Origin of the sequence: Burkholderia sp. SRS-25 (genome assembly GCF_004343765.1) — a bacterium.
Taxonomy (GTDB): Bacteria; Pseudomonadota; Gammaproteobacteria; order Burkholderiales; family Burkholderiaceae; genus Burkholderia; species Burkholderia contaminans.
The window spans coordinates 113435-170025 of the sequence record NZ_PTXM01000011.1 but is presented as its reverse complement, the minus strand read 5'-3'; the positions used below and the strand labels follow the sequence as shown (position 1 = coordinate 170025).

Genomic DNA, 56591 nt, shown 5'->3' with positions numbered 1-56591 from the left:
GGCTCAACATCCTGAACGTCGGCCTGCCGCCGCTGCGCGAGCGCGCAGCCGACATTCCCGCGCTCGCGGCCACGCTGCTCGTGCAGGCCGCACGACGCGAACCGCGCCTGGCCGAACGCCTGCGCGATGCCGACGATGCCGCGCGCGTGCTCGGCGCGACGCAGGCTGCGCTTGCGCGCTACCGGTGGCCCGGCAACGTGCGCGAACTGCAGAACGTAATCGAGCGGATCGCGGTGGAGCTCGCCGAGGAAGCCGATGAAAACGATCCGGCCGCTGCATGCGGCGCGCTCGATCCCGACGCGCTGCAGGCGATCGCACCCGAGCTGTTCGCGGCACCACCCGACGCGGCCGACAGCGACGATGTGCAGACACTGCACGCTCGCCGACGTCGTGCGGAAGCCGACGAGATCCGCGCGGTGCTCGACGCGTGCGGCGGCGACCGCGACCGCGCGTGTGCGATGCTCGGCATCAGCAAGACGACGCTGTGGCGGAAGTTGTCGGCGAAATGAACAGGGCGGCTGCCGCGCAGTGAACGGGCCGACCGTCAGTCGGCCTTGTGATAGTGTCGGTACGCCTTCGCGCGATTGCCGCACGACGACATCGAACACCAGCGGCGGCTGCCGTTCTTGCTGTCGTCGATGAACAGCCACCGGCAGGCATCGTTCGCGCAACGCTTGACCTTCGCGAGCCGCGCACCGCCGAGCAGGTCGATCGCCGACCACAGTACCGGGCTCAGCAGCCCCGCCAGCGTCGCACGCCCCTCCCGGATCCGCCACGCATAACCGCCGTCGATGCGTGCCAGCGCGACGCGCGGCGCCGCTTCCGCCAGGAAGCCGCCGAGCAGCGCGAGATCGTCGGCCTGCGGCTCGCGCTGCTCGGCCTGCGCAAGAAAGAGCCGATACAGCGCCTCGCGCAACGCGAGCGCGTGCGCCAGCATCGCCGGTTCACCCGCCTCTTCGCCGAGCGCGCGACACGCTTCCGCCAGGCCGGCCGGCACGCCGGCCTGCTCGCGACACCACGCCAGCAGGTCGTCCATCGTGCCGAAGGTTTCCGTCGGCGGATCGCTGCCGCGCCAATACAGCGTATTCGCGAAATCAATGCTCAGGGTTTCGGGTGGCGCCGGGATCAGGCAGTCCATCGTGACGGAAGGTTGCGTATCGCTCATGCCCGGATCGTATCTAACCACCATGCAGGTTGACAAGCGCCCGAGCGATTTCTAACATAACCGGCATGGCGGTTAAAAACGGGTTTGCCGTACCGACGTCCCTTTCAATCCAGGGAGGCACAGATGATCGATCGTCTTTCGTTCAGGGTTATCCACACCGCCAGCCGCATGCACGACGACAGCACGCTTGGCGCGCCTCGCTACAGGCGGCTGGCATGGTGTCTCCAAGCAGGTTTGCCGCACTGACCTCCCCCCTCAGTCCAAGGAGCCATAGATGATCGACCACCTTTCCTTCGGCGTTGCCCACATCGACCGCAGCCGCACCTTCTACGACAGCGCGCTCGGCGCACTCGGCTACAAGCGTCTGTATAGCGACGACGGCGCCATCGGATACGGCACAACCGAGCCCGAGCTCTGGTTGGAGCACGCCGCTCGCCCCGTCGTGGCCGATCCCGAGTCGGGATTGCACTTGTCGTTCAAGGCCGCGTCGCCGGTCGAGGTCGACGCGTTCTACCGCGCCGCGCTCGAGCACGGCGGCAAGGACAACGGCGAGCCCGGCAAACGCGAGCACTACGGCCCCGGCTATTACGCGGCGTTCGTCGTCGACCCCGACGGCTACCGGCTCGAAGCGCACTGCGAACTCGACAACGTCGTTTGATCCGCCTCGCACGCGCGCGAACGAGCGACAAGGGCCCGATTCCGCCTCGCACGGAATCGGGCCCCTGGTTTTCGGCTATCTCGCTGCGCTTTCGCGTGGGTCGCCGTCGGCGGTCATGCCGACGTGTCGGGCAACACGGCCAGCGTGCAGGTGGCCGCATCCTCCAGCCAGCCCGCGCCGCTCAAGCACTCATTGCGCGTCGCGCGTGCTCTGCAACTGCTCGCCGAGTCCTTCGATCCCGAGGCGCACCACTTGCCCGGCCCTCAGGAACACCGGCGACGGCTTGATGCCCATGCCGACGCCCGGCGGCGTGCCGGTCGTGATCACGTCGCCCGGCTGCAGGCTCATGCAGCGCGACAGATAGGCGATCAGCTGCGCGACCGTGAACACCATCGTGCGCGTGTTGCCGTTCTGATAGCGGTGGCCGTCGACCTCGAGCCACAGATCGAGACGCTGCGGATCGGGCACCTCGTCGCGCGTGACGAGCCACGGACCGACCGGGCCGAACGTGTCGAAGCCCTTGCCCTTGTCCCACTGGCCGCCTCGCTCGATCTGCCATTCGCGTTCCGACACGTCGTTGACGACGCAGTAGCCCGCGACGTAATCGAGCGCGCGCGCTTCGTCGACGTCCTTGCAGGTCTTGCCGATCACGACGCCCAGCTCGACTTCCCAGTCGGTCTTGACTGAGCCCTTCGGGATATCGATGCCGTCGTTCGGGCCGCAGATCGAACTCGTCCACTTGCCGAACACGACCGGCTCCTTCGGCACCGGCATGCCGGCTTCGGCCGCGTGATCGGCATAGTTCAGGCCGATGCCGATGAATTTGCCGACATGTCCGACGCACGCGCCGATGCGCGGCTCGCCCGACACCAGCGGCAGCGTGGCCGGATCGATCGCGCGCAGCCGCGCGAGACTCGCGTCGGACAGCACATCGCCGGACAGGTCCGGCACATGCGCGGACAGGTCGCGAATCCGGCCGTCCGCGTCGAGAATCCCGGGCTTTTCCTGGCCGGACGGGCCATAGCGAAGCAGTTTCATCGTGCTCAACCTCTGTTGTCGAATGGGACAGGATTCCGGCCGACGCGGCCCTTCACGGCCGCGGGCCGGACTGATTGTCGATCGTCGATGGCGCGCGTCGGCGCCGCATCCGGCATGCCGTCGACGCGCGAGGGTCGCGCGGGCGCAGCGATCGTGGCGCCGCACGGAAGTATGGCGCACATCGAACGGGCGGCCGCCGGTCTGCGCATCGGCGACGACGGCCCGGCACCCGCGACATGGTCCGACCCATTCCGGCCGGCTTCATGCGCGGCCGCACCGTCGCTGGCCCGCCAGTCTTTGTACCACCGGCCGCGCAGCGTGAAATGACGCACGACGGATACCGACTATTGGTGCGCCCGCGGACGCTGCGTCGCAGCATCAAGGGCAGCGCCACCGCCCGCTTTCCTTTCGAACACCTTGAACCGTTGCCACCTGTCATGAATACGGGGTATTCGGGGCTTCCCTGTCATCCCGAGAGCGAACTGATCCGTTCTTATCCGGTAACGATCGGTAAAAAGACGCTGCATTGCACACTAAATGTTTGTTGTTAAGCTCAAACGGTGGCCTTCGTTGCCACACGTGGGCTCGACACAAGCGGGTTGCAGAATTGGTCAGCGTGCGTCGCCAACCGACCGACGGCAATCCCCCAACTTCACACCGACAATGCAAACAACCAACGACCTGCTTCCCGGCTGCGACGCACGGGAATCGATGGGCGCAATCGACCGCTATCGCGCTCCCGCGCTCGACAAGGGTCTCGACATTCTCGAACTCCTGTCGGAGCAGAAAGAAGGCCTCACCCGCACTGAAATCACGAAGGAACTCGGCCGCAACGCGAGCGAGATCTACCGGATGCTCGAACGCCTCGTCGCGCGCCGCTACGTGATGCGCTCGACCGGCGGCGACCGCTACACGCTCAGCCTCAAGCTGTTCTCGCTCGCGCACCGCCATCCGCCGATGAACCGGCTGATCGCCGAGGCCTTGCCGCCGATGCAGCGTTTCGCCGATTCCTCCGAGCAATCGTGCCACCTGTCCGTCTACGATCGCGGCAACCTGCTCGTGATCGCACAGGTCGACGGGCCCGGCCCGTGGGGCGTGTCGGTCCGGCTCGGCTCGCGCGTCGGGCTCGCCGATACGGCATCGGGACGCGTGATGCTGGCGTTCCAGGGCGCCGAGCAGCGCGCGCACATGCTCGCCGAGCACCGCAAGGTCAAGGGCGAAGCGCCGCTGAACGAGCAGGAACTCGCGTATGCGTGCCAATCGATCCGGCATGACGGCTACCTGCGCCAGGACAGCCGCCAGGCGTACGGCGTGACCGACCTGAGCGCGCCGATCCTCGGGCCGTCCGGTCATGCGATCGCGGTGCTGACCTGCCCGTACATGCGCCGGATCGATGCGCATATGGCGCCGTCCGTCGACACGGTCGTCGCAGGGCTGCGCGAGACGGCCGCCCATCTGTCGATGTGCCGCGACGAGACCTGCTGACGCGCAGGCTCGGCGGAGCGCCCGGGGCGGCGCCATCGCGTCGCCCGCGGTCGCGCCCCCCTCCGCGTAGCGCGATGCACGGTGCCATATCGTGCGCCCACGGCGCTACGCTAAAATAGCGGCCCTCTCAAAAACTACGGCGGCCGGTTGTCGCGGCCGTCGTGTCCGATGGATGTCATGGCCAAACTTCTGAACGATCAAGAATTCCAGCGTTTCTCCGAACTTCAGCAGAAGCAGGCAAGCTTCACGATCACGCCCGAAGAGGCGGACGAGCTGCGCGATATCGTCGCGCGCGCGCAGAAGAAGCGCGACGATCGTACCGCTGCAATGCAGGCGATCGAGAGCTACATCGAGCAGTTCGACATCACGCCCGACGAACTCTTCTCGCCCGAGCAGATCGGCGACGCGGCCCGCACCTACGGGCTCATCACGGCGACCAAGAAGGAACGCACGCTGCCGCCGTCGATCACGTTCAACGGCAAGCCGTATCAGTGGACCAAGACGCTCCCGGACGACGTGCGCGGCGCGTTGTTCGAAGCGTTCACGTCCGGCGAATCGGTCAAGCGCTTCATCGCGATGCCGAAGGACACCGCGCGCTGTGCGCTGACGATCGCCCGCCTCGAGCGTGAAACCGGCGCGGTCTACGCCGATCCGCACCTCGAGGAACTCGCGATTTCGCGCGACCAGGTGAACGACGCGGCATCGAAACTCGCTGCCTGAACGTGGTCATGGGCACGGTTCGTGCGTGCCCGCCCCCCGCATAACGTCGGCCCAGGCCGGCGCTGCGCTTGCGGGAGACGTGCATCCGGACGCTCCCGAAAAGCCTCACCTTTGCATCCCGCAAGCGCTCACCCATACCTCCCGAAAAGGCTCACCAAGGCTCCTGGAAACCCTCACCCGGGTCTCCCGGATGTGCTCACCAATACGTCCCGCAGACCCTCACCGATGTGCCCCGGAAAGGCTCACCGGCGGCTCCCGCAGACGCTCACCGGCCACTCCGGGGAAGGCTCACCGAGTGCTCCTGTATCGGCTCACCAAGTGCTCCCGTATCGGCTCACCCCAACACTTCCCGGAGAAGCTCACCGACAGCTCCCGAAAAGTCTCACCTTTTGGGTAACGACGAATTTTCGAGGGTGGAATGCGGCGGTAAATGCGTGCGGACACCTTGTCTGAAACAGCGGTGCGGGACGGATATCGCGGCAAGCGGTACGCGTCTCGCGGTGCCTGATCGGTGCCATTTGTGCGTCGATATTTCCGCTGCGAACAAGCGCCGACACTTGCTCGGCTAGTTCGATCGCGCGGCGGGTTCGAATGCGCTGTATTCCTGACCGGCAACATTCCGGACGTACAGGAGGCCGGAGATATCCACCGCATGCAACGTCGCCGCGCGTCGGGCCGCCGACACACGCTACGGCTGCAGCTTCATCCTGAAGCCCACGACACCAGGCTCCTCCGTCGTCGACACCTCGAACCCGCACGCCTTCGCCAGCGAGATCATCGCCGAGTTCTCGCGCAGCGCTTCGCCGATCATCCATGCGGTTCCGCGCGAGCGCGCGTAGTCGATGATGCGGGTCATCATCAGCCGGCCAAGCCCCTTGCCCTTCTGATCGGGTCGCACCGCGATCGCGAACTCAGCGGTCTCGTTGTCGGGATCGGCCACCGCGCGCGCCACCGCGAGCGTGTGGTCGCGCCCCGACACATCGGTGAACGACACGATGAAGGCCATCTCACGGTCGTAATCGATCTGCGTCATGCGCGCGACCTGCGAATGATCGAAGCTGCGCACCGCACCGAAGAAACGCATCCGCAGATCCTCCGGCGTCATCGCGCCGAGCAGTTCGTTGTGCGCGGCCTCGTCTTCCGGACGGATCGGGCGGATCGTCACCGTCTCGCCGCGCCACTCGAGCGTCTCCTCGAGGTGACGCGGATACGGCATGATCGCGAGCCGGCTGCGCCCCGCTGCCAGCGTGACGTGCGGCGCAATCACGTGCGCGCGATCGGACAGCACGCGCAGCGTGACCGACATCGCAACGACTTCACGCACGTCGCAGACGACCTGCGACAGCGCCGTCAATGCGTCGAGCGTCGGCTCGATGGGCGTGCTGCGCGCATACGGCGAGCGCTCCATCACCGCGCGAGCGAGCACCGTGTTCAGCGGCGGCAGGCCATAGACGACGAACGGCGCCGATACGCCGTCCGCGGGCGGCACCGCATAGCGAAACACCGGGCCGAAATTCGAATCGTCGTACATGTCGACGGTGACATCGACGACTTTCTTCCCGGCCGGCTCAACGGCCGGCTCGCCCTGCAGGCCGAAATGGGACAGCCAGCGCAGCGCGGCTTCGCCGGCCAGCTCATGTTGGCCGGCTTCGACCATCCGGCGCGCATCCGCCTGCGCGGATGCAACGCACTCGGCCGGCTGCAGCGGCGTACCCTCGGGCGTTTGCATCAGCAGCTGCCGCCCGAGGTTGTAGTCGACGAGACGCGCATAGGCGCGCGCGAGCCGCTGCGGCGTGGTGTGCACCGGAATGCCGTTCGCATGCAGCGCATCGCGCGTCGCCGCGTCGACCGCGCCGAAGAAACACGCGAAGATGCCGCGGTGCGCGTACTGCCGCGATTCGATCAGCGTGTGCGCCACCGCATCGGCCGGCGCGCTGTGGGAAGTCGAGTGGACGACGAACAGCGTGCCCGTTTGCGGGAACGGCGCGAGCGCCTTGACCGCCGCGGCAAAGTGTTCGGGGCGCGCATCGTCGCCCAGCGTCAGCGGATTGCCGGGCGATGCGAGATGCGGCAGTGCCGCAGACACGGCCGACGCGGCCGCGGGCGACCAGTCGGCCAGCACATCGCGCACCTCGGCCACCGCATCGACCGCGAGCTTCGCGACGCCCGCATCGCTCGTCACGAGCGTGGCCGCGCCGCGCGCCGTGACGCGGCCGACGCCAAGCGTCTCGATCTCGTCGAGCAGATCGTCGAGCGCATCGACACGCACCATCCCCGCGCGCTGGAACGCCGCCGTATAGAGCGCGTCGCCGGGATCCGCGCGGCCGGTGCGCAAGGCGAGCACCGGCTTGTTGCGCGCAGCGGCGCGCGCGGCCGACATGAACTTGCGCGCGGCGCGCACGGTATCGAGTTCGAGCAGGATCGCGCGCGTGCCGGGATCGCTCGCGAGATAGTCGAGCACGTCGCCCGCATCGACGTCGGACTCGGCGCCGAGCGCAACGACATGCGAAAAGCCGAGGCCCCGCGCATCGGCCCAGCCGAGCACCGCGTTCGTCAGCGCATTCGATTGCGACACCCACGCGACGCCGCCCGATCGCGCCGTGTAGGCCGGCGCGCCGAAATGAGCGTGCCGTGCAGGCGACAGCACGCCGAGACTGCCCGGCCCGACGATACGGAGCACGAACGGCTTCGCCGCCTTCAGCGTGCGATCGAGCGCGGCGCGATCGGCATCGGTGCGCGCCTCGCCGATGATCACCGCAACGCGCGTGCCGAGCTCGCCGAGCTTGCGGACGATGCCGGCCCAGGTCGCGGGCGGCGTGCAGATCACGGCCACCGACGGCGGCGCGGGCAACCGGTCGACATCGGCAACGACCGGATGCCCGTGCAGGTCACGATACTTCGGATTGACGGGCCACACGGGCCCCTCGAATGCACCGTCGAGCACGCGCGCCCACACCATCGCGCCGATACTGCCCGCGCGCGACGACGCACCGACGACCGCAACGGACTTGGGCTGGAACAACGCATCGAGATGGCGAACGGTCACATCGGCTCCCTGCGGTAACGAAAGACGACCCGATCGGCATGCGGCACGGGCAAGCCATACGCCGATCGACGCGAACTCCAAGCATAGGCGAAGCGCATGCGGCTGCCTATATGCCGAACGGCCGACTGTTCGACTCACGTCAACGCTCGCACCATGGGCCTGCAACACCAGTACGGAAGCCATCGCCGCGCGCCGTCCGAGCACATTCGCTCGGCGCACACGGTGCAGGCGTGCAGCGCGACGCTGCATCCGCTTCGTCAAAGGTGAGGATTTACAGGAGCCATGGTGAGACTCTTCGGGAATTGCACGGCGCCACGCGCCAACACGCCAAAGGTGATCGGAATTTGCAGCACGCGTGCACCGCGAGAATGGCGCAGGCCCATGCGCATGTGCTGCGCAATTGCACGACTGTTTACCGGAATTCGCCGCGATATCCCGTCGAATCGCGGCGAATTCGCAAAACGGGATCCGTTAATTGCGCGGCGTCGCAGTTCAATACGCCATCGGGAATCGCGCCGGGCATGCATAAAAACAAAACGGTGCGACGGCCGCATGGCCGTTCGCACCGTCAGTCAGTACGCGAAAGGTGAGGTTTTTCGGGAGTCAGTCCTTGATCAGGAAACGCTCGCGATTCTTGCCGAGCCACGTCGGCGAGCGCCCGCGGCCACTCCAGGTTTCACCCGTCTTCGGGTTCATATACTTCGGCGGCGACACACGCTTCGGCCTGGCTGCGCCAGCGGCCGCACTTACCGGACGAAACCCGAGTTCTTCCGGCGTAATGTCGTATTCCTCGATTTTCGCGCGGATATCGGCAATCGCATCGGCAATCGCCTTTTCGCGTTCCTTGTCGATCTTTTGCTGAAGCCGTTCGAGCTGCGCGGTCAGTTGCCTGTAGGTCGCCATATGGATGGGACTCCGTGAGTGTTATTCGTGAAAAATAGATGACTCTCAGCCAACAGAAAAACGCTTCGCCCGATCGTGGCTCCCCAGCCGGTTATCTCGGGATCAATAACCGCTCTTTTTCTTGCACGCAAAGAGAAGATTTCGCGTGGCGTCATCGCTCGATTGCTGAATCACTTCGAAATCGCCGTTGCAGATCGCCCGTGCGTTGTCCGTGCAATTGCTCCAGTCGCTGCCGGTGCATTGCACCTGGGTAGTCGGACGCCCGTCCGAAGTGAACAGCGGCGCGCTGCCGCCACACCCGCCGAGCCCTGCAACCAGAGCCAAGACAACGGCCGCCCGAGGCCACCGACAGACCGACGCAAGCATGTGTTTCATTGTTGTTCCCGTCAACCTTTTTTTGAATGTCGCGAGTATGCCATGCGCGGCCCTTCGGCCGTCAGTCCGGCGTACGGCCGGGTTGCCCGCGCGCCTTGTACGGCAAGCGCTTGCGTGGATCGTCGGTGATGCGAACGAACACCTGCTCGACGTCGGGAAGCGCCTCGAGTTCGCGCTGCAACGCCTGCCGATCAAACGCCGTATCCGCACATCCTTCGACGTAAATGAAACGTCGCTGCACGGTGATCCACAGGCTCGTGCCATGCAGCCGATCGGAGCCGGCGAAGTGCGCCTTCACGGCGTCGGCGATCGGTGCGTCATACATATACGAATTCGGCTTCGTGCAGCGATGCGCGAGCCAGCAGGTGGTGCCGCGTTCGGCGCGGTAATGCGCGTCGTCGGTCATCTCGGCCCGGGTCATCCACGGGCCGAGCGGCAACGGGCATTCGGCCACGTCCCGCGACAGCGCGATGAACGGATCGTTGTACCAGTTGCGCCGGACCTCGGGCGCATCGGTGTCACCGGACTGCGCGAACGCAGAGGTCGACAGCAAAATAGTCAGCCACGCTGCGATGCCGATCCGTTTCATCGTGATCTCCTGTTCGATGCTTCACGTCCGGGCGCGCCGGCTTGGCCGTCTGGCTTACCGGTCGATGCCCAGCGCCGCCAGTTTCTTGTACAACGTCGCGCGGCCGATCCCGATGCGCGCGGCCGCTTCCACCACCTTCCCGTCGCAGGCCGCCAGCGCATCGGTCAGGAACTGGCGCTCCCACGCCACCAATGCATCGGCATACGAAGCGGCCGGCGCAGCAGGCCGCTCGCCCGCGCGCCGCTCGACCGGTGGCGCGGCCAGCGGTTGTGCCGGTGCGGCCCCGTCCGTCGATACGCGCACCGGCCCAAGGAACGGCGCGAGCGCGCGCGCATCGATCATCGACCGGTCCGACAGCATCAGCGCGCGTTCGAGCGTATTGCGCAACTCGCGCACGTTGCCTGGCCACGGATACGCGCACAGCATCTGCAGCGCATCGTCGGTCAGCTCGCAATGGGCGGCGCGCCCGTGCTGCGCGGCCAGCTCCTCGAGCGTCGCGTAGACGAGCGCCGCGATGTCGGACGCGCGCTCGCGCAGCGGCGGCGCGTGGATCGTCAGCACGTTCAACCGGTAATAGAGATCCGCGCGAAAACGCCCGGCCGCGACCAGCGCCGGCAGGTCGGCGCTCGTGGCCGCGATGATCCGGACGTCGGCGCGCACGATCCGGTTCGAGCCGACCGGCTCGAATTCCTTGTCCTGCAGCACGCGCAGCAGCTTGCCCTGCAGCGGCAGCGGCATGTCGCCGATCTCGTCGAGAAACAGCGTGCCGCGATCCGCCAGCTCGAACTTGCCGACGCGCCCCTTGCGATCGGCGCCCGTGTACGCGCCGGGTGCCGCGCCGAAGAATTCGGTTTCGAGCAGTGTGTCGGGAATCGCGGCGACGTTGACGGTCACGAGCGGCTGGAGTGCACGCGCCGACGCCGCGTGAATCGCATGCGCGAGCAGTTCCTTGCCGGTGCCCGTCTCGCCGAGCAGCAGCACCGGCGAATCGACCTGCGCGGCGCGGCGCGCCTGGCGCTTGGTTTCGAGGCTCGCGGCGCTCGTGCCGACGAAGCTCGCGAACGTGTATTTCGCGCGGCGCGCCTGCGCGAGCGAACGCTGCGTCGCGATCAGCTGCTGCTGAAGCTGTGCGTAGCGGGAAAAAATCGGCGTGAGCGTCTTCAACTGGTCGAACAGCGCGAAGCCGATCGCGCCGACCGTCTCGCCGGCCTCGTTCTTCAGCGGCAGCCGCGTGACGACGAGCGGCTCGCGGCCCGTCTCCATGATGTCGAGCAGGATCGGCTGCCCGGTCGACACGACCTCGCGCATCAGGCTGTTCGGAATCACGGCCTCGCAGTCGAGGCCGACGGCCTGCTGCGGATCGGCGAAACCGAAGCGCGCGGCGTACCGCTCGTTCATCCACACGACACGCGCATCGCGATCGACGACCACCGTGCCCGCGCTCGAATCCTCGAAGGTCCGGAACAGCGACTCGGCGGCGCGCCGCAGCACGTCGCCGTAGTTGACGGGCAGGCGGACCCAGTCATTCATCATCGTGTCGTCGTCTCCGTGTATCTTGGGCCGGCAGTCTCCGGAACGAGACGGATTATCTCACTCTGGAGACACGCCGCAATGCGTTGTCCAGGAAAGCCGTGCCTGATTCCACGGGCTGGCCGGACGGCCATTTCGTCTCCGGATCGAGACGTTTTATGTAGAATCCTCAGACAACGACCGGCGCGGGCCCGCCAGTCTCCGGCGGACCCGCGTCCGGCGGCGCAATCCGGCCGATGGCACGAAACCTGCACGAACCTGAGCCGGTCCGCGGCGCGTCCCGCGATCGAACAACAACCAAAGCCATTAGGAGACTCCCTTGTCTTTCGTGATCGTCCTCGCCGCGCTGGCGTTCCTGATGTTTGCCGCGTATCGCGGCTACAGCGTGATCCTGTTCGCGCCGATCGCCGCACTCGGCGCGGTGCTCCTGACCGAACCCGCCGCCGTCGCACCGGTCTTCTCCGGCATCTTCATGGAGAAGATGGTCGGCTTCGTCAAACTGTATTTCCCGGTATTCATGCTCGGCGCAGTGTTCGGCAAGGTGATCGAACTCTCCGGGTTCTCCGAGTCGATCGTCCACGCGGCGATCCGCTACATCGGCCGTTCACGCGCGAATGCGGTGATCGTCGCGGTGTGCGCGCTGCTCACCTATGGCGGCGTATCGCTGTTCGTCGTGGTGTTCGCGGTCTATCCGTTCGCGGCCGAACTCTATCGCCAGAGCAACATCCCGAAACGACTGATGCCCGGCGCGATCGCGCTCGGCGCATTCTCGTTCACGATGGATTCGCTGCCCGGCACGCCGCAGATCCAGAACATCATCCCGACCACGTTCTTCAAGACGACCGCCTGGGCCGCGCCGGTGCTCGGCACGATCGGCTCGCTGTTCATCATCGTCGTCGGCCTCACGTATCTCGAATGGCGCCGCCGTACGGCGATGGCTAAGGGTGAAGGCTACGGCACGTCGCTCGTCAACGAGCCGGAGCGTGTCGAAACCACGTCGCTGCCGCATCCCGCGCTCGCGATCCTGCCGCTGATCCTGGTCGGCGTGTCGAACTTCGCGTTCACGAAGCTGATTCCGCAGTGGTACGGCGCCGCGTCGTACACGGTCGCGCCGGAAGTGCTGCCCGGCGTGCACGCGCCGGTCACGACGTCGATCAAGACCGTCGTCGCGATCTGGTCGGTCGAGGCTGCACTGCTGCTCGGCATCGTGCTGGTCGTGCTGACCGCATTCAAGCGGGTGAGCGGGCGCTTCGCGGCCGGTTCGAAGGCCGCCGTCGCCGGTGCGCTGCTCGCCGCGATGAACACCGCGTCGGAATACGGCTTCGGCGGCGTGATCGCCGCGCTGCCGGGCTTCCTCGTCGTCAGCGATGCACTGAAGAGCATTCCGAACCCGCTCGTCAACGCGGCCGTGTCGGTCAGCTCGCTCGCCGGTATCACGGGCTCGGCGTCGGGTGGCATGAGCATCGCGCTCGCCGCGATGTCGGACCTGTTCATCAAGGGTGCGCAAGCCGCGAATATCCCGCTGGACGTGCTGCACCGGGTCGTCGCGATGGCCAGCGGCGGCATGGACACGCTGCCGCACAACGGCGCGGTGATCACGCTGCTCGCGGTCACGGGCCTCACGCACCGCCAGTCGTATCGCGACATCTTCGCGGTCACGATCATCAAGACACTCGCGGTGTTCTTCGTGATCGCCGTGTACTACACGACGGGGCTCGTGTAACACCCCGCAGCGGCCCGTCTCCGGGCCGCCACCTGCCGGCCGCGTCGATGCGGCCGGCTTCTCCTCCACTCCTCCCCCTTTTTGCCGCCCGCCGCCCACGCGCGCTCGCCGGCTCACTCATTGTTATCCGCAGCAAAACACTACGTTGGTCGCAGCGGCATTTTTCGCGCGTCGGGCGAGGCCTACACTGCTTTCAACGGTGATCGCATGCGATCGGCGCCGTCGAAAACCTGGAGGTATCCGCTCATGAACCCGCTCATCCGCACCATCGCCCTCGCTGCAGCCTTCGCCGCGCCCCTCGCCGCGCAGGCGCAAACCAGCCAGCCGCTCACGCGCGCCGAAGTTCATTCCGAAGTGGTTGCACTGAGAAAAGCCGGCTTCCAGCCGAGCGACTGGTTCTACCCGGCCAGCATTCAGGCTGCCGAGGCGAAGATCGCGCGGCAGCAGGGTGCGCCGCAGGCCGCGGTCGCCGGCAATCGCGGCGCGTACTCCCCGGGCCAATAGTCCGGTTTCGAATCCGCCGGCCGTGCGCGCATCAGCGCCACGCTCCCGGCTCGCGGAGCACGCACCGCACCGTCCGCTCAGCGCGGCTCGATGCTCGCTTTCGCGTAGGACTCGCGTTCCAGTTCGAGTATTTCCGCGCTCAGCTGCAGGTGCGTGCCGGGCGGCGCAACGACGTGCCGCTTCAGTTCCGCCAGCACCTGCTCCGAAAATTCACGTTTGACGTCGGTCGTCCGGCCGCTCAGCACCGCGAGCTTCGCGTGGACGAACGCGCGCGGCGCCGGCGACGTGCCGACCGCGAACGTATCGAACCGCAATGCGCGGCTCTTGATGTCGAGCTCGTTGAAATGACCGGACGCGGCAAGCGCGGCATTGAGCGCGCGCAAGGTCGCGCCGGCGTCGAACCCGTCGAGGTTCGCGGAATATTCGAGCGTCAGGTGGGGCATGGTGTAGGTGGCCTCGTGGGTATCGGGACAAGCGCCGGAAGCCATCCCGAAAGCCCACGCAGTGCCACCGGATCTATGCCTTGACCGGCTGGATCAGGCGCGCGCAGGCGCTTGCCTGCGGATCGCCGGCCGGCAGTTTCCCACAGATGCCGTCGAACTGCTTCGCGATCGATTTGACCGATGCATCGTGTGCGCCGCTGCCGCGCCAGCGGTTCAACTGCGTGACGACCTTGGTCAGCGCGCGCAGGTTCGCGCCGTAGAACGCATCGCGCGTCTTGCCGGCCTGCGCGAGCACGCTCGCGGCAATCCCTTCGATGCGAGCCGAATCGTCCGGCGCCAGCTGGACCGCATTCGCAAAGTAGGTCGCGCCCCAGCGCAGCTTCGTCGCCGGCCCGCTCGCCGAGTCATAGGCCTTGCGGTACCAGTCGAGCGCCGCGGCCTTGTCGCCGCGCGCCTTCGCATTCGCAGCCAGCCCGGACATGAAGTAGTACGGCGTGGCCGAACGCGGCAACTCGGCCTTCAGCAACGCATCCGACTCGTCGTACAGCCCCGCGTCGGTCAGCGTGTCCGCACCTTCGCTGACGAGCGCCTGGCGCTCGTACGCATTCGCGGCGCCCTGCACCGACGCGGCGATCTGCTTGCGCGCCGTGTCGGCCAGCGCGGGCGCGGCAAGCGGTGCACCCTTGCTTGCATCGCCGCGCGCGAGCAGCACGCGGCCGTGCAGTGCCATCAGCCGGTCGATCGACGACAGCGTGGTGTCGGTCGACAGGCGCGCAAGCGCCGTGTCATATGCGCCGCGCAATTTCGCATGCTGCGCGTCGTCGCCGCCGAGATACGCGACCACGCGCGCGGGCGCCGCGACCAGCACGTCCGAATCGGCACGCGACAACACAGGATCCTGCAGCACCGTGCGCAGCGAATCGGCAAGCGCCGCCTTGTCGAGTGCGCCGGCCTGCACCGGATCGTCGGACGCGGCGACCACGGCCGACTTCAGCGCGAAGCGCGCCGATTCGGCCTTCGCGCCCGCGGCGCGCGCGCGTTGCGCGAGCGTCTGCAGCGTCTCGGCGACGCGATCGGCCGCCACCGGCAGCGCGCCGTCGGTATCCCACGAATAGTCGGCCAGCAGGCGCCATTCGTCCGGCGTCAGCGATGCGCCATTCTTCAGCGCGGTCGCGAGCGTCTGCCGCACCGGGTGAGCGGCCGTCATCCCGAGCGACAGCGCCTGCATGTAGCGATCGAGATCGGCTTCGCCCGGCAGCCGCGTCACTTCGGTGCCGTCGGGGCGGAACAGGATCATCGTCGGATAACCGTGCACCTTGAAACGCTCGCCGAGCTTCTGCGCGCTTTCGGTATCGCCGTCGAGATACACGGGCACGAAGAACGACGAGCGGGCTTTGAATGCCTGCTGGCTGAAGATCGTCGATTTCACCTGATTGCACGACGGGCACCACACCGCGCCCCAGTAGAGCAGCAGCGGCTTGCCGGTGCGCTTCGCCAGCGCGAAGGCGGCGTCGACGTCGCCGTGCTGCCACGCGATGCCGGGCGGCAGGTGCGCGCCATCAGGCGCTGCGCTCGCCACCGGGGCACCCGTGGGCGTGGCAGCGGCAAGCGCCGCACCCGCGGCGGCGAGCAGGCAGGCGGCAGTCAGATTCCGGAGAGCGGTTTTCATCGAAGCGGGTCCGTTGAAAGAGACGGTTGCGGGAAAGTGCGGCGCGCGAAGCGATGGTTGTGAAGTTACAGCCATGAAGCGATGACGCTGAAGCCTGCCGACGTGCAACGCCGCGCGTGATCGTTTCGGAAAAACGCACGCCGGCCGAGGCGGCCGGCAAATCCTTTGACGATACGACGGGCACAGCCGGGAGAAAACGAACGAATTCTCGAATGAATATGACGCGCGGCATCGCGGCCGAGCGTGCTTTCAGATACGTGTCGGCCGAGCCTTCACTGCCGCGCCTTGATCCGCGCCATGTGATACACGGACTCATGCACGCCGTCGCGCAATGCATAGCCCGGCGATTCACCCTCGACCCGGAAGCCATGCTTCTCGTAGAGCGCGATGGCCGCGCGGTTGTCGGTGAACACGGTCAGCTCGAGACGCGTGATGTTCAGCCAGTTTTCCGCGAGATCGATCGCAGCCGCGAGCAACCGGCCGCCGACGCCGCGCCCGTGGCGCGCCGCGTCGACCATCATGCCGAGCCCTGCCGCATGGCGACGGCGCGGATTCTGTTCGGGATGCAGGCCGAGATGGCCGACCACCACGCCGTCGATTTCGGCGACGAGGCTCACGCCGTGCTCGCGCGCGCCGTCGAGCCGCTTCTGCCATTTCTCGAGCGACGGAAACGGATGCTGCAACGTATTCGCGTACACCGCGGGATGCGCGGCGATTTGCCGGATCGCGTCGACGTCGTGCGCCTCGCTGTGCCGGATCGTGATGTCGGTCATGGGTGGGCCGGTTCCGAAAAGTCGCGCCAGTCGCGCGGGCTGCGCACCTGCGCAGCGCCCTGTCGAGCTTATCCGATTTCACGCATTTGAAACACGGGCGTCATGCGATGCCGTTGCAGTCGCAACGACACGCGATCACGCCACGCCCTCGCGAACAGGAAAAATCTGACCGATTCTCACACCGCAGTCGGTAATTCCTGACCCGTTCCGTCGTGCGTCGCTCTCCGATCCATCGTTGCGCACGCAACGTCACGCGCACGACATGCGATGTCATGTCTTCATCACGCCGACGTCACGGCGTCTCCCTAGACTGGGCGCCGCCCACCCCGGCATGCGCCGGGCCGGCGTGTGCCGACGTCCCGGCCCGCGCACCACGAGCGCGCGTTGCACAGGATCGAGGCGACGGCCAACGCATCCGCGCGACACCATGCATCGCGCGATGCGCGCACCTCCGCCACGCGCGGCCGATGCACTCGAACGCACACGCCGCGGATCGCCCCAAGGGGGGGACGACGCACGGGCGCCTCCAGACGAAGTCACGAACGCTCCCATCACACAGGACCCGAACGCCATGACGTCACGCCGCAAATTCCTTCAGCAGACCGCCACTTCCGGCCTCGCCGCCGCCGCGCTGTCCGCCTTTCCACCGAGCATCCGCCGCGCGCTCGCGATTCCCGCGTTTCACGAGACGGGGACCATCAAGGACGTGAAGCACGTCGTGCTGCTGATGATGGAGAACCGCGCATTCGACAGCTACTTCGGCACGTTCAAGGGCGTGCGCGGTTACGGCGACCGCTTTGCGGTGCCGTCGCCGAACGGCCGCGACGTGTTCTACCAGACATACACGAAGCCGATGCCCGCCACCACCGTCACGCCGTATCACCTCGACGCGAGCCAGGGCAACGCGCAGCGCGCGGGCGGCACGCCGCACACGTGGGCCGATTCGCAGGCCGCGTGGGACCACGGCCGGATGAACCGCTGGCCCGACGCGAAGACGCCGCTGTCGATGGGTTACTACGACGCGGCGGAAGTACCGTTCCAGCGCGCGCTCGCCGATGCGTTCACGCTGTGCGACCACTACCACTGCGGGATGCACACGGGCACGATCGCGAACCGCCTGTTCTACTGGAGCGGCACCAACGGCCCGAACGGCATCAGCCCGGCCGACGGCAGCCGCGTGAAGATCGCCGCGCTGAACAACCAGTTCAACGGCGGCAACGACATCGGCCCGTCGAGCCAGGGCTGGACCTGGACCACCTATGCCGACCGGCTGCAGCAGGCCGGCGTGAACTGGAAGGTGTACCAGAGCCTGATCGACAACTTCGGCTGCAACGAGATGATGAGCTTCCGCCACTGGCGCGCGGCGATCGAGCAGATGCCGCCCGCGCGCCGGCCCGCGTACGTCGCGTCGACCGACATCACGCAGCCCGTGACGGCGGCCGGCGCGTTCTACGACCCGGCGATCGACGATCCGCTGAGCCCGCTCGCCAAGGGGTTCGGCAACACGATGCCGTACGGCTTCCTCGAATCGTTCCGCGACGACATCCGCAACGGCACGCTGCCCGAGGTGTCGTGGATCATCCCGCCGTCCGCGTACAGCGAACATCCGGGGCCGTCGAGCCCCGCGCAGGGCGGCTGGTACGTGCAGGCCGTGCTCGATGCGCTGACGGCGAACCCGGAGGTGTGGAGCAAGACCGTGCTGCTGGTGAACTACGACGAGAACGACGGCTTCTTCGACCACATGCCGTCGCCGGCCGTGCCGTCGCGCAACGCCGACGGCACCCTCGCGGGCGGCCATACGCTGCGGGATGCCGACGTCGCCGCCGAGTACCACGACTTCACGCCGGCCACGTCGAGCCAGCCGGCGATCGACGGCCGTCCGTACGGCCCGGGCCCGCGCGTGCCGATGTGGGTCGTGTCGCCGTGGAGCCGCGGCGGCTGGGTCAACTCGCAGGTATTCGACCATACGTCGACGCTGCTCTTCCTCGAGAAGCGCTTCGGCGTCGCGGAGCCGCAGATCAGCGCGTACCGCCGCGCGGTGTGCGGCGACCTGACGAGCGCGTTCAACTTCCGCTCGCCGAACAACGAACCGCTGCCGACGCTCGCGGGCCATACGACGAAAGGCCAGGTCGACGCGCTGAGCGCCGCGCAACAGGCCGCGCCGAAGATCGTGCCGCCGGCCGCGCCGTCGCTGCCCGCCCAGGCGATCGGCGTGCGCCCGTCGCGGGCGCTGCCTTACGAATTGCACGCGAGCGCGCGTGCCGATGCCGGCAACGGCACGGTCACGCTGAAGTTCGCGAACACGGGCCGCGCCGCCGCCGTGTTTCACGTCTATGACAAGCTGCATCTCGACCGCCTGCCGCGGCGCTACGTCGTCGAACCGGGCAAGTCGCTGCACGGCGACTGGGCCGCGCGCGTCGACAACGGCGGTAAATATGACCTGTGGGTGCTGGGCCCGAACGGCTATCACCGCCGCTTCACCGGCGACCTCAGCCGCCTGGCCGGTGCACGCGCGCCGCAGCCGGAAGTTCGCGTCGGCTATGCGGGGGCGAGCGGCAACCTCCACCTGAAGCTGCGCAACCACGGCGGCGGCACGGTGCGCTTCACCGTGAAGTCGAATCAGGTCTACGGGCCGCTGTCCAGCGGCGGGGCGCATGACGATCGCGGTCATGGCCAGGGCAACGAAAACGGCGACAGCCAGGGTCATGGCCACGGTACCGGTACCGCGTGGACGGTGACGGTGCGCGCCGGCGACCAGGCCGAGTTGCACTGGAAGCTCGACTCGACCGGCCACTGGTACGACTTCATCGTCACCGCGGACAGCGACCCGAGTTTCTCGCGCCGCGTCGCCGGCCGTGTCGAAACCGGCCGCCACTCGGTCAGCGACCCGGCGATGGGGCTCGCCGACCGCTTCTGATGCCGCCGCGGCGGCACGCGCTGCGCCGCGTGTCGCCGCCCGGGCCGGCCCGGCCGAGAACGGCGGTCAGGTTCCGGCCGCGGCTGCGCCCGATCGGGCGCAAACGCCCGCCCCGCGTGGCTCAAACATCTGAAGGATCTGTGGTTCAGCCCTCAATTCCCCCCCAACGAAATTGCTCCGAATTGCGGCCCGTTCGCGTTAAACTGCGCCAAGCTGTATTCAAGAATGACATCTTCGCCACCGCGGCATCCACGATACGAGGATAGGTTCGATGCGCACTACCGGCTCATCCGGGGCAATGACCCTGCTCACCGAACACGACCCGGCCGACGGTCGCGAACTACGCTCGCTCCGGCTCGAAGCAACCGGCGACGGCAAGAGCGTGCTGCTGATCGAGATCGACGAACGCAAGCCCGGCATCCACCGCGAAGTCCGCTACGAGATCACGCCGGCCGAACTGATCGCGGCGATCCGCTCGCACGGCGCCGAGCTCCCCGGCGAAAACCACGGCGCCGCGTCGCTCGCCCGCACCTCTTCCTGATTTCGACCGGTGAGCCGCGCGCAACGCGCCGGCTCACCGCGCCCCCCTGCCGTCGCCAGGCCCTTTGAGTTATTCCCGCCGCTGACTTGAAAAAGGCCGATAATCGGCCCATCTGCGCGCTTTCCGCGCGCGTTTCCTTTTTCGGCCAGCCGTCATGCTCCTCCGTGACCTCGTCGCCCAATACGGGCCGCTTCTCGTCTTCGCCAACGTGCTCGCGGCGGCCATCGGGCTGCCGGTGCCCGCGATGCCGACGCTCGTGTTGTTCGGCGCGATGTCCGCGATGCATCCGGCGATGATCGGCTCGCAACTGGTCACGGTGATCGCGCTGTCGGTGCTCGGCGCACTGATCGGCGACACCGTGTGGTACCTCGCCGGCCGGCGCTTCGGCGGCACGACGCTGAAGACGATCTGCCGCCTGTCGCTGTCGCGTGACAGCTGCGTGAAGAAAACCGAACGCTTCTTCGGCCGCTACGGCGTGCGGGTGCTCGCCGTCGCACGCTTCATTCCGGGGCTGTCGCTCGTGTCGGTGCCGATGGCCGGCGCGTTCGGCACGCGCTATCGCACGTTCGTCGGCTACGACGCGCTCGGCGCCGCGCTGTGGACGATCGTCGGGCTGATGGTCGGGCTGATATTCGCTCGCCAGATCGACTGGCTGTTCGCCGGTGCGGGCCAGCTCGGCCGCGTGGCGCTGCTGGTGGCCGCCGTGGTGCTCGCGGTGTACGCGGCGATCCGCTGGATGCGCCGCCGCGCGCTGATCCGCCAGCTCGCGAGCGCGCGGGTCGGCGTCGACGAGCTCGACGCGATGCTGCGCGATACGTCCGCGCCGGTGGTCCTCGACGTGCGCTCGCCCGAGCATCGCAAGCTCGACCCGTTCACGATTCCCGGCGCGCAGTTCGCCGACGAACGCCAGATCGGCGACATCGTCTCGCGTTATCCGTTCTCGCAGAAGTTCGTCGTGTACTGCTCGTGCCCGAACGAATTCACAGCCGCGCTGATGGCGAAGCGCCTGCTCGACGCCGGCTTCACCGATGCGCTCGCGCTGCGCGGCGGCCTCGATGCATGGCGCGATACGGGCCGCCAGCTCACGTCGCTCGTGGAAGACATGCCCGCTGCGAACGATCCGGTCGCGGGGCTGCACAAGCCGGCCTGATCGTTTCGATCGAAGGCCGGCCGTGCGAGGCGGGGGCGCCTGCGCCCCCTGCGATCAGAACGCGTGCAGCGGCAGGTTCACGACCAGGCGGTACTCGGTGTTCGTCGCGTCCGAGTAGTGTGCCGAACCGGCGTGCCACATTGCGATGAACGTGACCTTCGTGTCCTTCAGCTTGCCGCTCTGGAACGTGTACGACGGGATGAAGCCGAACTCGTGGTGACGGCCCTGCACCGGTGCGCCGTTGCTCCAGTAGATGCTCGACTTGCTCGGGTCGTTCGCCGCGCCCGCGCTGCCGTCCGCACCCCAGCCCGTCACACCCCAGACCATCGCCTTGAAGCCCGGCAGGCCCGCTTCCTTGCCGTAGAACGTGTAACGCAGCTGCAGCGACTTTTCGTGCGGCGCGTTGTAGTCGACGTCCATCGAGTTGGTCAGGAAGATGCCGTTCGTTTCGTTCAGGTAGTCGAAGAACTGGTCGCCGAGCACCTGCTGGAAGCCGAGCAGCAGCTCGTGCGGGCCGTGCTGCGCGGCCAGCGACAGGCTGTATGCGTTGTTGTTGATCTTGCCTTGCAGCGCATCGCCCGTGTCGTGCGTCGAATAGACGTTGCCGAAGCCCGTCCACTTGATCGTCTGCGGGCTGCCGATGCTGTGCTTCACCGACGCGTAGTACTGGTGCCACACGTCGTCGGCCTGGTTCGCGTACAGCGCGATTTCGCCGTTCGGCGAGTAGTCCCACGTGCCGCCGACGTACGACAGGCGATTGATGCGCGTGCCGCCGTATTGCGTCGTCAGGTTGGTGAGCGTCGTATGGCCGCGCGCGTCGGTCTTCGTGAAGCTGCCGGCCTCGAGCATCACGTTCTTGAATTCATTGCTGACGAGCGTCGCACCGAGAAACGTCGGCGGCAGCGCACGGTTGTCGTGCTGCTCCATGAACGGGTTGTCGACGGCCTGCAGACCGTACTTGACCACCGTGTTCGAGATGCGCGCCTTCACGTCGTAGATGCCGGGATAGGCCCACGCGAGCTGGTTGCCGCCACCGCCGCCCTTCGCGATGTGCACCATGCTGCCGGCGCCCTGGCCGCCGTCGAGCTTCAGCGCCGCATACAGCGATGCGTCGAAACCGATACCGATCAGGCCCGTCGTATAGCCCGACTCGAAGTTCGCCATCGCGCCCTGGACCCACGCGTGGCGATGCGGCCCGCCCTTCGCGTCGAGCACGTCCGCATAGTTGCGGAACAGAAAGTTGAGATGGCTGTCGGCAATGAACCCCTTCGACTGCGACTGCGCCGACGGCTCGTCGGGCGGCGTGACGGCCTGGTTCGCTTCGGCGTTGATGACGGCGTTCGGGGTCGCTGCCTGCGCAACGGTCGCGCCCGGTGCGGCCTGTGCGATCGTCAGCGGTGCGGGGGCCGCGTCGTCGGCGTGCGCGACGCCCGTCAGCGAGACACCGGCGAGTGCCGGCAGCCCCCAGGCAAGCAGCATTTTCGATGCCGTCCCGATCGTCTTCTGTTTTTTCATCGTAATTCTCGTCTTGTGTTGATATCGTCCACGCCGGTTGCGATCCGCTCCCGGCCCCCCGGCGCGCCCGATCAAGGACGCGCCTGTACCCGCGGCGCGAAGATCGTTCGCGCCGCACCTACCCCTGTTGACCTGCCTTGGTTATGTTTGCTGCGTCACTTCAGCTCACGCCACACCCGCGCGGATGCACGCGACACGCGCGGCCGACCCCTGCCGAACTTCCGGCAGCGGCACGTCCTGCGCGCACGCTTCGATCGCGACCGGGCAGCGCGTGCGGAACGCGCAGCCGGACGGCGGGTTGAGCGGCGAGGGCATCTCGCCCGCCAGCAGCATCGGACGGCGAGCACGCTCGCGCGCCGGCTCCGGCGTCGGCGCCGCGTCGAGCAGCGCCTTCGTGTACGGGTGCTGCGGCACGCCGTACACGTCATGCCGCGTGCCGAACTCCATCACGCGGCCGAGATACATCACGAGCACACGCTGGCTGATTGCCTTCACCACCGCCAGGTCGTGCGCAACGAACAGATAGGACAACGACAGTTCGCGTTGAAGGTCGCGCAGCAGGTTCACGATCTGCGCCTGGATCGACACGTCGAGCGCCGATACGGGTTCGTCGCAGATCACGAGCTTCGGCTCGGCGATCAGTGCGCGTGCGATGCCCACGCGCTGGCACTGCCCGCCGGAAAATTCGTGCGGATAACGCAGCAGGTGATGCGCGTTCAGGCCGACGCGCTCGAGCATCGTGACCACGCGGCGGCGCACCTCGGTGCGGCCGAGGCCGGCCTGGTGCGTGACGAGCGGCTCCGCGACGACCTGTTCGATCGTCATGCGTGGATCGAGCGACGCGAGCGGATCCTGGAAGATCATCTGCACTTCGCGCCGCATCGTGGTGCCGCGCAGGTGATCGGGCGCCACGGCTTCGCCGCGCCATTTCACCGTGCCGGCCGTCATCGGCACGAGGCCGATCAGCGCACGCGCGAGCGTCGACTTCCCGCAGCCCGATTCGCCGACGAGCCCGACCGTCTCGCCGCGCTTCACGTCGAACGACACGCCGTCGACGGCGCGCAGCGTCCCCTTCGGCGACCACGGATAGCCGCCGAGCGGCACGCGGAAATGCACTTTCAGGCCGTCGACGGACAGCAGCGTGTCGTCCGTCGCGCCGGCATTCTGGCGTTCATCGACGCTCATCGCAGACCTCCCGTCAGATCGGCCACGGGACGGTGGCACGCGCGCACCGCGCCCGCGGCGCCATAGGTTTCGAGCGCGGGGCGCGCCGTGCCACAGCGTTCTTCCGCATACGTGCAGCGCTTCGCGAACGCGCAGCCGGCCGGCGCGGTGCCGGGCATCGGGGGATTGCCGGGAATCGCGACGAGCGGCGCATCGTACGCGTCGGTCAGGCGCGGCAGCGCGTTGAGCAGGCCGATCGTGTACGGATGCGACGGGGCCGCGAAGATCGATTCGGCCGGCGCGTATTCGACGGTGCGGCCCGCATACATGACCATCACGTCGTCCGCGAGGCCGGCGACCACGCCCATGTCGTGCGTGATCAGCACGATCGCGGTGCCACGCTCGCGGTTCAGCTCGCGCAGCAGGTCGATGATCTGTGCCTGCACGGTCACGTCGAGCGCGGTGGTCGGCTCGTCGGCGATCAGGACTTCCGGCTCGGACAAGAGCGCCATCGCGATCATCACGCGCTGGCGCATGCCGCCCGAGAACTCGTGCGGATACATGCGGATGCGGCGTGCCGCGTCGGGGATGCGGACCGATTCGAGCGCCTCGATCGCGCGCTTCGTGGCTTCCTTGCGCGACAGCTTGCGATGCAGCTGCAGCGTCTCGGTCATCTGCCGCTCGATCGTCAGGAACGGATTGAGCGACGTCATCGGATCCTGGAAGATCATCGCGATCCGGTCGCCGCGCACCTTGTTCAGCGCCCGCGCATCCATCTCGAGCAGGTTGTCGCCGCGATAGCGCGCGGCGCCCGTCGTCGTGCCATTGCCGGCCAGCAGGCCGAGCAGCGCCATCACGGTCTGGCTCTTGCCCGAGCCCGATTCGCCGACGATGCCGAGCGTCTTGCCGGCTTCGAGCGAGAACGACACGCCGCTCACGGCGTCGACCGGCGGCGCGTCCTTGCGCGTGAAGCGCACGCCGAGGTTATCGACTTCAAGTAGTGCAGCCATTTCAGCGATCCTTCGGGTCGAGCGCGTCACGCAGGCCATCGCCGACGAAGTTCACGCAGTAAAGCGTCACGCACAGCATGACGGCCGGGGCCAGCAGCAGCCACGGCATCGATTCCAGTTTCTGCGCGCCGTCCTGGATCAGCACGCCCCAGCTCGTCATCGGTTCCTGCACGCCGAGGCCGAGGAACGACAGCACCGATTCGGTCAGCACGATGCCCGGCACCGAGACCGTCGCGTACACGACGACCACGCCGAGCAGGTTCGGCACGACGTGGCGCAGCACGATCGACGTCGGCGACACGCCGATCGCACGTGCCGCATCGACGAACTCGCGATTGCGCAGCGACAGCGTCTGGCCGCGCACGACACGCGCCATGTCGATCCACGAGAACGCGCTGATGGTCAGCACGACCAGCATGAACGAGCGGCCGAACAGGGTCATCATCAGGATCGCGATCAGCAGGTACGGGATCGCGTACATCATGTCGACGACGCGCATCATCACGGAGTCGACGCGGCCGCCCGCGAAGCCGGCGGTGGCACCCCATGCGACGCCGAACAGGCCCGACACGAGCGTGCCGAGCAGGCCGACCTCGATCGACACGCGGCCGCCGATCAGCGTGCGCACGAGCAGGTCGCGGCCGAGCTCGTCGGTGCCGAACCAGTGCTGGTTCGCCCAGGTCGGCGGCAGGCTGATGGAGCCCCAGTCGCTCGCGGCGGGGTCGGCCGCGAGCAGCCACGGGCCGACGAAACAGGCGAGCGTGATCAGCGCGAGCAGCGCGAGGCTGAACAGCGCCGCGCGGTTGTGAAGGAAGCGCGCGAACGCGAGCTCGAGCGGCGAGCGCGAACGCGGCGGCGAATCGGTCTGCACGGGCAGGCCGACGACGGGAGTGGTCGGAGTCATCGCTGTGCCTCGCTCAATAACGGATGCGCGGATCGAGCCACGCGTACGCGAGGTCGACCAGCAGGTTGAACAGCACCGCGAAGACGGTCGTCAGCACGACGAGGCCGAGCACCAGCGTGTAATCGCGGTTGATCGCGCCGTTCACGACGAGCTGCCCGAGGCCCGGCAGCGCGAACACCGATTCGGTGACGACGGCCGCCGTGATCGACGTGATGCAGACCGTGCCGAACAGCGACACGACCGGCATCAGTGCGGGTTTGAGCGCATGGCGCAGCACGATCGTCGAGCCCGGCAGGCCCTTCGCGCGCGCGGTGCGAATGTAGTTGCTCGACAGCGTCTCGATCATCGAGCCGCGCATCACGCGTGCGAGCAGCGACATGTTGATGAAGGTCAGCAGCACGATCGGCAGCAGCCGGTACTGCCAGCCGCCGTCACCCCAGCCGCCCGCCGGCAGCCAGCCGTTGCCGGACGACGTCTTCAGCAGGATCGCGAAGATCCATACGAGCACGGGGCCGAGCACGAACGGCGGGATGACGTTGCCGAAGTTGCCGATCAGCATCACGAAGCGGTCGATGAAGCTGTCGCGGCGCACGGCCGCGACGGTGCCGAGCAGCACGCCGCACACGATCGAGATCGGGATCGACACGCCGCCCACGCCGAGGCTCACGGGCAGCGCCTTCTTCACGAGATCGTTCACCGACCAGTCGACGTAGCGGAACGACGGGCCGAGATCGCCGTGCAGCAGCGCGTTCAGGTACAGCAGGTACTGCTTCCACAGCGGCTCGTCGAGGTGGTACTTCGCGTTCAGGTTCGCGAGCGTGGCGGCAGACAGCTGCTTCTCCGTATCGAACGGGCCGCCGGGCGTGAAATGCAGGAGCAGGTAGCAGACGGTGACGACCGCGAGGATCGTCGGCACCGCCCACAACGTGCGCCTCAATGCGTAGGCCAGCATGATCGCTCCGGGCTCAGTGCTTGATCAGGTACATGTCCTGCGAAGCACGCATGTCGATCACGTTCTTCAGCGAATAGCCGCCCACGTACGACTTCACGAGACGGTCGGCCGAATACTGGAACAGCGGCACCATCGGCGTGTCGTTCAGCGCCGTGTCGTGTGCCTGCGTGAGCAGCGCGGCGCGCGCCTGGTCGTCGAGCTTCTGGTTGCCTTCGTCGACGAGCGCGTCGACCTGCTTGTTGCAGTAGCCGACGGTGTTCTGCGCGCTGCCGCAGCGGATCAGGTCGAAGAAGGTCATCGCGTCGTTGTAGTCGGCGAACCAGCCGTCGCGCGCGATCTGCACCTTGCCGTCATGCCGCTGCTTCATCAGCACCTTGAATTCGACGTTCTCGAGCTTCGTGTTGATGCCGAGCTTCGTGCGCCACTCCGATGCGGTGAACAGCGCGACCTTCTTGTGCAGGTCGTTGGTGTTGTACGTGAGCGTGAACGAAAGCGGCTTCGCGTCCGAGTAACCGGCCTGCTTGAGCAGGTCCTTCGCGGCCGCGATGCGCTTGGCCATCGGCCACGACGCCCATTCCGGCGTGAACGGTTGCTGCACGCCCTTCGTGCCGTTCGGCATCAGGCCGTACATCGGCTTCTCGCCGGCCTGCGTGAGCTTCGACGTGAGCACGTCGCGATCGATCACCATCGACAGCGCCTGGCGCACGCGCTTGTCCTTCAGCGCCGCGTCGCTGTTGTTCAGGTAGTAGTAGTACGTCGCGAGCTGCAGGCCCTGGCGAAGCTCGCCGCCGAACTGCTTGCTGACCTGCTGGAAGATGCCCGACGGGATCGAGTAGCTGTAATCGATCTGGCCGGCCTGGTACATGCGCATCGCGGTTTCGTCGCTTTCGATCGGCAGGTACGTGACCTTGTTGATCACGACCTTCGACGCGTTCCAGTACTTCGCGTCCTTCGTCGCCACGATGCGGTTGTTCGGCTGCCAGTCGACGAGTTGATATGCGCCGTTGCTGACGATGTTGCCCGGGCGCGTCCATGCATCGCCGAACTTCGCGACCACGTCCTTGTTCACCGGCACGAGCGGCGCCATCGCGGTCAGCTCGGGGAAGAACGCGACGGGCACGTCGGTCGTCACTTCGAGCGTGTACGGATCGACCGCGCGCACGGCGAGCGTCGACGGCGCGGCCTTGCCCGCGATGATGTCCTTCGAATTCTTGATGAACTCGACGAGGATCGTGTATTTCGAGCCCGTCTTCGGATCGACGAGGCGCTGCCACGAATAGACGAAATCGGCGGCCGTCACCGGCTGGCCGTTGCTCCACTTCGCGTCACGGCGAAGCTTGAAGATCCATGTCGTCGGCGTCTTGCGCTCCCACGACAGCGCGACACCCGGCACGATCTGGCCGGCGGCATCGATGCGGGCCAGCCCTTCGAACAGGTCGAGGCCGATCGTGTTGCCGGTCCACGATTCGATGTGCGCGGGGTCGAGCGACTCGACTTCGGCGGGCACCTGTCGCGTCAGGTCCTGTTGGGGCGCGAGCGCGACGTTCGACGGAACGGTAACGGCGTGGGCGGCAGGCGTCAGGGCGAGCGCGGCCAGCACGGCCGACATGGCATGCAAGGATTTCATCGTGGCAGTCTTGAGAAGGGTTGTTCGGTGAGCGTCGCGCGGCGGATGCCGCGGCTTACGCGTGAGACGCTGACGGGTGCAGCGATTGAGGAGGCCCGTGATTCTCGTATAGCATTTTAGTATTCCTTACGTTTCTTTCGACAGGTATTCCGTCTTCGAAACGAAGGAATACCTGTGCGTTAGAACAGCCTCGGCGTACCGACCCAGACCACCACTGACTCGATCTTCGCGGTGTTGACCCAGCTGTGCGGGACCGTCGACTGATAGTGCGAGCTGTCGCCGGCCTGCAGGACGAACGTCTTGCCTTCCAGCGTCAGCGACACTTCCCCTTCAATCACATACAGGAACTCCTCTCCTGCATGTGTCGTCACCTCGGACCGCTTCTGCCCCGGCGGCATCCTCACGAGGATCGCCTCCAGCTGGCGCCCTTCGGATACGTTCGTCAGCCTCGCGAACAGGTTCGCGGAATCGGCAAACCCGAAGAAGCGCAACTGCTCGCCTCGGCAAACCGAGCGCTCCTCGCTCGGCGTATCCACAAAGTACTGCACCGTCACGCCTAGCGCGTGCGCGATGCCGGCCAACGATGTCAGCGACGGCGACGCGAGCCCGCGTTCGACTTGAGACAGAAACGGCTTCGAAATCCCCGCGGCGGTAGCGGTGTCGTCGAGCGTGCGCTTGAGTCGTTGGCGCAACGCGCGAATCTTGCTGCCCAGAGCGGCAGCGTCTGCGGACCGCGAGTTTTCAGTGGGGGGAACCATAGCAGGCCGAAAAGTGATCGTCAAAAAATGTTTGATGGAAAATAACTAAGTTAGAACGATATAGCTTAGTCTTCGGGTTCGCACCCGTCTTCGGTGTCAAGCCCGGTGCACTAAACGGGACACGAAGCGAGCGAAACGACGCGCTATCTTGCCAGACTCGCCGGCTTCACAGGCAAGCTGCAAGCGGCTCTCCGGGAATCTTCGGAGAGCCGGCACGAAAACTTACAAATAGATGATGAGACGAATGTTCCTGAAAGCTACTGCCACATTAGGAGTTTCCCTAGGTGGCAGGTACGTGACGCACCGGACCGGTAGCCGCTACCATGCGCGCGCCGGTCGGGGCCCGTCGCCGCCACACCAGGCGGAGTCAGACCCCGGCCCGGGCTAACCGCCCGACTGTTCCATCGCCAGCACGAAGCCTACCCGGCCCCATTGTGCACCGGCGCCAGTTCGACCCCAAAAAGACGACGCGCGATCCGTGCCGTCCGTTTCAAACGAGATTGATGATGCAACCACCAGTTTCACAAACCCGATCGTTCACGACGGTCTTCCTCATCGAAATGTGGGAGCGCTTCGGCTACTACGGCATGGCCGCGCTCCTGGTCCTCTTCATGGTCGACCGGCTCGGTTTCACCGACAGCCATGCGAACCTGACCTGGGGTGCGTTCACCGCACTCGTCTATGCGGCGCCATCGATCGGCGGCTGGATCGGCGACAAGGTGCTCGGCGCCCGTCGCACGATGATCATCGGCGCGTCCGTGCTGTGCGCCGGCTACCTGATGCTGTCGGTACCGAACGATCACCTGACGTACATGTACGCATCGCTCGGCGTGATCGTCGTCGGCAACGGCCTGTTCAAGGCCAATGCGGCCAACCTCGTGCGCCGCATCTATGAAGGCGACGACGCGCGCATCGACAGCGCGTTCACGATCTACTACATGGCGGTCAACATCGGCTCGACGGTGTCGATGCTCGCGACGCCGTGGATCAAGGATCACTGGGGCTGGCACACCGCGTTCGCGGTCTGCTGTGGCGGCATGCTGCTCGCGATCCTCAACTTCATGCTGATGCATCGCACGCTCGCACACGTCGGCTCGCTGCCGGACGACCAGCCGATCCGCTGGAAGCGCCTCGGCGCGGTCGCGCTGGGCGGTGTCGGGCTCGCGCTGATCACGCTGTACGTGCTGCAGCACAAGCAGCTCGCCGTCGCCAGCGTGTGGACGGCCGCGTTCGCGATCCTCGCGATCTTCGCGTACATGATCGCGAAGTCGGAGCGCTCGGAGCGCGCGGGCCTGATCGCGGCGCTCGTGCTGATCGGCCAGGTGATCCTGTTCTTCATCTTCTACGTGCAGATGTCGACGTCGCTGACGCTGTTCGCGCTGCGCAACGTCGATCCGCGCTTCATGCTGTTCGGTACGACGCTGTTCACGTGGAGCGCCGCGCAGTTCCAGGCGCTGAACCCGATCTGGATCATGCTGCTGAGCCCGGTGCTCGTGTGGGTCTACAACGCCGTCGCGAAGGGCGGCCGTGACCTGCCGGTCGCCGCGAAGTACGCGCTCGGCTTCGGCGCAGTGGCCGCAGGCTACCTGGTGTTCACGATCAGCGGCCGCTACGCGGTCGACGGCCGTGTGTCGTCGTGGTTCATGGTGTGGGGCTACGGCCTCTACTCGCTCGGCGAACTGCTGGTGAGCGGCCTCGGCCTCGCGATGATCGCCCGCTACGTGCCGGCGCGCATGAGCGGCTTCATGATGGGTGCGTACTTCGTCGCAACGGGCGTGTCGCAGTATCTGGGCAGCGTCGTCGCGAACTTCGCGCAGATGCCGTCGCACGATCTGCCGGCCACCGAATCGCTGCCGCTCTACCTGTCGCTGTTCGAGAAGCTCGGCTGGCTCGCCGCGATCGGCATGCTGCTCGCGCTGCTGCTGCTGCCGCTGATGAACCGCCTGTCGCGCCAGCACCAGCGTTGTGCGGAAGAACGCCGCGAAGAAGCGCTGCAGGCGCAGGGCGCCGCCACCGCGCAGTAAGTAATATCCCTCGGCGTGCGGCGTGCACGCCACATTCTCCCGCCAGGCACGCGAACGCGTCCTACACTGGATGCAGGAAACGCATCCGCTTCGCGCGATGCGCACTGGCGGGAGAAGACGATGAAAAGCAAGGCAACGCGGCTGTTGAGGATACTGTCGGACATCCGGCACGCTCAGCGCTGCACCGCGATACGGGCCGCGCGCGCCGCGGCCGAAGCCGACGCTGTACTCGCGGAACGCGACGATCCGGCGCCCGACGAAAGCGACGACGCCGAATCCGACGACGCCACCGCCGCTCCCCGCTCCCGTATCGGCTCACCTCACTGACGCCGCGCAGCACGCTCCGTGCCGCACGCACTGCGTCCCGCGCCGCTCACGCGGCCGCGCCGCGCCACCGCGCGATCCACGTTCCCGAACCGGCCACGGCCATCATCAGCCCGAGCGCGCACGCGTCTGCCGCGAGGCCTACGCCGACATGCCGCAGATCCGCGCTGCGCACGACCGGATGCAGCAGCGAATCGATGACGAGCGAGATCGCCGCGCCCGCGACGAAGCAGATCAGCCCGCGCTGGCCCACGGCCACGACGGGCCGCACACCCTGCGCGATCCGTGCGATCCAGCCGAAGCGCACGCAGTCGGCCATCAGCCACGCAACGGCCGCGAAGCTCACGACACGCGGCAGCGCGAGATCACGCTTGAACACGCCTTCCGGCAGCGGCAGCCCCGAGAACAGCTTGTAGCTCGCGCAGCCGAGCACGACCGCGCACGCGAGCCCGGTCGCGGCGGCCCCCCAGCGCCCGAGCGCAATGCGCCGGTAGAACGGCTGGCAGCGCGCAAGCAAGCCGGCGACGAACATCAGTTGCCACGCGAACGGATTGAAACTCCAGCGGAATCCGTCGGTATCCAGCAGCTCGGGGCCGAGCCAGCCGGCCGTCAGCCATGACGCGATGCTCAGCGCGACGAGCAGCCACGGGTGCCGCCGCGCGAACGGCACGAGCACCGGCGACGCAAGCGCGAACAGCACGTACATCGGCAGCACCGACGCGAGATACGGCTGGCGCTGGAAGGTCAGCAGCTCGGCTGCGCCCGTGAGCGGCGACGCGAGCATCACGCTGACGTCGTCGAGCGCGAGGTTCGGCGCATCGATCCCGAGGTGGTCGAGCACGGCCGACACGACGAGCATCAGCGTCGAGGTCGCGAGAAACGCGCGGTAGATCTGCATCGCGCGGCGCACGAAGCGCTTTTGCGCGGCGCGCGCGCCGTGCCGCTCGGCAATCGCGCCATAGGCGCTCGCGGTCGCGAAGCCGCCGAGAAAGACGAAGACCTCGGCCGCATCGCACAGCGCGAACGCGTGCAGCGTGACGCGCGACAGCACGCTCGCGCCGATGTGATCGACGACGATCATCAACAGCACGATGCCGCGGAAGAAATCGACTTCGACCAGGCGGCCGCTGCGCGACGGTGAAAACGTAGCGGAAGGCGGCGTGCTCAACGACATGAGCACACCTGCACGACGGCGGTGCGGCACGCACCGGAAGATGGATCGGGGAGAAGAAGGCGAGCGCGATCGGCGGCGATGCGCGTATGCCCGCATCGCGCCAACCCGGCCGGCCAGGCACGGAGATGACCGTTCATTGAAAGGCCGCATACGTAGGGAAGTCGGTAAGGCCAGTCTAATGGCCGATCCGGGGAGACCCTAAGTAACAAAGTGCAACCGAATCTTCTGTTCGATTACACGCGCGAGCCTTGTCGCGCAAAGCGGGCAGCGTCGCCAGACTCGCGTCAGCGCGACGCCAGTTTGCGGTCAGCATCGACGCGTTCGACCGCTGCGACGTGGTCGTTTTGCGATGCACGACCCGGCACGCGACATGCAGCGGCCGCATCGCGATCGACGTTTATCCGCGCGCGGGCAGGCGCCGCATCAGCATCGCGCTGTGCCACGCGGTCAGTGCAACGGCGACCCAGATCGGCGCGTACGTCGCGAGCTTCGCCACGCTCAGCGTCTCGCCGAGCAGCAACAGCGACACCGCCACGAGCAGCACGGGTTCGACGTAGCCGAGAATCCCGAACAGCGCCATCGGCAGCATCCGGCTCGCCTTCAGGTAGCTCGCGAGCGCGAGCGTGCTGAGCACGCCGAGGCCCGGCAGCAGCGCGGCCCACAGCACCGGACGGTCGGCCACCTGCGTCAGGCTCGTCGCGACCATCGCGAACGCGACCGGGCACAGCAGCGCGATCTCGACCGCGAACGCGGCGAGCGAATCTGCATTGATCCGCCGGCGCAGCACGAAATACGGCGGATAGCCGAGCGCGACGACGAGCGTCGGCCACGCGAACGCGCGCGTCGCCCACACTTCGTGTGCGACGCCGAGCGCGGCGCACGCGACCGCCGCCCATTGCAGCGGATCGAGCCGCTCGTGATAGTAGAAGCGGCCGACGAGCACCATCGTCAGCGGCAGCAGGAAATAGCCGAGCGACACTTCGAGCATGCGGCCGTGCAGCGGCGCCCACAGGAACAGCCACAACTGCGCGCCGAGCAGCCCGGCGCTCACGGGCAGCGCAATCAGCAGGCGCCAGTCGCGCACGCTGCGCCGAACGAGGTCGACGAGCGCCGGCCAGCGGCCGCGCAACGCGATCAGCGCAACCGCGCCCGGTGCGGTCCACAATACGCGCCACGCGAAGATGTCGAGCCCCGTGAGCGGCGCGAGCAGTTTCGCGTAGGCGGACATCAGCGCGAACAGCGTCGATGCCATCACCGACAACATGAGGCCGCGCCCGGCCTCCGGATACCCCGTCATGATCGTTCCGCGCCGCTTACTGCTGCTGGAAACGCTCGAAGCGCTTCTCGGTCCGGCGTTCCTCGAACGTCACCTCGGTCACGTGCGCGGCCGGCGGCCCGTGGCGCAGCCACGCGAGCATCCGGTCGATCTGCGCGCCGGGGCCCTGGATCATCGCCTCGACGGTGCCGTCCTCGAGATTCGCGACCCAGCCGCGCAGCTTCAGCGCATGCGCCTCGCGCACCGTCGCATGACGGAAGCCGACGCCCTGCACGACGCCGCGCACCCGCACGTAGTAGGTCTCGATCCGTTCGTCCAGTTCATTGCGGCTCATCGCGTCGCCCTCCCGTTGCATTCAAGCCCGGCATTGTAGTCGCGTCGGCCGCTTCGCACACGGGCCGGAGCCCGTTCGCCCCCGTCACGGCCCGGCGTCGCCGCACGCGCCGACCACGTACAATCTCGCCGATGCTCAACCGCCGCGCCGCCCGCGCGCGGCCCCGAAGGAAACGCATGACTGATACCTCCCGCGATCTCGTTCTCGTCACCGGCGCATCCGGCTTCGTCGGCTCGGCCGTCGCGCGCATTGCGCAGCAGAAAGGCTATGCGGTGCGCGTGCTCGTGCGCCCGACCAGCCCGCGCACGAACGTGGCGGATCTCGACGCCGAGATCGTCACCGGCGACATGCGCGACGAGGCGTCGATGCGCGCCGCGCTGCGCGGCGTGCGCTACCTGCTGCACGTGGCAGCCGACTACCGGCTGTGGGCAACCGATCCCGACGAGATCGAGCGCGCGAACCTCGAAGGGGCGGTCGCGACGATGCGCGCGGCGCGTGCGGAGGGCGTCGAGCGGATCGTCTACACGAGCAGCGTCGCGACGCTGAAGGTGACGAGCGCCGGCGACCCGTCCGACGAAAACCGGCCGCTCACGGCCGAGCAGGCGATCGGCGTGTACAAGCGCAGCAAGGTGCTCGCGGAACGCGCGGTCGAGCGGATGATCGCCGACGAAGGGCTGCCGGCCGTGATCGTCAATCCGTCGACGCCGATCGGCCCGCGCGACGTGAAGCCGACGCCGACCGGCCGCATCATCGTCGAAGCCGCGCTGGGCAAGATTCCCGCGTTCGTCGACACGGGGCTGAACCTCGTGCACGTGGACGACGTCGCGCACGGCCACTTCCTCGCGCTCGAGCGCGGCCGGATCGGCGAGCGCTACATCCTCGGCGGCGAGAACCTGCCGCTGCAGCAGATGCTCGCCGACATCGCGCAGATGACGGGCCGCAAGGCGCCGACGATCGCGCTGCCGCGCTGGCCGCTCTACCCGCTCGCGGTCGGTGCGGAAGCGGTCGCGAAGTTCACGAAGAAGGAGCCGTTCGTCACCGTGGACGGGCTGCGGATGTCGAAGAACAAGATGTATTTCTCGTCCGCGAAGGCCGAGCGCGAGCTCGGCTACCGGGCGCGCCCGTACCGTGAAGGGCTGCGCGATGCGCTCGACTGGTTCGGCTCCGCGGGCTACCTGAAGTAACACAAAGCGGCGTGCGTCACGCCGCTTTGCGCACTTTGTTACACGTCCCGCGCGGCCCGCTACCGGCGCAGCGGTTAAAATCGCGGGTCTTACGCAGAGAAGACACGCATGAACCTGAACGATCAGATCGCTTCGCTCACCATGGGCGTCGATCAGCTCCTCCACGATCACCATGCCGCGCAGCAGGCGGCACGCAGCGCGGAAGCCTTCGCACGCGCCGCGGCAGCGGAGGCCAGGGCCGCGGCAGAGCGGCACGCCGCCGCGGAAGCCGAAGCGCTAGCCGCCGCACAACGCCACACGGCAGCAGCAGCCGATGCCGAGGCTGCGCAGCAGCGCCACGCCAGCGCGACCGCCGCGGCCGAAGCCGCCGCCCTGCGCCATACCGATGCCACCGCGCAAGCCGAAGCCGCGTCGCAGCGCCATGCGGAAGCCACCGCGCTGACCGAAGCGCTCGCGCAACGTCATGCGGATGCCGAAGCAGCGTCGCAGCGCCACGCGGCAGCGATCGCCGAAGCCGAGGCCGCCGCGCAGCGTCATCACGCGGCAGCCACCGAAGCCGAAGCGGCCGCGCAGCGCCATGCAGCCGCGACCGCCGAAGCCGAGGCCGCCGCGAAGCGGCACGCGGAAGCGACCGCCGAAGCCGAAGCGGCCACGCAGCGTCACGCAGCCGCCATCGCCGAAGCCGAAGCCGCCGCTCAACGCCACACGGCTGCAATCGCCGAAGCCGAAGCGCTCGCGCAGCAGCACATGCAGGCGATCGCGGAAACGCAGGCCGCCGCGCAGCGCCATGCCGAGGCGACCGCCGAGGCCGAAGCCGTCACGCAACGCCATACCGAAGCGATCGCGCAGGCCGAGGCGGCCGCGCAGCGCCACGCCGATGCCGCCGCGCAGGCGGAGGCCGTCACGCAGCGTCATGCCGAGGCGATCGCACAAGCTGAAGCGGCTGCGCAGCACCACGCGAAGGCCATCGCCGACGCCGAGGCGCTGGTCGAGGCCGTCGTCAAGGAAGCCGCGACGAGCGCAGTCGCCGCCACGGCAGTTGCAGCCGAAGTCGTCGAACCTGCGCCGGCCGGTACACCGGCGGCGGAGCCGGCCGTGATCGCGCCCGCGCCGGCTGCGGCCGAAACGGCGGATTCGACGGCCGATGCCGAAACGGCCGTCGTCACGACCGCGCAAGCCGAAGCACCGGTTGAAGTCGAAGCCGACGTCGCCACCACCCCGGCCCCGTCCGACAAAGCGACGCTGCACGTGTCGCGCCCGACGCAGAACGAACTCACGCTGACCATCAACGGCGAATCGATCACGCTGCATCCGGAGCAACTGGGCCAGCTGATCGAGGAACTCGCGCATGCGCGCGCGTCGATGCAGCCCGAGCCGCCGCCCGGCATCCCGGCCGGCTGGCGCTTCGTGACGACGAAGAACCCGATGATGGCCGTGCAGAAACAGTCGAATGGCGACCGCCTGCTGGTGGCCCGCCACACGGGCTACGGCTGGGTGCCGTTCACGTTCTCGCCGGACGTCGTGGTCCAGATGTACATGATGCTGACGCAGCGCTGAGCGCCGGCACGCCGCACCGCCGAACAAGCACCGCCCAAAACGAAACAGCCCGACCGGTTTCCACCGATCGGGCTGTTTGCTTTCCGGCTGCCGGGAGGCACGCCTCCCGGGCAAGTCTCAGCGCTCCACCGGCGCCTGCACGCGCGCCTTCCACTGGCCGCCCTTGCCGCGCCAGTAACGCCACGCGGACGCGAACGTCGCGCCGACGTAGAACAGCGCGACGAGCGGCAGCGCCGGCGCCCACAGCGGCGAGCGCCGGTAGTAGCGCAGCATCGGCGCATACGCGGCGCACATCGACGCCCATGCGAGCCACGCCGGCCACGCGCGCGCGCCGTACGCGAGCGCCGCCGCGGGCGGCACGAGATAGATGATCGTCATCCCGAGCAGCGTGCCGGCCAGCAGCAGCGGCGAATAGTGCAGCTGCGTGAACGCGGTGCGCGCGATCATGTTCCAGATGTCGCGCCAGCTGTCGTACGGGCGCAACGACACGCTGCGGTCGGCCAGGTCGAGCCGGATCGGATGGCGGCCCTCGCCGCGATGCTTGATCTGCGCGGCGAGACTGCAGTCGTCGATCAGCGCGCCGCGGATCGACTCGATGCCGCCCGCTTCCTCGAGCGCCGTGCGCTTGACGAGCATGCAGCCGCCCGCGGCGCCGGCCGTCCGGTTGCGCGGGTTGTTGATCCACGAGAACGGGTAGAGCTTCGCGAAGAAGAACACGAACGCCGGAATCAGCGCCTTTTCCCAGAACGAATCGCAGCGCAGCCGCACCATCAGCGACACGAGATCGCGGTTCTCGGCCTGCGCGCGCGTGACGAGCTGCGCGACGGCATCGGGCGGATGGCCGATGTCGGCATCCGTCAGCAGCAGGTAGTCGGCCGGCAGGCCGAGCGCCTGCACCGCGGCGATCCCCTGCGACTGCGCCCACACCTTGCCCGACCAGCCGGCCGGCAGCGGCTTCGCGGCCAGCACCGTCAGCCGGTCGGCGCGGTTGATCGCGAGCGCGGCCGCGCGGGCCGCGTCGGCGGTGCCGTCGTCGCTGTGGTCATCGACGATGATCAGATGAAATTCTCCCGGGTAATCCTGCTCGAGCAGCGAAGTCGCCGCCCGGGCGATTACGTCGGCCTCGTTGCGCGCCGGCACGACCGCGACGACGGCCGGCCAGCCGGCTTCGGCCGCGGCGCCGCGCGCCTCGGGCGGCAGCGGCCGCGCGGGCACCGCGCGCCAGAAACCGCCGCGCGCGACGAGCAGCACGATCCAGATCATCAGCGACAGGCCGGACACCAGGAATGCAAGAACCAGCATCATCGGTGCGCCTCCCGTCGGGCGCCGGCAACGGCAAAATCAATAGGGGTCGGGAACAAAACGCCCGAAACCGCACGGGCGGCCGGGCAATACGCGTAAGAATCGACGGTCATCGAATGGCCTTGAAATGAGCGCGACGCCGGGCAGCCGGAGCGGCTGCCCGCGAAACCGCGTAGTTTACTGGGTTACGCGCGCGCCAGCGCCGACGCGGTTCTCCCGCAAATGCAACACGCCGGATACAGCACCAGAGCAAGGACTTCCCGATAGGGTTAAAATGCGCGATTAATTCGGGGTTCCGGGGCCTGGCCGGCCGGTTCGTTCCTGCCTTCATAACATCAAGCCGGGGCGAGCGAGCGAGTGCCAGCTCCTCGAACCCCGGCGTCTGTCGTCGGAGTTCGCTCACCTATGCGAGTCATCCTTGCCCAGCCCCGCGGCTTTTGTGCGGGGGTTGTCCGTGCGATCGAGATCGTCGATCGCGCGCTGCAACAGCACGGTGCGCCGGTCTATGTGCGTCATGAGATCGTGCATAACCGGCATGTCGTCGAGAATCTGCGTAATAAAGGGGCCCGATTCGTTGAGGAACTCGACGAGGTGCCCCACGGCGCTGTCGCGATCTTCAGCGCGCACGGTGTCGCCCAGACGGTCGAGCGCGACGCGGAAACGCGCGGGCTCGACGTGCTCGACGCGACCTGCCCGCTCGTCACGAAAGTGCACGTGCAAGGCCGCCAGTATGTCGCGGCGGGCCGCCGGCTGATCCTGATCGGCCATGCGGGCCACCCGGAAGTCGAGGGGACGATCGGCCAGATTCCGGCCGAGGTGATCCTCGTGCAGAGCGAAGCCGAAGTCGATACGCTGACGCTGCCCGTCGACACGCCGGTCGCGTACATTACGCAGACCACGCTGTCGGTCGACGATACGCGCGGCATCATCGAAGCGCTGCAGCGCCGGTTCACCGACCTCGTCGGCCCGGACACGCGTGACATCTGCTACGCGACGCAAAATCGCCAGGCCGCCGTGCGCGAGCTGAGCGAACAGGTTGACGTGCTGCTCGTGGTCGGTGCGACGAACAGCTCGAACTCGAACCGCCTGCGCGAGATCGGCACCGAAAGCGGTGTGCCGAGCTACCTCGTCGCCGACGGTTCGGAAGTAAAGGCCGAATGGTTCGCGAATGCGAAGACCGTGGGCCTGACCGCCGGGGCGTCCGCGCCCGAGGAGATGGTCGAAGATGTCATCGGCGCGTTGCGCGCGCTGGGTCCCGTCGACGTCACGACGATGGCGGGCCGTGAGGAAAAAGTCGAATTCAAGCTGCCGGCGAAGCTCACGCAAGCTGTCGCCCGCGAAGTTTAAGGAGGACATCTCTTGTCTATTCCGCTGCTCCAGCAAGTCCGCGTCGGCGCGTACATCACGCGCCAACACCTGTCCGGTAACAAACGCTATCCGCTCGCGCTGATGCTCGAGCCGCTGTTCCGCTGCAACCTCGCGTGCAACGGCTGCGGCAAGATCGATTATCCGGACCCCATCCTGAACCAGCGCCTGTCCGTCCAGGAATGCCTGGAAGCGGTCGACGAGTGCGGCGCGCCGATCGTGTCGATCGCCGGCGGCGAACCGCTGCTGCACAAGGAAATGCCGGAAATCGTCCGCGGCATCATGAAGCGCAAGAAGTTCGTCTACCTCTGCACGAATGCGCTGCTGATGGAAAAGAAGATGGACGACTACCAGCCGAGCCCGTATTTCGTCTGGTCGGTCCACCTCGACGGCGACGCGCAGATGCACGATCACTCGGTGTCGCAGGAAGGCGTGTACGACAAGGCGGTCGCAGCCATCAAGGAAGCGAAGCGCCGCGGCTTCCGCGTGAACATCAACTGCACGCTGTTCAACGATGCGATCCCCGAGCGCGTCGCGAAGTTCTTCGATACGTTGAAGCCGATCGGCGTCGACGGCATCACCGTGTCGCCGGGCTACGCGTACGAGCGCGCGCCGGATCAGCAGCACTTCCTGAACCGCGACAAGACGAAGAACCTGTTCCGCGAAATCCTGAAGCGCGGCGAAGGCGGCAAGCGCTGGTCGTTCAGCCAGTCGTCGCTGTTCCTCGACTTCCTGGCCGGCAACCAGACGTACAAGTGCACGCCGTGGGGCAACCCGGCGCGTACGGTGTTCGGCTGGCAGAAGCCGTGCTACCTGGTCGGCGAAGGTTACGTGAAGACCTTCAAGGAACTGATGGAAGACACGAACTGGGACAACTACGGCGTCGGCAACTACGAGAAGTGCGCGGACTGCATGGTCCACTGCGGCTTCGAAGCAACCGCCGTGATGGACACGATGGCGCATCCGCTGAAGGCGTTCGCCGTGAGCCGCAAGGGCATCAAGACCGACGGCCCGTTCGCACCGGACATCTCGATCGCGAACCAGCGTCCGGCCGAGTACGTGTTCTCGCGCCACGTCGAGATCAAGCTCGAGGAAATCCAGCGCGCCGGCAAGGGCAAGCTGCAGAAGGCGGCGAAGCCGGCAGCCGCAGCCTGAGCGCGTTTCGCCGCGCGGAGGCCACGCCTTCGCGCCGGCGGGAAAAAATGAAGCGCCACGGAGTCCGCTCCGTGGCGCTTTTGTTTTGGGCCGCGGTTTTGCATCGCGTTTCGCCGTCACCGTATTGATTGCCGCGACAGTCACGCATGCGCTGAATCAATGCGACCGTGTCGCTGCGCCGGTGCGGCCGGCCCTGTCTCCTCCATCCTCCCTGCGAAACCGGTGCGAGGCTACGCGGCCAGCGACTCGGCCACATGCATGCGCATCTTCTCCGCCGCGCCCGCGACGAGCGCCGGCTGGCCGCTCGACGCGAACGCGCAGACGTGCTCCCATAGCTCGGCCAGCCGATGCCGCGTGAGCGTCGTGACGCACGTGTCGTTCGCCGCGAGCACATGCTCGAGTACCGTGCATTCGTCGTCGCGCAGCGTCCATGCGCCGCTTTGCGCCGCGCGCGCCACGCCCGCGTCGAGCGCACGCTCCGCGTCGACGCACAGGTCGATGTCCGCATCCGCGCACACCGCATCGTCGAGCGCCAGGAACACCAGGTAGACGCTCGTGCGCAAGCGCATCAGCAGCGCCTCGTTGCCATGCCCGCTGCGCAGCGCGACGAGCGCCATGTGGCATTTCAGCGAGATGTCGCGTGCATGCACGGGCGGCAGCGGCAGCAGCCACTCGCGAGTCAGCGGCACGTGGCGACGGTTCTTCCGGGAGCCTTTCATGACGGGCTCCCGTCGGCGGGCGCATCGCTCGCCTCGAATGCCGGCCATGCGAGGCGGCACGCAACGGCGTCGCGGCGCGCGTGGCGCAGGTACATCGCACGACGCCGCGCGCCGTGCCCATCGTCGCGCCGCTGCGCCGCTCGCGCATCCGGCAGCCGGCGCGGCGCCGACGCGCGCACGACGCCGTTAAATCGGATCGTGCAAGCCATGTTCGCCTCCTGCATCAGAACGTGTTCTCGCCCTTCAGGTAGTACGCGGTCTTCACGAAGAACGCCTTGACCGGATGGCCGCCCTGCACATCGCGCGCGGCGCGCGCTTCCATTGCGGCCCGCTCTTCGCGCGACCGGTCCGGCACCGGGTTGTGGACACGTTCGAGCGCACGCTGCATCGCGAGCGGATAATTCTGGTTGCCGGCGGACGTCGCGCGATAGCCGGCGCGCGTCATCTGCGTCAGTTGCGCGTCGGTTTCGGCACGCGCCGCCGACCAACTCGACAATGAGGCATTCGATGCGCTGTCCGTCACGGCAGACTGAGCGAAACTGACGGCGGGCAGCGCAGCGAGTGCGCAGGAAAGTACCGCAACGGGAACGAGGGATCGCATAGTGGCCTCCAGGTGGTTGTCCCCGCATCGATCATGTTCGACGATGCGTTGAAACCATCGTATGACGCACCGCACTCCCCTTGAATAGCCGATTCCGCAATTGATATTTTCGGTGTCGACACCCGGTGCGCAAAACGCGTCATGCGCGAATCCCGCCAAACAGGAATTTCTTTATTTCATTCAACGCCCTGATCGCATTTGTTCAGACGATCCGAAGCAGCGCACGCAGCGCTTTTTCAATTTCGGAAATGACATGTTGCCGATGCGATCACCACCGGCGCACCCGCCGACAAGGCTTCCGGCGTGATATCGCGCGTGCGGACACCGCAATCGGTGGCCCGATCGAATCGAACGTTTCTCATGATTCAGGACAAATCGTCGCGTCCGGATTGCCGGATAGCGACACGACGCGCACGGCAAGGACGCGCGATAATCACACATCGGCCGTTTCGCACGGCACCTCATGCATTCCCATCTTCATCGAGTCCTTCCATGGCTGCCCTCGACATCACCGCCATCCATAGTTGGCACGCGCACGTCTATTTCGATGCGGCCAGCCGCGACGCGGCCTGGGCGTTTCGCCAGGTCGTCGACGAACGGTTCGGCGCGGTCATCGAACTCGGCCGCTTTCACGAACGCCTCGTCGGCCCGCACCCGGCGTGGTCGTACCAGATCGCGTTCGACGCCGCGCGCTTCGACGACATCGTGCCGTGGCTCGTGCTGAACCATGGGGCGCTCGACATCTTCCTGCATCCGAATACGAACGATGAACTGCGCGACCATCGCGATTGCGCGGTGTGGATCGGAAAGTCGTATCAGCTGAATCTCGACGCGCTGGCCGGATAACGGCCGGCACGCGGCCGCCTGCGCCGCGGCGACACCCACGTTTCGGGTCGACGTGAAACGTTCCGAGGGGGCGCGCTCATACAGTGGGTTCCGTTATCGATGCTTCCGGAACCCGCCATGTCACACGCCCACGCCGATGCCCGGCACATTCATGAAGGCTGGCACGCGGCCGTCGTCGCGCGCGACGTCGACGCGCTGATGGCGCTGTATGCCGACGACGCGGTGCTCGAAACGCCGCTGATCGTCGTCACGCTGCCCGATCACGGCTCCGGCGTGCTGCACGGCAAGGCCGCGATCGGCGCATTCTTCGCGGCGGGCCTGCGCAATCCGGGCAACAAGCTCGGGCGCTGGTATCGCACCGGGCTGTTCTTCTCGAACGGCCGCCAGCTCACGTGGGAATATCCGCGCGCCACGCCGGACGGCGACCAGGTCGATCTCGTCGAAGTGATGGATCTGCGCGACGGGCTGATCGCGCATCATCGCGTGTACTGGGGCTGGGCCGGCTTTCTCGCGCTGCGCGCCGCCACGCCGGCGCCCGACCGCGCATGACGGCCGCCGCACCGACCCGCGCCGCGGCCCGCCGCGTGCTCGCCGCGACCTGCGTGAGCTACACGCTCGTGCTGCTCGACGCGTCCATCGTCAACGTCGCGCTCATCGACATCGCCCATACGTTCGGCAGCCGCGTAGCCGGCCTGCAGTGGATCGTGAACGCGTACACGCTCGCGTTCGCGAGCCTGCTGATGACGGGCGGCACACTCGGCGACCGGCTCGGCGATCGCGACGTCTACATCGCCGGGCTCGCGGTATTCGTCGCCGCGTCGGCGCTGGGCGGCGTCGCGCCACACCTCCCGGCACTTGCAATCGCCCGCGCGCTGCAAGGCGTCGGCAGCGCGATGCTGGTGCCCTGCTCGCTCGCGCTGCTCAACCGCGCCTTCCCCGAACCGGCTGCGCGCGCGTCGGCGATCAGCCTGTGGATGGGCTGCGGCGGCATCGCGATGGCGTCGGGCCCGCTGATCGGCGGCCTGCTGATCCATCTGTTCGGGTGGCGCAGCCTCTTCTTCGTGAACCTGCCGCTCGGGCTGGCCGGCATCTGGCTCGGCCGCTCGGTCGTGCGCGCCGCCGTCGTCGACGCATCGCGGCATTTCGACTGGGGCGGCCAGGCCACGGCCATCGTTGCGATCGCGGCGCTGATCGGCACGCTGATCGAAGGCCCGTCGCTCGGCTGGCGCTCGGCGCCGATCATCGGCGGCGCGGTGACGAGCGTCGTCGCGTGGAGCGCGTTCATCGCAATCGAAGCGCGGCGCCGCGACCCGATGCTGCCGCTCGCGTTCTTCCGCAACCGGCTGTTCGCCGGATCGACGTTCGTGTCGATGGCGTCGGCGTTCGTGTTCTACGGCTCGCTGTTCGTGCTCAGCCTGTTCTATCGGCAGGTCCGCGGCGCGAGCCCGCTCGATACGGGGCTCGCGTTCCTGCCGATGACCGCCATGGTCGCGCTCGGCGGGCTGTGTTCGGGCAGGCTGGTTGCGCGCTTCGGCGCGCGCGGCGCGATGTGCGCGGCGTTTGGGCTCTATGCGGCCGGCGCGCTCGGCATGACGGGCATCGGTGCGACGACGCCCGCGTGGCTCGCCGTCGCGCCGATGCTCGCGATCGGCTTCGCATCCGGATTCATCTCGCCGGCCGCGACGTCGCCGGCGCTCGGGACGGTCGACCGGCGCCGCGCCGGCGTGGCGGCGGCCGCGTTGAACGCGGCGCGGCAAAGTGGATCGGCGCTTGGGGTCGCGATCTTCGGCGCGTGCATCGCGACGCTGCAGCCGTTTCCGGCGGCGATGCGGGTGGCGCTCGGCATCGCGACAGGCTTGTCGGCACTCGCCGCCGCGACGTGGTGGATCACGGCGCAGCCGTCACGGGCACCCGGCGAACCGGCTGTGCAGCTACAAACCGCCACGCGTCGGTGACGCATGCTCCAGCAGGTGCGCGCGCGGCGGCACGGCGCGCCGCCATTGCGTCAACGCCGCCCGTCGCTCACGCGACATACATCGCGACACTGACGAACTGGCACAGGCTCCCGGCCAGCACGAACAGATGCCAGATGCCGTGCCCGTGGCGGATGCGTTCGTCGTTGATGAAGAAGTAGATCCCCGCGCTATAGATCAACCCGCCGGCCACGAGCCACGCGGTACCGACCGGCGGCAGCGCATGAATCAGCGGGCGCACCGCGACCAGCGCGAGCCAGCCCATCGCCACGTACAGGATCATCGACAACAGGCGCGTGCGCCGCCCGAGCGTCAGTTCCTGCACGATCCCGAACACGGCGAGCCCCCAGCTCACGCCGAACAGCGACCAGCCCCACGGGCCGCGCAGCGTGACCAGCGTGAACGGCGTATAGCTGCCGGCAATCAGCAGGTAGATCGCCGAGTGGTCGCACTTCTGCAGGATCGCTTTCAGGCGCGGATTGCGCACGCTGTGGTACAGCGTCGAGATTGCATAGAGCAGGATCAGCATCGCGCCATACACGCTGAAGCTCACCACTTTGTAGGGATCGCCTTCGAGCGCGCCCATCGTGACGAGCGCCACGAGACCGACCACCGACAGCACCGCGCCGACGAGATGGGAAATGCTGTTGAAACGCTCACCGACATGCACGACGTGTTCTCCTGCGGGTCCATCGGGAAAAGAGGGAACCCTATGATACCGGCCGGCGGAATTTGCCGTGCTGCGCTCAGGCAAACGGCGACGCGCGCCGCCGGCCCGCCGGGCCGCCAAAGAAAAAGCGCCGCGACATGCATCGCGGCGCTTCCCTTTCGATTACCGAACGGCCTGGACCGCCCGGTTCAACAGCACTTCCCCGCTCCCGACCCATATCGCGCATTCTGACGCTCGCGGAAGAATTCCTCATACGTCATCGGTTCGCGGTCCGGATGGGTCGCGCGCATGTGCGCGACGTAGGTGTCGTAGTCGGGCAGGCCGACCATCAGCCGCAACGCCTGCCCGAGGTAACGCCCCGCGCTGCGCAGGTCGCTGCCAAGATCGCTGAACATCGCGGCCTCCCCTTAACGTCCGCTGCCGAGCGCCTGCGCGGCCGGCATCGCTTCGTACGGCGTCTCGCGCACCGTCGGCTTCGACTCGCGGCGCGCGCGCAGCACGGCGATCACGCCGTACACCGCGATCGCCACGACGACGAAGATGAACAGCCCGGCCAGCGCCGCGTCGATGTAGTCGTTGAAGATGATCCGCTTCATCTGCGCGATCGACTTCGCCGGCGCGAGCACCTTGCCTTCGTCCACCGCTGCCTGCAGCTTCGCGGCGTGCGCGAGGAAGCTGACCTTCGGGTTCGCGTCGAAAATCTTCTGCCAGCCGGCCGTCAGCGTGCAGATCAGCAGCCACGCGGTCGGCACGATCGTCACCCACGCATAGCGCTCGCGCTTCATCTTGAACAGCACGACGGTGCCGAGCACCAGCGCGATCGCGGCGAGCATCTGGTTCGAGATGCCGAACAGCGGCCACAGCGTGTTGATGCCGCCGAGCGGATCGACCACGCCCTGGTACAGGAAGTAGCCCCACGCGGCCACGCACAGCGCGGTGGCGACCAGGTTCGCGGGCAGCGATTCGGTGCGCTTGAGTGCCGGGTGGAACGTGCCGAGCAGGTCCTGCAGCATGAAGCGGCCCGCGCGCGTGCCGGCGTCGACGGCCGTCAGGATGAACAGCGCCTCGAACAGGATCGCGAAGTGATACCAGAACGCCATCATCGCTTCGCCGCCGATCACCTGGTGCAGGATGTGCGCCATGCCGACTGCCAGCGTCGGCGCGCCGCCTGCACGCGCGATGATCGTCGTTTCGCCGACGGCCTTCGCGGTCTGCGTGAGCATGTCGGGCGTCAGCACGAAGCCCCATTGCGTGACCGTGTTGGCCACCGCTTCCGGCGTCGAGCCGAGCACGGCGGCCGGTGCGTTCATCGCGAAATAGATGCCCGGCTCGATCACGCACGCGGCGACCAGCGCCATGATCGCGACGAACGATTCCATCAGCATCGCGCCGTAACCGATGAAGCGCGCGTTGGTTTCGTTGTCGATCAGCTTCGGCGTCGTGCCCGACGAGATCAGCGCGTGGAAGCCCGACACCGCGCCGCACGCGATCGTGATGAACAGGAACGGGAACAGGTTGCCCGACCACACCGGGCCCGTGCCGTCGACGAACTTCGTCAGCGCGGGCATCTTCAGTTCCGGGGCGACGACCAGGATGCCGATCGCGAGGCCGAGGATCGTGCCGATCTTCAGGAAGGTCGACAGGTAGTCGCGCGGCGCGAGCAGCAGCCACACCGGCAGCACCGACGCGACGAAGCCGTAGCCGATCAGGATCCACGTGAGCTGCGTGCCCGTGAACGTGAACCACGCGGCGAGCGTCGGCGAATCGTGCACGTGCTGGCCGAACGCGATCGACGCCATCAGCAGCACGAAGCCGATGATCGACACTTCGCCGATGCGGCCCGGACGGATGTAGCGCGTGTAGACGCCCATGAACAGCGCGATCGGAATCGTCGCGGCGACGGTGAACGTGCCCCACGGCGAATTCGTCAGCGCCTTCACGACGATCAGCGCGAGCACCGCGAGGATGATCACCATGATCAGGAACGCGCCGAACAGCGCGATCACGCCGGGCACCGTGCCGAGCTCCATCTTGACGAGATCGCCGAGCGAGCGGCCGTCGCGGCGCGTCGAGATGAACAGCACGATGAAGTCCTGCACCGCGCCGGCGAACACGACGCCGGCCAGGATCCACAGCATGCCGGGCGTGTAGCCCATCTGCGCGGCGAGCACGGGGCCGACGAGCGGGCCGGCGCCGGCGATCGCGGCGAAGTGATGGCCGAACAGCACGTACTTGTTGGTCGGCACGTAGTCGAGGCCGTCGTTGTACTTGACGGCCGGCGTCATCCGCAGCCCGTCGAGCTGCATGACCTTGCTGGCGATGAAACGGCTGTAGAAGCGATACGCGATCAGATACACGCAGACTGCGGCGATCACGATCCAGAGGGCACTGACGCGCTCGCCGTGTGCGAGTGCGATCGTGCCGAACGCGAACGCGCCGAGCAGCGCGACCGCGATCCATAGCAGGGTACTGGAAGCCCGATTCATGGCGTCTCCTGGTCTCCAATGTGTTTTTGAGTGGATGCGGCGAGGGGCCGAACCCGCGTGACGTCGATGCGTCGTGCCGCAGCCTCGCAGAGGCCACGGCGATGGGCCGTAGTATTCCGCGCGACGGGGGCGGCTTACAAGCGGATAACTACGTATGCGGGGCTACGTAGAATTACGTAGATGCGGGGAGGTGCGGTGCGACGACAACGTCGGTTTGCGGAAATTTGTACCTGGCCGCCACTGCCGAGGCGAGAGCCGGATCGACTCAAGGTAACCGAAGACGTGGTGGGCCACCGCGAGGAAAAGCGAACCGTCCAATCTATGTGGATAGCGATATCGAACGCTGCATCCGGCGAGAACATCGACTCGACAACACATATGCAGAGCCGATGCGCTCGTTCGCCCAGAATCGATGCTACAGACCGCCGCGCTTGAGCCGGATCCCGTGCGGATGCGGATTCGCGTCGCCGGAATCTTCGGGCAGCAGGTTGCCATCGTCGAGCTTCGCATCGGCACGCGCTGTTGCCGGATAACGTTCCGGGTAAAGGTGGCGCTGCGCGACCGTCTCGTCGAACGTACCAGACCATTTCGCAACGACGACCGTGGCCAGGCTGTTGCCGATCGTATTGCACGTTGCGATCGCCATCGACATGAAGCGGTAGACGCCAAAGATCAGTGCGAGTCCCTCCACCGGCAGCAGCCCCGTCGATGTCACCGTCGCCGCGAACACGACGAACGATCCGCCCGATACCGTCGCGGCGCCTTTCGACGTCAACAGCATCAGCAGCAGGATCCCCATCTGATGCTCGAACGTGAGCGGCACGTTGTACGCGTGCGCGATGAACATCACGCCCATCGCCATGAAGATCGACGTCCCGTCGAGATTGAACGCATAGCCGGTCGGCAGCACGAGACCGACCGTCTGCTTCGCGCAGCCAAGTCGCTCGAGCTTGATCAGCAGGCGCGGCAACGCGCTTTCCGACGACGCGGTGCCGAGCACGATCAGGATCTCGTCCTTGATGTAGCGCATGAAGCGCCACATGCTGAAGCCGGCCAGCTTCGCTACGACGCCCATCACGACGACGATGAACAGCACCACGACCGCGTAGAAGCTGAGCACGAGTTGCGCGAGCGCGACCAGCACGGCTGTCCCGTTGCTGCCGACCGCGAACGCGATCGCGCCGAAGGTGCCGAGCGGGGCAAGCTTCATCACCAGGTTGATGAACGAGAACAGGACCTCCGAAATCTGGTCGAGCCCGTCGTTGATTCGCGCGCGCCGCCCTTCGGGAATCGCAAGAATGCCGATGCCGACCATCACCGCGAGCACGACCACCTGCAGCAACTCGCCCTTCGCGAACGCGCCGATGAAGTTGTCCGGCACGAGATGCATCACGAATTCGGTGAACCCTTGCGGCGCCGCCTTTGCCGCGGCAACCGGTACCTTGCCGACCGCCACGGACGTCATACCCTGGCCGGTCTGCAGCAGGTTGCCGGCGAACAGGCCGAACGCCAGCGCGATCGTCGACACGACTTCGAAGTAGACGATCGCACGCCAGCCGACCCGCCCCGCGCTCTTCACGTCGCCGGCGGAAGCAATGCCATGCACGATCGTCAGGAACACGAGCGGCGCGACGCCGGCCTTGATCAGCGCGAGAAACACGTCGCCGAGAATCTTCATCTGCGTGCCGAATTTCGGAAACAGCAGCCCGGCGACGATGCCGAGCACCAGCGACGCGAGCACCTGCATGCCGAGCTTGCGATACCACGGGCGCTTCGGCGCCGGGGCGACCGGTTCGTCGCGCGAGGTCTGTGCGTGATTCATGATGGTGTCTCCTCCACGATGTCCGCTCAGATTTCGCGGGACAGTGCGATCGCCCGATCGACCATCTGCGGCGCGAGGCCCAGGTAGTTGACCGGATCCGTCATGCGTTCGATCGCGTCGCGATCGAAGTGCCGCGTCACCTCGGGCAGTGCGGCCAGCGCTTCGGCGAGCGTGCCGCCCTTCTCGTTGACCGTGCGGCACGCGTCATACACGATGTCGTGCGCCTGCTGGCGCCCGGTAAACGGCGCCATCTGCATCATCGCGGCTTCGGCGACGATCAGCCCCTTGCTGATGCCGAGGTTCTGCTTCATCCGCACCGCATCGACGATCAGCCCACCGAGCGCGAACTTCGCCTGATGCAGCGCGCCGGATGTCAGGATGAAGCTCTCGGGAATCGCGATCCATTCCGCATGCCACGGACCTGTCGCCCGCTCGAAATCCTGGATCATCGCGTCGACCATCAGGCCCGCATGCTGCCGCACCGCTTTCGCCGCCGCCAGCATCAGCTCGCTCGAGATCGGATTGCGCTTTTGCGGCATCGTGCTACTTGCGCCGCGCCCCTTGACGAACGGTTCGTACACTTCCGCGAATTCGTTCGACGCCATGATCATGATGTCGAGCGCGATCTTGCCGAGCGAGCCCGTGACCAGCGCAAGCAGGTTCACTGCCTCGGCGAAGCCATCGCGTGCGACGTGCCACGTCGTCGCGGGCACACCGAGCTTCAGTTCTTCCGCAAGCGCATTCTGGACGTCGAAACCCTTGTCGCCGAGCGACGCCAGCGTGCCGGCCGCGCCCGCGAACTCGACGACCGCGACGCGTGCGCGCAGCTCCGCGAGCCGCTGCTGATGCCGGTCGAACATCGCGAGCCAGATTGCGGCCTTGTAGCCGAACGTGATCGGCAGCGCCTGCTGGAGATGGGTGCGGCCTGCCATTGCGGTGTCGCGGTGCGTGCGCGCGAGGTCGGCGAGAATGCCGCGCAATTCGCGGATATCGGCGTCGATCGAGTCCAGCGCATCGCGTACTTGCAGGGCCACCGCCGTGTCCATGATGTCCTGCGTCGTGGCACCCCAATGCACGTAGCGGCCCGCGTCGCCGCACATCGCGACGAGCTGGTGCACGAGCGGCAGGATCGGATAGCCGACGATGTCCGTCTCCTCGCGCATGTGATCGAAATCGATGCGCTCGATACTCGCTTCCCGTGCAATCACGTCGGCCGCTTCGGCTGGAATCACGCCGACGCGCGCCTCGGCCTTCGCGAGCGCGACTTCGACGTCGATGTAACGCTGCACGAGTGAATGATCGGAAAACAGCGCACGCATCTTCGCGGTGCCGAAGGCATCTCGAAACAGAATCGAATCGACGACGGTGCTGGAGACAGGGATGGCGCGGCTTGCCATGGTGACCTCTGAAAAGGAGAACGGGGAAAAGGCATCGGACCTTCGAAGCCGAATACCTTCGATATGTCCGGACATATCGAAGGCTATTATGTCCGGACATATCGCTCAAGCGACGTTTACCCTTAAACTGTCAGCGACGACTGACATGCAGAGAAAATGAACCGACCCCATTTCGCCGAGATCGCGCGCGACCTGACTGAAGGCATCGCGTCGGGCCGCTTTCCCGTCGGCTCGTACTTGCCGACCGAGCTCGAACTGCGCGATCTGTACAAGACGAGCCGGCACACGATTCGCGCGGCGCTGCACGAACTGCAGCAACTCGGCTTCGTATCGCGCCGCAAGAACGCGGGGACGCGTGTCGAATCGGTGCAACCGAAAAACGACTTCCGGCCGTCTCTTGCTTCGATCGAGGATCTCGTCCAGTTCGGTTCCGAGAATCTGCGCGTGGTGCAGACGGTCGAGGAGCTCGTCGCTGAAGGCAAGCTCGCGAAGGTCCTGAAAAGCGACGAAGGTGCACGCTGGCTGCGCATTTCGAGCCTGCGTGTCGAACGCGATACCTCGCGTCCGCCGATTGGCTGGACGGACGTTTATATTGATCCGAGCTATGCGGAAATCGTGGAGACGATCCGCAACGAGCCGGACACGCTGATCAGTTCATTGATCGAGGCCCGTTACGGACGATGCGTTGCCGAGATCGAGCAAAACGTACAGGCGGTGAACGTCTCGCCGGAAATGGCTGCGAGACTGCAGATCCCGGCGGGAACGGCCGCGCTTGAAATCGTGCGGCGCTATATCGATTCGATGGGCGTTGCGTTCGAAATCTCGATCAGCATTCACCCGGCCGAACGATTTTCCGTTTCCATGAGGCTGAAACGATCCGAGAGTTGAACTGGCGGACTTGGCTTGTTGAACATCCAATCTCAGCCGGGTATCACGATGATGCACAGCCCCGGGGGAATACGATCGTCACGCAAGGTGCAGGCCACGTGCACATGCGCACGATGGATCGCGCAATGGCCGCCGTGCGCGGCACTCTTGCGAAGACCAGTGTCAACTCCCGGGCAGCGTCGGCAGCCCCTGTCGCGCGTTGTACGAAACCAGCGTTTGAGCAGGCGACCGTACCGTAGTGGCTCAACTTCGCGTCTTCGTCAGCCACAGGTGCCCACCTTCCTGATCGGTGGACACCCATGCTCCTTGGTCAAAGCGCCATGACGTAGACGTCGAGAATGGCCCCCGACGGTCGATCAACCTCAATTGCTATAGATCAGACCGCGAGCGGCGCCGTTGACGTAGATCCTGCCATACGTGTTCCAGTCGCCGGCCATCACGCCGGAGTCGCCGAACTGGTGCGCGTCGTCGTTGAAGCGCGCCCACGTTGCACCCCCGTCGTCGGAATGGTAAATGCCCCAGACGCCGTTCAATGTGCCTTCCACGTAGACCGCGGCCGAGTACGACGAACCTCCCGGCGCCCTGCCCAAGGCGATCACGGTGGCGCCCGGTGTGTCGTTGGTCGACGCGAAGGCGCTGAGCTTCGTCCAGGTTGCCCCCGAGTCCACCGAGTGGTACACGGCCGTGCCGTCGGCCAGCCAGAGGTCACCCTCGGCGTTCGGATTGACCGCCATCGACGTATCCCGCCACGAATTCCAGGCCAGGTTCGCGTTCACGGAGCCCTGGCTCAGCGCGAACGTGTGGCCGCCGTCGTTCGAGACGTAGATCTTGCCGCGCTGCCAGCTCCACGGTGCGCCGCCGGAGTCGTAGGCATAGACCTTGTTCGGGTTCTTGCGGTCCGCGGCCAGGCGGTAGGCTCGCGGGAAGCCGTTCCATTTGGCGCTGAACGCCGGCAGGTTGGTCGTCGTCCAGCTGGCGCCATTGTTTGTCGTGTACGACGGCACCGAGTCCGGCGGTGCCCACGTCACGTTGTTGCGAGAAGGGACGACCAGGTTGCCCACGTTGCTCTGGCTTGCCGCGGCGCCGTTGGGCAGCGACGCGAACGTCGCCCAGCTATTGCCGCTGTCGCCGGACCAGAAGCCCTTGGTGGCATGGCCGTTGGCGTTGTCGACGCCCGCGGCGGCAATGTACGTCGGATCGGACCACGACATGTCGGCCGAATTGCCGCTGCTCCACGTGCTCAACGGGCCTTTCGTCGGCCTCGTCGTGAGATCCGTATTGACCCACGTGCCGATGTCGCCGGCGCTGTTGATGAACTTGTACGACGCACCGGGCGGCGCCGTGACGAGCGCCAGCGTCACGGTTTCCTCGAGGTTGTCGACCTTGGGGCTCCAGGTTGGCGTGGGCGACGAGGCGTTCATGGTTTCACAGATGCCGCCGCCGTGGACGTGCATGACGTGATCGCGATTGGCCGGGTCGATGGCGACGCTCTCGACCCAGCCGGCGCAGCCAACCGAGGCAGTGCCGGTGTGCGGCATGCCGGCCTCGATTTCGCGCCACGTGCTGCCGCCGTCGTCGGATAGCTGGATGGTCTTGCTGGTGTCGCTCCAGCCCGTCATGCCCAGTGCGATGCGGGCGGACGCGCCCAGACCGGAGACGGACAGGCCGCCAAAGCCGTTGCTGCTGGAGCGGTTGAGCAGCGTCCAGTTGCCGTTGTTACTTCCGCCGAACTTGTAGAGATAGCTCGGACCACCGATGCCCTGGCCGACGCCCGCGTTGAACACCACGTAGAAGTTGCCGTCGGACGTGCGCACGACGTGCGGGATGTAGTAGCCGGACACCGTCGGGGGGACGGGCACCGGCGTCCACGAGAAGCCGCCATTGGTGGACTTGTACAGGGTCGACGTCAGGCCCGCCGCGTTGGCGTAGTCCGGGGCGACGGTGGCCCACATGATCCAGGTCGGCTGGCCGCCGCCCTTGCCCGACGTGTCGAAGATGACCTGCTCGACGCCCAGCGGGGAGCTGCCGCCGCTGATCGTGGTGGAGGACAGACCCGTGACCTGCGCCCAGGTGCGGCCGGAATCGGCACTCTTCCACAGGCCGGCCGTGCGCGATCCGTAGAACAGCGTCGAGGGATTGTTCGGGTCGACCTGCAGGCGCTCGCCCGTGGCGCGGCCGTTGTCGTTGCCGCCCACCGGGAACGGCAGGTCGTAGTGCGTCCAGGTGTCGCCGCGGTTGCTCGAGATGTAGATGCGGCCGTTGTGACCCTGCGTCACGGTAATGCCGGTCATCATGTAGACGAGCTGATCGTTGTTCGGGTCGAGCGCAAGGCTTTCGACGCCGTGGAAATCGCCCTCGCCTGAGCCGAAACCGATGCCGTCGGTGATGGGCGTCCACGTCGAGTTGGTCGCGTTCCAGCGGTACGCGCCGCCGACGTCGGTGCGTGCATACAGCAGGCTCGCATTGGCTGGATGGTAGATCAGGCCGGTGACGTAGCCGCCGCCGCCCCACTTGACGCTGGTCCAGCTGGCCGCCGGCAGGTTGCTGCCGCTGCCATTTCCGACGATCTGACTACGATTGGCGGCGACATTGGCACCCGCATTGGTCACGCCTGTCGCGCTGTCGGATCCGCCATCACAGCCCCATAACGTACACGCCATCGCCGCAGCGGCAATCCATCGTCGAGAAAACACGTTCATCAGAAGTCCTTAATGAAAGAGGTCCATCGCAGGCCCGTCGTCGGGCCCTGCGTGATCAATTCGTCATGAGCGATGCAATCTGTGGAGCGCCGAGCGCACCGCGATAGATACGGAAATCATCGATCAGGCCGTGGAACGTGGCGTCGGCACTGTATTGCGATTTGCCCAGCCAGTTCTGCGTGGTAGGGCCAAGGCGGAACGGCGCCTGGAACATCGCCGTGTTGGTACTGACGGGCGTGCCGTCCACGTATATCGTGCCGGTCGAACCCGATAGCGTGACGGCCACATGCACCCATCGCTTGCTCGGCAGCTCGGTGGGGGCGTCGATGATCTGTTCCGGAGGGCCGTCACCGGGGCCGTTGGCCGTCATCGCGAAGCGCATGCCGGCCCAGCCGTTGCGCAACTGGGCGCGCGGCGTGAACATCATGTAGCGGTGGAAGCCCGTGCCGAAGTCGAACAGGCGTGCCCACGTTTGCGCGCCGTTCCAGAACACCCAGCTGGCGATGGTGAAGTCCGACACATCGGCCAGCAGATCGTCGGGCAACGCCACATACGCGCCCGAGCCGTTGAGCGAAACCGCATTGCCGCTGCGCCCCGCTGCCCACGTTGCACCGTTGAGCGTGCCATTGCGCCCGTTGCCCGAGCTATCGGCGGCCGTCACGCCGCTGCCTTCATCAAACGTGAGGTGCGCGAGCAGCTGCTGCGCCGTGATCACTTTCACTTCGTTGGAGGGCGCCGATTCGCCCGCAATCGTTTGCGCCGTCACGACATAAAAATACGTGCCGGCACCGGCGGGCATATCGGTAAAGGTCAGCAGATCGGTGATACCGCTCCGGATGGTGCTGTACGGTCCGCCGGCAATGGTGGCGCGCTTGACGTTGTAGCTGACGGCGTTGCTGCTGCCCCACCACGACAACACCACCTTGCCCGCGCTGGCGTAGCCGGTCAGGCCGGTCGGCGTTGCTGCAGGGGTGCCGGGGTCGAGCGTGCAGGTGAGCGTGCCGTAGCCAAGCTGGTCGAATCCGCCACTGTTGGGGCCGTAGTTGCCGCCGCCGCCTTCCGGCGCCACAAGCTCGGCAGCGCGCTTGGTGTACGGCGCCGCCAGACCTTTGCGGTTGATGTAATGGTTGGCCACCAGCGCCCAGCAGGGCCGCCCCAGGGCGCCGCCTTGCCCGCCGGTGGAGAACTGCGTCTGGGTGACGCCGGCACTGTTCTGGTACGTGACGAAAGGCACCGTGTAGAACGCGCCGTCCGCCTGCTTCAGGTTGGCCTTGGCCACGTATTCCGCGCCCGCCAGAAAGCGATTGTTGTCATAGCCGTACAGGTCGATGCCCTGATTCCACGCCATCTCGCAAATAGCGCCCGTCAAGGCAATGCCGAGCGTGCTGTGGCCCTGGTCCCGGCCGGCTTCCTGCCATTGCCCGAGGTTGCCGGGGTGCAGGTAGTACACGGCTTGCCGGATACAGCCGTTGCTGCCACCGGTCTTGAAATGGGTGACGGCCTCGTTGACGAGCTCGGCATCGTCGCACAGCACGCCGATGGCCAGGACGCACGCAATGTTGGCCAGGCCCCAGTTGGCCCAGTAGTGCGTGTCCATCGCGGTGTCGATACGGGTCAGGAAAGCATGGCTGACCGG

General features: G+C 66.8%; 51 protein-coding genes (2 of these 51 running past the window's edge). 20 read left to right on the top strand and 31 right to left on the bottom strand.

Features of this window, described 5'->3' with window-relative positions:
- Positions 1-509, top strand: the end of a protein-coding gene (gene prpR / locus C5O79_RS17345; RefSeq protein ID WP_122477092.1) for a propionate catabolism operon regulatory protein PrpR. The gene continues 1474 nt to the left of window position 1, outside the view; only the last 509 of its 1983 coding nucleotides appear in the window; its start codon lies beyond the left edge, outside the window; its stop codon occupies positions 507-509.
- A gap of 35 nt (positions 510-544) precedes the next feature.
- Here the strand turns inward: prpR and C5O79_RS17340 are convergent, their stop codons facing one another.
- Complete coding sequence (locus tag C5O79_RS17340; RefSeq protein ID WP_122477094.1) at positions 545-1189, bottom strand: ABATE domain-containing protein; 645 nt, start codon at positions 1187-1189, stop codon at positions 545-547.
- A 250-nt stretch (positions 1190-1439) separates the two neighbouring features.
- On the opposite strand from C5O79_RS17340, the gene C5O79_RS17335 reads away from it, so the two are divergent.
- Positions 1440-1823 (top strand): VOC family protein, encoded by a 384-nt coding sequence (locus C5O79_RS17335; RefSeq protein WP_131931515.1) that lies wholly within the window; start codon positions 1440-1442, stop codon positions 1821-1823.
- Positions 1824-2012: 189 nt separating this feature from the next.
- Here the strand turns inward: C5O79_RS17335 and C5O79_RS17330 are convergent, their stop codons facing one another.
- On the bottom strand, positions 2013-2861 hold the full coding sequence (locus C5O79_RS17330) for an ureidoglycolate lyase (protein ID WP_122477097.1): 849 nt from the start codon (positions 2859-2861) through the stop codon (positions 2013-2015).
- A 236-nt stretch (positions 2862-3097) separates the two neighbouring features.
- On the opposite strand from C5O79_RS17330, the gene C5O79_RS38390 reads away from it, so the two are divergent.
- From C5O79_RS38390 to C5O79_RS17315, 3 genes are all read left to right on the top strand, one after another.
- A complete protein-coding gene (locus C5O79_RS38390; RefSeq protein ID WP_163008997.1) occupies positions 3098-3412 on the top strand; it encodes a hypothetical protein in 315 nt (104 codons plus the stop codon).
- 112 nt (positions 3413-3524) lie between these two features.
- Complete coding sequence (locus C5O79_RS17320) at positions 3525-4346, top strand: IclR family transcriptional regulator (RefSeq protein ID WP_046548719.1); 822 nt, start codon at positions 3525-3527, stop codon at positions 4344-4346.
- A gap of 168 nt (positions 4347-4514) precedes the next feature.
- Positions 4515-5066, top strand: coding sequence for a hypothetical protein (locus C5O79_RS17315; protein ID WP_039349620.1), 552 nt, complete (start codon positions 4515-4517; stop codon positions 5064-5066).
- A gap of 688 nt (positions 5067-5754) precedes the next feature.
- On the opposite strand, the gene C5O79_RS17310 is transcribed toward C5O79_RS17315, so the two are convergent.
- The 5 genes from C5O79_RS17310 to C5O79_RS17290 form a co-directional block, all read right to left on the bottom strand.
- A complete protein-coding gene (locus C5O79_RS17310; RefSeq protein ID WP_122477099.1) occupies positions 5755-8112 on the bottom strand; it encodes a GNAT family N-acetyltransferase in 2358 nt (785 codons plus the stop codon).
- A 603-nt stretch (positions 8113-8715) separates the two neighbouring features.
- Positions 8716-9015 (bottom strand): H-NS histone family protein, encoded by a 300-nt coding sequence (locus C5O79_RS17305; RefSeq protein ID WP_046548721.1) that lies wholly within the window; start codon positions 9013-9015, stop codon positions 8716-8718.
- A 102-nt stretch (positions 9016-9117) separates the two neighbouring features.
- Positions 9118-9390, bottom strand: coding sequence for a hypothetical protein (locus C5O79_RS17300; protein ID WP_081421152.1), 273 nt, complete (start codon positions 9388-9390; stop codon positions 9118-9120).
- Between the two features lie 61 nt (positions 9391-9451).
- The gene (locus C5O79_RS17295; protein WP_122477101.1) at positions 9452-9979 is read right to left on the bottom strand and encodes a BON domain-containing protein; all 528 of its coding nucleotides are present in this window, start codon (positions 9977-9979) and stop codon (positions 9452-9454) included.
- Positions 9980-10033: 54 nt separating this feature from the next.
- Positions 10034-11512, bottom strand: coding sequence for a sigma 54-interacting transcriptional regulator (locus C5O79_RS17290; protein ID WP_131931513.1), 1479 nt, complete (start codon positions 11510-11512; stop codon positions 10034-10036).
- A gap of 316 nt (positions 11513-11828) precedes the next feature.
- Between C5O79_RS17290 and C5O79_RS17285 the strand changes: the two genes are divergently transcribed.
- Positions 11829-13232 (top strand): GntP family permease, encoded by a 1404-nt coding sequence (locus tag C5O79_RS17285; protein WP_046548724.1) that lies wholly within the window; start codon positions 11829-11831, stop codon positions 13230-13232.
- A gap of 246 nt (positions 13233-13478) precedes the next feature.
- A complete protein-coding gene (locus C5O79_RS17280) occupies positions 13479-13736 on the top strand; it encodes a DUF4148 domain-containing protein (RefSeq protein WP_122477557.1) in 258 nt (85 codons plus the stop codon).
- A gap of 77 nt (positions 13737-13813) precedes the next feature.
- Here C5O79_RS17280 and C5O79_RS17275 read toward each other — a convergent pair whose 3' ends face one another.
- The 3 genes from C5O79_RS17275 to C5O79_RS17265 all read right to left on the bottom strand — a co-directional run bounded on the left by C5O79_RS17275 (position 13814) and on the right by C5O79_RS17265 (position 16621).
- Positions 13814-14179: a 5-carboxymethyl-2-hydroxymuconate Delta-isomerase gene (locus C5O79_RS17275; protein WP_046548726.1), complete on the bottom strand. Its 366-nt coding sequence runs from the start codon at positions 14177-14179 to the stop codon at positions 13814-13816.
- Between the two features lie 73 nt (positions 14180-14252).
- On the bottom strand, positions 14253-15848 hold the full coding sequence (locus C5O79_RS17270) for a thioredoxin family protein (protein ID WP_122477103.1): 1596 nt from the start codon (positions 15846-15848) through the stop codon (positions 14253-14255).
- Positions 15849-16120: 272 nt separating this feature from the next.
- Complete coding sequence (locus tag C5O79_RS17265; RefSeq protein ID WP_124472911.1) at positions 16121-16621, bottom strand: GNAT family N-acetyltransferase; 501 nt, start codon at positions 16619-16621, stop codon at positions 16121-16123.
- A 571-nt stretch (positions 16622-17192) separates the two neighbouring features.
- Between C5O79_RS17265 and C5O79_RS17260 the strand changes: the two genes are divergently transcribed.
- The 3 genes from C5O79_RS17260 (at position 17193) to C5O79_RS17250 (ending at position 21229) form a co-directional block, all read left to right on the top strand.
- Positions 17193-19538, top strand: a complete 2346-nt coding sequence (locus tag C5O79_RS17260) for a phospholipase C, phosphocholine-specific (RefSeq protein WP_131931511.1) — start codon at positions 17193-17195, stop codon at positions 19536-19538.
- Positions 19539-19809: 271 nt separating this feature from the next.
- The gene (locus C5O79_RS17255; protein ID WP_011353737.1) at positions 19810-20079 is read left to right on the top strand and encodes a hypothetical protein; all 270 of its coding nucleotides are present in this window, start codon (positions 19810-19812) and stop codon (positions 20077-20079) included.
- Between the two features lie 154 nt (positions 20080-20233).
- A complete protein-coding gene (locus tag C5O79_RS17250; protein ID WP_046548730.1) occupies positions 20234-21229 on the top strand; it encodes a DedA family protein/thiosulfate sulfurtransferase GlpE in 996 nt (331 codons plus the stop codon).
- Between the two features lie 54 nt (positions 21230-21283).
- Here C5O79_RS17250 and C5O79_RS17245 read toward each other — a convergent pair whose 3' ends face one another.
- From C5O79_RS17245 to C5O79_RS17215, 7 genes are all read right to left on the bottom strand, one after another.
- A complete protein-coding gene (locus tag C5O79_RS17245; protein ID WP_046548731.1) occupies positions 21284-22744 on the bottom strand; it encodes an OprD family porin in 1461 nt (486 codons plus the stop codon).
- Positions 22745-22909: 165 nt separating this feature from the next.
- Positions 22910-23929, bottom strand: a complete 1020-nt coding sequence (locus tag C5O79_RS17240; RefSeq protein WP_165935643.1) for an oligopeptide/dipeptide ABC transporter ATP-binding protein — start codon at positions 23927-23929, stop codon at positions 22910-22912.
- The gene (locus C5O79_RS17235; protein WP_046548732.1) at positions 23926-24918 is read right to left on the bottom strand and encodes an ABC transporter ATP-binding protein; all 993 of its coding nucleotides are present in this window, start codon (positions 24916-24918) and stop codon (positions 23926-23928) included. Before C5O79_RS17235 ends, C5O79_RS17240 begins: the two co-directional genes overlap by 4 nt.
- A gap of 1 nt (position 24919) precedes the next feature.
- The gene (locus C5O79_RS17230; RefSeq protein WP_046548733.1) at positions 24920-25822 is read right to left on the bottom strand and encodes an ABC transporter permease subunit; all 903 of its coding nucleotides are present in this window, start codon (positions 25820-25822) and stop codon (positions 24920-24922) included.
- 13 nt (positions 25823-25835) lie between these two features.
- Positions 25836-26774, bottom strand: a complete 939-nt coding sequence (locus C5O79_RS17225) for an ABC transporter permease subunit (RefSeq protein WP_039349576.1) — start codon at positions 26772-26774, stop codon at positions 25836-25838.
- Between the two features lie 13 nt (positions 26775-26787).
- Positions 26788-28401: a peptide ABC transporter substrate-binding protein gene (locus tag C5O79_RS17220; protein WP_131931507.1), complete on the bottom strand. Its 1614-nt coding sequence runs from the start codon at positions 28399-28401 to the stop codon at positions 26788-26790.
- A 179-nt stretch (positions 28402-28580) separates the two neighbouring features.
- Positions 28581-29159 (bottom strand): cupin domain-containing protein, encoded by a 579-nt coding sequence (locus tag C5O79_RS17215; protein WP_039349569.1) that lies wholly within the window; start codon positions 29157-29159, stop codon positions 28581-28583.
- Positions 29160-29662: 503 nt separating this feature from the next.
- On the opposite strand from C5O79_RS17215, the gene C5O79_RS17205 reads away from it, so the two are divergent.
- Both C5O79_RS17205 and C5O79_RS17200 read left to right on the top strand, forming a co-directional pair.
- Positions 29663-31183: an oligopeptide:H+ symporter gene (locus C5O79_RS17205; protein ID WP_047851351.1), complete on the top strand. Its 1521-nt coding sequence runs from the start codon at positions 29663-29665 to the stop codon at positions 31181-31183.
- 120 nt (positions 31184-31303) lie between these two features.
- Complete coding sequence (locus tag C5O79_RS17200; RefSeq protein WP_046548736.1) at positions 31304-31510, top strand: hypothetical protein; 207 nt, start codon at positions 31304-31306, stop codon at positions 31508-31510.
- Positions 31511-31556: 46 nt separating this feature from the next.
- Here the strand turns inward: C5O79_RS17200 and C5O79_RS17195 are convergent, their stop codons facing one another.
- From C5O79_RS17195 to C5O79_RS17185, 3 genes are all read right to left on the bottom strand, one after another.
- The gene (locus tag C5O79_RS17195; protein ID WP_131931505.1) at positions 31557-32681 is read right to left on the bottom strand and encodes an OpgC domain-containing protein; all 1125 of its coding nucleotides are present in this window, start codon (positions 32679-32681) and stop codon (positions 31557-31559) included.
- Between the two features lie 397 nt (positions 32682-33078).
- Positions 33079-33978, bottom strand: coding sequence for an EamA family transporter RarD (rarD, locus tag C5O79_RS17190; protein WP_046548738.1), 900 nt, complete (start codon positions 33976-33978; stop codon positions 33079-33081).
- Between the two features lie 16 nt (positions 33979-33994).
- Positions 33995-34291: an acylphosphatase gene (locus tag C5O79_RS17185; RefSeq protein WP_039349555.1), complete on the bottom strand. Its 297-nt coding sequence runs from the start codon at positions 34289-34291 to the stop codon at positions 33995-33997.
- Between the two features lie 176 nt (positions 34292-34467).
- Here C5O79_RS17185 and hpnA point away from each other — a divergent pair, with 176 nt between their 5' ends.
- Positions 34468-35475 carry a hopanoid-associated sugar epimerase gene (hpnA, locus tag C5O79_RS17175; protein ID WP_131931503.1) on the top strand — a complete coding sequence of 336 codons (1008 nt, stop codon included), beginning with the start codon at positions 34468-34470 and terminating at the stop codon, positions 35473-35475.
- A 108-nt stretch (positions 35476-35583) separates the two neighbouring features.
- A complete protein-coding gene (locus tag C5O79_RS17170) occupies positions 35584-37032 on the top strand; it encodes a phage tail protein (RefSeq protein WP_122477110.1) in 1449 nt (482 codons plus the stop codon).
- A gap of 117 nt (positions 37033-37149) precedes the next feature.
- On the opposite strand, the gene C5O79_RS17165 is transcribed toward C5O79_RS17170, so the two are convergent.
- Positions 37150-38337, bottom strand: a complete 1188-nt coding sequence (locus C5O79_RS17165; RefSeq protein WP_047851355.1) for a glycosyltransferase — start codon at positions 38335-38337, stop codon at positions 37150-37152.
- A gap of 402 nt (positions 38338-38739) precedes the next feature.
- Here C5O79_RS17165 and ispH point away from each other — a divergent pair, with 402 nt between their 5' ends.
- Together ispH and hpnH are read left to right on the top strand one after the other, a co-directional pair.
- Entirely contained in the window at positions 38740-39681 is a 942-nt protein-coding gene (gene ispH / locus C5O79_RS17155; RefSeq protein WP_039349543.1) for a 4-hydroxy-3-methylbut-2-enyl diphosphate reductase, read from the top strand.
- Between the two features lie 12 nt (positions 39682-39693).
- Positions 39694-40854: an adenosyl-hopene transferase HpnH gene (gene hpnH, locus C5O79_RS17150; protein WP_046548742.1), complete on the top strand. Its 1161-nt coding sequence runs from the start codon at positions 39694-39696 to the stop codon at positions 40852-40854.
- A 230-nt stretch (positions 40855-41084) separates the two neighbouring features.
- Here the strand turns inward: hpnH and C5O79_RS17145 are convergent, their stop codons facing one another.
- The 3 genes from C5O79_RS17145 to C5O79_RS17135 are packed head-to-tail and all read right to left on the bottom strand — an operon-like array spanning position 41085 to position 42174.
- A complete protein-coding gene (locus C5O79_RS17145) occupies positions 41085-41573 on the bottom strand; it encodes a hypothetical protein (RefSeq protein ID WP_122477113.1) in 489 nt (162 codons plus the stop codon).
- Complete coding sequence (locus C5O79_RS17140; protein ID WP_105818393.1) at positions 41570-41782, bottom strand: hypothetical protein; 213 nt, start codon at positions 41780-41782, stop codon at positions 41570-41572. Before C5O79_RS17140 ends, C5O79_RS17145 begins: the two co-directional genes overlap by 4 nt.
- 14 nt (positions 41783-41796) lie before the next feature.
- Positions 41797-42174, bottom strand: a complete 378-nt coding sequence (locus C5O79_RS17135) for a hypothetical protein (RefSeq protein ID WP_046548744.1) — start codon at positions 42172-42174, stop codon at positions 41797-41799.
- A gap of 492 nt (positions 42175-42666) precedes the next feature.
- On the opposite strand from C5O79_RS17135, the gene C5O79_RS17130 reads away from it, so the two are divergent.
- From C5O79_RS17130 to C5O79_RS17120, 3 genes are all read left to right on the top strand, one after another.
- On the top strand, positions 42667-43020 hold the full coding sequence (locus C5O79_RS17130) for a DOPA 4,5-dioxygenase family protein (protein ID WP_047851356.1): 354 nt from the start codon (positions 42667-42669) through the stop codon (positions 43018-43020).
- A gap of 117 nt (positions 43021-43137) precedes the next feature.
- The gene (locus tag C5O79_RS17125; protein ID WP_122477115.1) at positions 43138-43569 is read left to right on the top strand and encodes a nuclear transport factor 2 family protein; all 432 of its coding nucleotides are present in this window, start codon (positions 43138-43140) and stop codon (positions 43567-43569) included.
- On the top strand, positions 43566-44975 hold the full coding sequence (locus C5O79_RS17120) for an MFS transporter (protein WP_122477117.1): 1410 nt from the start codon (positions 43566-43568) through the stop codon (positions 44973-44975). The genes C5O79_RS17125 and C5O79_RS17120 overlap by 4 nt, the downstream gene beginning before the upstream one ends.
- Positions 44976-45042: 67 nt before the next feature.
- On the opposite strand, the gene C5O79_RS17115 is transcribed toward C5O79_RS17120, so the two are convergent.
- From C5O79_RS17115 to C5O79_RS17095, 5 genes are all read right to left on the bottom strand, one after another.
- Positions 45043-45663 (bottom strand): hemolysin III family protein, encoded by a 621-nt coding sequence (locus tag C5O79_RS17115; RefSeq protein ID WP_039349524.1) that lies wholly within the window; start codon positions 45661-45663, stop codon positions 45043-45045.
- Positions 45664-45851: 188 nt separating this feature from the next.
- On the bottom strand, positions 45852-46058 hold the full coding sequence (locus tag C5O79_RS17110) for a YbdD/YjiX family protein (protein ID WP_011353713.1): 207 nt from the start codon (positions 46056-46058) through the stop codon (positions 45852-45854).
- Positions 46059-46070: 12 nt separating this feature from the next.
- Positions 46071-48149, bottom strand: a complete 2079-nt coding sequence (locus C5O79_RS17105) for a carbon starvation CstA family protein (protein WP_039349522.1) — start codon at positions 48147-48149, stop codon at positions 46071-46073.
- A gap of 415 nt (positions 48150-48564) precedes the next feature.
- Positions 48565-49971: a cation:dicarboxylase symporter family transporter gene (locus C5O79_RS17100; protein WP_122477119.1), complete on the bottom strand. Its 1407-nt coding sequence runs from the start codon at positions 49969-49971 to the stop codon at positions 48565-48567.
- A gap of 26 nt (positions 49972-49997) precedes the next feature.
- Complete coding sequence (locus C5O79_RS17095; protein ID WP_122477122.1) at positions 49998-51368, bottom strand: adenylosuccinate lyase family protein; 1371 nt, start codon at positions 51366-51368, stop codon at positions 49998-50000.
- 156 nt (positions 51369-51524) lie between these two features.
- Here C5O79_RS17095 and C5O79_RS17090 point away from each other — a divergent pair, with 156 nt between their 5' ends.
- Entirely contained in the window at positions 51525-52256 is a 732-nt protein-coding gene (locus C5O79_RS17090) for a GntR family transcriptional regulator (RefSeq protein ID WP_047851362.1), read from the top strand.
- Positions 52257-52618: 362 nt separating this feature from the next.
- Here C5O79_RS17090 and C5O79_RS17085 read toward each other — a convergent pair whose 3' ends face one another.
- Both C5O79_RS17085 and C5O79_RS17080 read right to left on the bottom strand, forming a co-directional pair.
- Positions 52619-54955 carry a dockerin gene (locus C5O79_RS17085; protein ID WP_122477125.1) on the bottom strand — a complete coding sequence of 779 codons (2337 nt, stop codon included), beginning with the start codon at positions 54953-54955 and terminating at the stop codon, positions 52619-52621.
- 55 nt (positions 54956-55010) lie between these two features.
- Positions 55011-56591, bottom strand: partial view of a LamG-like jellyroll fold domain-containing protein gene (locus C5O79_RS17080; RefSeq protein WP_122477127.1) — the 3' portion only. Its footprint extends 693 nt past the window's final position; only the last 1581 of its 2274 coding nucleotides appear in the window; its start codon lies off the right edge, out of view — the gene reads right to left on this strand; it ends in the stop codon at positions 55011-55013.

Excerpts from the sequence above, each read along its gene's own strand:
- C5O79_RS17280 (WP_122477557.1), top strand. The coding sequence starts at position 13,479 with ATGAACCCGCTCATCCGCACCATCGCCCTCGCTGCAGCCTTCGCCGCG.
- C5O79_RS17305 (WP_046548721.1), bottom strand. The coding sequence starts at position 9,015 with ATGGCGACCTACAGGCAACTGACCGCGCAGCTCGAACGGCTTCAGCAA.
- C5O79_RS17195 (WP_131931505.1), bottom strand. The coding sequence starts at position 32,681 with ATGTCGTTGAGCACGCCGCCTTCCGCTACGTTTTCACCGTCGCGCAGC.
- C5O79_RS17300 (WP_081421152.1), bottom strand. The coding sequence starts at position 9,390 with ATGAAACACATGCTTGCGTCGGTCTGTCGGTGGCCTCGGGCGGCCGTT.
- C5O79_RS17085 (WP_122477125.1), bottom strand. The coding sequence starts at position 54,955 with ATGAACGTGTTTTCTCGACGATGGATTGCCGCTGCGGCGATGGCGTGT.
- C5O79_RS17340 (WP_122477094.1), bottom strand. The coding sequence starts at position 1,189 with ATGGTGGTTAGATACGATCCGGGCATGAGCGATACGCAACCTTCCGTC.
- C5O79_RS17215 (WP_039349569.1), bottom strand. The coding sequence starts at position 29,159 with ATGGTTCCCCCCACTGAAAACTCGCGGTCCGCAGACGCTGCCGCTCTG.
- C5O79_RS17090 (WP_047851362.1), top strand. The coding sequence starts at position 51,525 with ATGAACCGACCCCATTTCGCCGAGATCGCGCGCGACCTGACTGAAGGC.
- C5O79_RS38390 (WP_163008997.1), top strand. The coding sequence starts at position 3,098 with ATGGTCCGACCCATTCCGGCCGGCTTCATGCGCGGCCGCACCGTCGCT.
- C5O79_RS17240 (WP_165935643.1), bottom strand. The coding sequence starts at position 23,929 with ATGAGCGTCGATGAACGCCAGAATGCCGGCGCGACGGACGACACGCTG.
- C5O79_RS17290 (WP_131931513.1), bottom strand. The coding sequence starts at position 11,512 with ATGATGAATGACTGGGTCCGCCTGCCCGTCAACTACGGCGACGTGCTG.
- C5O79_RS17245 (WP_046548731.1), bottom strand. The coding sequence starts at position 22,744 with ATGAAAAAACAGAAGACGATCGGGACGGCATCGAAAATGCTGCTTGCC.
- C5O79_RS17130 (WP_047851356.1), top strand. The coding sequence starts at position 42,667 with ATGGCTGCCCTCGACATCACCGCCATCCATAGTTGGCACGCGCACGTC.
- C5O79_RS17095 (WP_122477122.1), bottom strand. The coding sequence starts at position 51,368 with ATGGCAAGCCGCGCCATCCCTGTCTCCAGCACCGTCGTCGATTCGATT.
- ispH (WP_039349543.1), top strand. The coding sequence starts at position 38,740 with ATGCGAGTCATCCTTGCCCAGCCCCGCGGCTTTTGTGCGGGGGTTGTC.
- C5O79_RS17100 (WP_122477119.1), bottom strand. The coding sequence starts at position 49,971 with ATGAATCACGCACAGACCTCGCGCGACGAACCGGTCGCCCCGGCGCCG.
- C5O79_RS17330 (WP_122477097.1), bottom strand. The coding sequence starts at position 2,861 with ATGAAACTGCTTCGCTATGGCCCGTCCGGCCAGGAAAAGCCCGGGATT.
- C5O79_RS17270 (WP_122477103.1), bottom strand. The coding sequence starts at position 15,848 with ATGAAAACCGCTCTCCGGAATCTGACTGCCGCCTGCCTGCTCGCCGCC.
- C5O79_RS17265 (WP_124472911.1), bottom strand. The coding sequence starts at position 16,621 with ATGACCGACATCACGATCCGGCACAGCGAGGCGCACGACGTCGACGCG.
- C5O79_RS17185 (WP_039349555.1), bottom strand. The coding sequence starts at position 34,291 with ATGAGCCGCAATGAACTGGACGAACGGATCGAGACCTACTACGTGCGG.
- C5O79_RS17120 (WP_122477117.1), top strand. The coding sequence starts at position 43,566 with ATGACGGCCGCCGCACCGACCCGCGCCGCGGCCCGCCGCGTGCTCGCC.
- C5O79_RS17125 (WP_122477115.1), top strand. The coding sequence starts at position 43,138 with ATGTCACACGCCCACGCCGATGCCCGGCACATTCATGAAGGCTGGCAC.
- C5O79_RS17225 (WP_039349576.1), bottom strand. The coding sequence starts at position 26,774 with ATGCTGGCCTACGCATTGAGGCGCACGTTGTGGGCGGTGCCGACGATC.
- C5O79_RS17170 (WP_122477110.1), top strand. The coding sequence starts at position 35,584 with ATGAACCTGAACGATCAGATCGCTTCGCTCACCATGGGCGTCGATCAG.
- C5O79_RS17205 (WP_047851351.1), top strand. The coding sequence starts at position 29,663 with ATGATGCAACCACCAGTTTCACAAACCCGATCGTTCACGACGGTCTTC.
- hpnA (WP_131931503.1), top strand. The coding sequence starts at position 34,468 with ATGACTGATACCTCCCGCGATCTCGTTCTCGTCACCGGCGCATCCGGC.
- C5O79_RS17260 (WP_131931511.1), top strand. The coding sequence starts at position 17,193 with ATGACGTCACGCCGCAAATTCCTTCAGCAGACCGCCACTTCCGGCCTC.
- C5O79_RS17230 (WP_046548733.1), bottom strand. The coding sequence starts at position 25,822 with ATGACTCCGACCACTCCCGTCGTCGGCCTGCCCGTGCAGACCGATTCG.
- C5O79_RS17105 (WP_039349522.1), bottom strand. The coding sequence starts at position 48,149 with ATGAATCGGGCTTCCAGTACCCTGCTATGGATCGCGGTCGCGCTGCTC.
- C5O79_RS17335 (WP_131931515.1), top strand. The coding sequence starts at position 1,440 with ATGATCGACCACCTTTCCTTCGGCGTTGCCCACATCGACCGCAGCCGC.
- C5O79_RS17235 (WP_046548732.1), bottom strand. The coding sequence starts at position 24,918 with ATGGCTGCACTACTTGAAGTCGATAACCTCGGCGTGCGCTTCACGCGC.
- C5O79_RS17110 (WP_011353713.1), bottom strand. The coding sequence starts at position 46,058 with ATGTTCAGCGATCTTGGCAGCGACCTGCGCAGCGCGGGGCGTTACCTC.
- rarD (WP_046548738.1), bottom strand. The coding sequence starts at position 33,978 with ATGACGGGGTATCCGGAGGCCGGGCGCGGCCTCATGTTGTCGGTGATG.
- C5O79_RS17165 (WP_047851355.1), bottom strand. The coding sequence starts at position 38,337 with ATGATGCTGGTTCTTGCATTCCTGGTGTCCGGCCTGTCGCTGATGATC.
- C5O79_RS17255 (WP_011353737.1), top strand. The coding sequence starts at position 19,810 with ATGCGCACTACCGGCTCATCCGGGGCAATGACCCTGCTCACCGAACAC.
- C5O79_RS17320 (WP_046548719.1), top strand. The coding sequence starts at position 3,525 with ATGCAAACAACCAACGACCTGCTTCCCGGCTGCGACGCACGGGAATCG.
- C5O79_RS17145 (WP_122477113.1), bottom strand. The coding sequence starts at position 41,573 with ATGAAAGGCTCCCGGAAGAACCGTCGCCACGTGCCGCTGACTCGCGAG.
- C5O79_RS17295 (WP_122477101.1), bottom strand. The coding sequence starts at position 9,979 with ATGAAACGGATCGGCATCGCAGCGTGGCTGACTATTTTGCTGTCGACC.
- C5O79_RS17200 (WP_046548736.1), top strand. The coding sequence starts at position 31,304 with ATGAAAAGCAAGGCAACGCGGCTGTTGAGGATACTGTCGGACATCCGG.
- C5O79_RS17250 (WP_046548730.1), top strand. The coding sequence starts at position 20,234 with ATGCTCCTCCGTGACCTCGTCGCCCAATACGGGCCGCTTCTCGTCTTC.
- C5O79_RS17140 (WP_105818393.1), bottom strand. The coding sequence starts at position 41,782 with ATGGCTTGCACGATCCGATTTAACGGCGTCGTGCGCGCGTCGGCGCCG.
- C5O79_RS17220 (WP_131931507.1), bottom strand. The coding sequence starts at position 28,401 with ATGAAATCCTTGCATGCCATGTCGGCCGTGCTGGCCGCGCTCGCCCTG.
- C5O79_RS17275 (WP_046548726.1), bottom strand. The coding sequence starts at position 14,179 with ATGCCCCACCTGACGCTCGAATATTCCGCGAACCTCGACGGGTTCGAC.
- C5O79_RS17315 (WP_039349620.1), top strand. The coding sequence starts at position 4,515 with ATGGATGTCATGGCCAAACTTCTGAACGATCAAGAATTCCAGCGTTTC.
- C5O79_RS17135 (WP_046548744.1), bottom strand. The coding sequence starts at position 42,174 with ATGCGATCCCTCGTTCCCGTTGCGGTACTTTCCTGCGCACTCGCTGCG.